General features: G+C 72.5%; 49 protein-coding genes and 1 pseudogene (2 of these 50 only partly in view). 16 read left to right on the forward strand and 34 right to left on the reverse strand.

The annotated features are described in order from the left end of the window. Positions 1–2,389: the 5' portion of a DNA polymerase III subunit alpha gene (locus tag AB0412_RS27580; RefSeq protein WP_366405280.1), read on the reverse strand. The gene continues 1,163 nt to the left of window position 1, outside the view; 2,389 of the gene's 3,552 nt are visible here — the first part of the coding sequence; its start codon is at positions 2,387–2,389; its stop codon lies off the left edge, out of view. 176 nt (positions 2,390–2,565) lie between these two features. Here AB0412_RS27580 and AB0412_RS27585 point away from each other — a divergent pair, with 176 nt between their 5' ends. Next, complete coding sequence (locus tag AB0412_RS27585) at positions 2,566–3,612, forward strand: DUF3533 domain-containing protein (RefSeq protein WP_366405281.1); 1,047 nt, start codon at positions 2,566–2,568, stop codon at positions 3,610–3,612. Positions 3,613–3,703: 91 nt separating this feature from the next. Here the strand turns inward: AB0412_RS27585 and AB0412_RS27590 are convergent, their stop codons facing one another. From AB0412_RS27590 to AB0412_RS27605, 4 genes are all read right to left on the reverse strand, one after another. Beyond that, positions 3,704–4,750, reverse strand: a complete 1,047-nt coding sequence (locus AB0412_RS27590; protein WP_366405331.1) for a S1 family peptidase — start codon at positions 4,748–4,750, stop codon at positions 3,704–3,706. A gap of 306 nt (positions 4,751–5,056) precedes the next feature. Continuing rightward, the gene (locus AB0412_RS27595; RefSeq protein ID WP_366405332.1) at positions 5,057–5,923 is read right to left on the reverse strand and encodes a slipin family protein; all 867 of its coding nucleotides are present in this window, start codon (positions 5,921–5,923) and stop codon (positions 5,057–5,059) included. 206 nt (positions 5,924–6,129) lie between these two features. After that, on the reverse strand, positions 6,130–7,038 hold the full coding sequence (locus tag AB0412_RS27600; protein ID WP_366405282.1) for a S1 family peptidase: 909 nt from the start codon (positions 7,036–7,038) through the stop codon (positions 6,130–6,132). Between the two features lie 308 nt (positions 7,039–7,346). After that, on the reverse strand, positions 7,347–8,576 hold the full coding sequence (locus AB0412_RS27605; protein ID WP_366405333.1) for a DUF5685 family protein: 1,230 nt from the start codon (positions 8,574–8,576) through the stop codon (positions 7,347–7,349). A gap of 290 nt (positions 8,577–8,866) precedes the next feature. On the opposite strand from AB0412_RS27605, the gene AB0412_RS27610 reads away from it, so the two are divergent. Continuing rightward, positions 8,867–9,304, forward strand: a complete 438-nt coding sequence (locus AB0412_RS27610) for a cell division protein SepF (protein ID WP_366405283.1) — start codon at positions 8,867–8,869, stop codon at positions 9,302–9,304. Positions 9,305–9,352: 48 nt separating this feature from the next. Here the strand turns inward: AB0412_RS27610 and AB0412_RS27615 are convergent, their stop codons facing one another. Then, the gene (locus tag AB0412_RS27615; RefSeq protein WP_366405284.1) at positions 9,353–10,552 is read right to left on the reverse strand and encodes an acyl-CoA dehydrogenase family protein; all 1,200 of its coding nucleotides are present in this window, start codon (positions 10,550–10,552) and stop codon (positions 9,353–9,355) included. A 104-nt stretch (positions 10,553–10,656) separates the two neighbouring features. Then, positions 10,657–12,270, reverse strand: coding sequence for an MFS transporter (locus tag AB0412_RS27620; protein WP_366405285.1), 1,614 nt, complete (start codon positions 12,268–12,270; stop codon positions 10,657–10,659). Between the two features lie 262 nt (positions 12,271–12,532). Between AB0412_RS27620 and AB0412_RS27625 the strand changes: the two genes are divergently transcribed. Both AB0412_RS27625 and AB0412_RS27630 read left to right on the forward strand, forming a co-directional pair. Next, complete coding sequence (locus AB0412_RS27625) at positions 12,533–13,900, forward strand: glycosyltransferase family 39 protein (RefSeq protein WP_366405286.1); 1,368 nt, start codon at positions 12,533–12,535, stop codon at positions 13,898–13,900. A gap of 237 nt (positions 13,901–14,137) precedes the next feature. Beyond that, complete coding sequence (locus AB0412_RS27630; protein WP_366405287.1) at positions 14,138–15,142, forward strand: phosphatase PAP2 family protein; 1,005 nt, start codon at positions 14,138–14,140, stop codon at positions 15,140–15,142. Between the two features lie 69 nt (positions 15,143–15,211). On the opposite strand, the gene AB0412_RS27635 is transcribed toward AB0412_RS27630, so the two are convergent. Beyond that, complete coding sequence (locus tag AB0412_RS27635) at positions 15,212–15,427, reverse strand: I78 family peptidase inhibitor (RefSeq protein WP_366405288.1); 216 nt, start codon at positions 15,425–15,427, stop codon at positions 15,212–15,214. A gap of 11 nt (positions 15,428–15,438) precedes the next feature. Here AB0412_RS27635 and ctaD point away from each other — a divergent pair. Next, a pseudogene (gene ctaD / locus AB0412_RS27640) lies at positions 15,439–17,382 on the forward strand (cytochrome c oxidase subunit I); the annotation flags it as partial. Positions 17,383–17,425: 43 nt separating this feature from the next. Here ctaD and AB0412_RS27645 read toward each other — a convergent pair. The 3 genes from AB0412_RS27645 to AB0412_RS27655 all read right to left on the reverse strand — a co-directional run bounded on the left by AB0412_RS27645 (position 17,426) and on the right by AB0412_RS27655 (position 20,409). Beyond that, the gene (locus AB0412_RS27645) at positions 17,426–18,466 is read right to left on the reverse strand and encodes a YafY family protein (protein WP_366405289.1); all 1,041 of its coding nucleotides are present in this window, start codon (positions 18,464–18,466) and stop codon (positions 17,426–17,428) included. A 70-nt stretch (positions 18,467–18,536) separates the two neighbouring features. Next, entirely contained in the window at positions 18,537–19,853 is a 1,317-nt protein-coding gene (locus AB0412_RS27650) for an ABC transporter substrate-binding protein (protein WP_366405290.1), read from the reverse strand. Beyond that, the gene (locus tag AB0412_RS27655; RefSeq protein ID WP_366405291.1) at positions 19,822–20,409 is read right to left on the reverse strand and encodes a hypothetical protein; all 588 of its coding nucleotides are present in this window, start codon (positions 20,407–20,409) and stop codon (positions 19,822–19,824) included. Before AB0412_RS27655 ends, AB0412_RS27650 begins: the two co-directional genes overlap by 32 nt. Before the next feature lie 147 nt (positions 20,410–20,556). Between AB0412_RS27655 and AB0412_RS27660 the strand changes: the two genes are divergently transcribed. The 3 genes from AB0412_RS27660 to AB0412_RS27670 are packed head-to-tail and all read left to right on the forward strand — an operon-like array spanning position 20,557 to position 24,561. Beyond that, positions 20,557–21,033 carry a hypothetical protein gene (locus tag AB0412_RS27660; protein ID WP_366405292.1) on the forward strand — a complete coding sequence of 159 codons (477 nt, stop codon included), beginning with the start codon at positions 20,557–20,559 and terminating at the stop codon, positions 21,031–21,033. A gap of 13 nt (positions 21,034–21,046) precedes the next feature. Further along, positions 21,047–23,911 (forward strand): ATP-binding cassette domain-containing protein, encoded by a 2,865-nt coding sequence (locus AB0412_RS27665; protein WP_366405293.1) that lies wholly within the window; start codon positions 21,047–21,049, stop codon positions 23,909–23,911. Beyond that, on the forward strand, positions 23,908–24,561 hold the full coding sequence (locus tag AB0412_RS27670) for an ATP-binding cassette domain-containing protein (RefSeq protein ID WP_366405294.1): 654 nt from the start codon (positions 23,908–23,910) through the stop codon (positions 24,559–24,561). The genes AB0412_RS27665 and AB0412_RS27670 overlap by 4 nt, the downstream gene beginning before the upstream one ends. A 12-nt stretch (positions 24,562–24,573) precedes the next feature. On the opposite strand, the gene AB0412_RS27675 is transcribed toward AB0412_RS27670, so the two are convergent. Next, positions 24,574–25,245, reverse strand: a complete 672-nt coding sequence (locus tag AB0412_RS27675; protein ID WP_366405295.1) for a transglycosylase family protein — start codon at positions 25,243–25,245, stop codon at positions 24,574–24,576. Positions 25,246–25,808: 563 nt separating this feature from the next. Here AB0412_RS27675 and AB0412_RS27680 point away from each other — a divergent pair. After that, positions 25,809–26,600 (forward strand): hypothetical protein, encoded by a 792-nt coding sequence (locus AB0412_RS27680; RefSeq protein ID WP_366405296.1) that lies wholly within the window; start codon positions 25,809–25,811, stop codon positions 26,598–26,600. Positions 26,601–26,679: 79 nt separating this feature from the next. Next, positions 26,680–27,063 (forward strand): hypothetical protein, encoded by a 384-nt coding sequence (locus AB0412_RS27685; protein ID WP_366405297.1) that lies wholly within the window; start codon positions 26,680–26,682, stop codon positions 27,061–27,063. Positions 27,064–27,134: 71 nt separating this feature from the next. On the opposite strand, the gene der is transcribed toward AB0412_RS27685, so the two are convergent. From der to aroH, 5 genes are all read right to left on the reverse strand, one after another. Further along, on the reverse strand, positions 27,135–28,613 hold the full coding sequence (gene der, locus AB0412_RS27690) for a ribosome biogenesis GTPase Der (RefSeq protein ID WP_366405298.1): 1,479 nt from the start codon (positions 28,611–28,613) through the stop codon (positions 27,135–27,137). A gap of 83 nt (positions 28,614–28,696) precedes the next feature. Next, positions 28,697–29,344, reverse strand: a complete 648-nt coding sequence (locus AB0412_RS27695; protein ID WP_366405299.1) for a lysophospholipid acyltransferase family protein — start codon at positions 29,342–29,344, stop codon at positions 28,697–28,699. Next, the gene (gene cmk, locus AB0412_RS27700) at positions 29,341–30,021 is read right to left on the reverse strand and encodes a (d)CMP kinase (RefSeq protein ID WP_366405300.1); all 681 of its coding nucleotides are present in this window, start codon (positions 30,019–30,021) and stop codon (positions 29,341–29,343) included. The genes AB0412_RS27695 and cmk overlap by 4 nt, the downstream gene beginning before the upstream one ends. Before the next feature lie 142 nt (positions 30,022–30,163). After that, entirely contained in the window at positions 30,164–31,249 is a 1,086-nt protein-coding gene (locus AB0412_RS27705; RefSeq protein WP_366405301.1) for a prephenate dehydrogenase, read from the reverse strand. Continuing rightward, positions 31,246–31,608 (reverse strand): chorismate mutase, encoded by a 363-nt coding sequence (gene aroH / locus AB0412_RS27710; protein ID WP_366405302.1) that lies wholly within the window; start codon positions 31,606–31,608, stop codon positions 31,246–31,248. The genes AB0412_RS27705 and aroH overlap by 4 nt, the downstream gene beginning before the upstream one ends. 193 nt (positions 31,609–31,801) lie before the next feature. Here aroH and AB0412_RS27715 point away from each other — a divergent pair, with 193 nt between their 5' ends. Then, positions 31,802–32,248 (forward strand): Rieske (2Fe-2S) protein, encoded by a 447-nt coding sequence (locus AB0412_RS27715; protein WP_366405303.1) that lies wholly within the window; start codon positions 31,802–31,804, stop codon positions 32,246–32,248. Positions 32,249–32,270: 22 nt separating this feature from the next. Then, positions 32,271–32,996, forward strand: coding sequence for a nucleotidyltransferase domain-containing protein (locus tag AB0412_RS27720; RefSeq protein ID WP_366405304.1), 726 nt, complete (start codon positions 32,271–32,273; stop codon positions 32,994–32,996). On the opposite strand, the gene AB0412_RS27725 is transcribed toward AB0412_RS27720, so the two are convergent. The 11 genes from AB0412_RS27725 to AB0412_RS27775 all read right to left on the reverse strand — a co-directional run bounded on the left by AB0412_RS27725 (position 32,993) and on the right by AB0412_RS27775 (position 45,999). Then, positions 32,993–34,027: an ADP-ribosylglycohydrolase family protein gene (locus AB0412_RS27725; protein ID WP_366405305.1), complete on the reverse strand. Its 1,035-nt coding sequence runs from the start codon at positions 34,025–34,027 to the stop codon at positions 32,993–32,995. The genes AB0412_RS27720 and AB0412_RS27725 overlap by 4 nt on opposite strands. Then, entirely contained in the window at positions 34,024–34,743 is a 720-nt protein-coding gene (locus tag AB0412_RS27730) for an NUDIX domain-containing protein (protein WP_366405306.1), read from the reverse strand. The genes AB0412_RS27725 and AB0412_RS27730 overlap by 4 nt, the downstream gene beginning before the upstream one ends. 86 nt (positions 34,744–34,829) lie before the next feature. After that, positions 34,830–35,873: a pseudouridine synthase gene (locus tag AB0412_RS27735; RefSeq protein ID WP_366405307.1), complete on the reverse strand. Its 1,044-nt coding sequence runs from the start codon at positions 35,871–35,873 to the stop codon at positions 34,830–34,832. Then, positions 35,873–36,547: an SMC-Scp complex subunit ScpB gene (scpB, locus tag AB0412_RS27740; RefSeq protein WP_366405308.1), complete on the reverse strand. Its 675-nt coding sequence runs from the start codon at positions 36,545–36,547 to the stop codon at positions 35,873–35,875. The genes AB0412_RS27735 and scpB overlap by 1 nt, the downstream gene beginning before the upstream one ends. Next, entirely contained in the window at positions 36,544–37,467 is a 924-nt protein-coding gene (locus AB0412_RS27745; protein WP_366405309.1) for a segregation/condensation protein A, read from the reverse strand. The genes scpB and AB0412_RS27745 overlap by 4 nt, the downstream gene beginning before the upstream one ends. Before the next feature lie 582 nt (positions 37,468–38,049). After that, positions 38,050–38,607 (reverse strand): hypothetical protein, encoded by a 558-nt coding sequence (locus tag AB0412_RS27750; protein WP_366405310.1) that lies wholly within the window; start codon positions 38,605–38,607, stop codon positions 38,050–38,052. Further along, a complete protein-coding gene (locus AB0412_RS27755; protein ID WP_366405311.1) occupies positions 38,592–39,728 on the reverse strand; it encodes a ParA family protein in 1,137 nt (378 codons plus the stop codon). Before AB0412_RS27755 ends, AB0412_RS27750 begins: the two co-directional genes overlap by 16 nt. A 423-nt stretch (positions 39,729–40,151) precedes the next feature. Further along, on the reverse strand, positions 40,152–41,276 hold the full coding sequence (ald, locus tag AB0412_RS27760) for an alanine dehydrogenase (RefSeq protein WP_366405312.1): 1,125 nt from the start codon (positions 41,274–41,276) through the stop codon (positions 40,152–40,154). A 137-nt stretch (positions 41,277–41,413) separates the two neighbouring features. Then, complete coding sequence (locus AB0412_RS27765; RefSeq protein ID WP_366405313.1) at positions 41,414–43,456, reverse strand: tetratricopeptide repeat protein; 2,043 nt, start codon at positions 43,454–43,456, stop codon at positions 41,414–41,416. Between the two features lie 156 nt (positions 43,457–43,612). Continuing rightward, a complete protein-coding gene (locus tag AB0412_RS27770; protein WP_366405314.1) occupies positions 43,613–44,239 on the reverse strand; it encodes an NUDIX hydrolase in 627 nt (208 codons plus the stop codon). Positions 44,240–44,349: 110 nt separating this feature from the next. Then, a complete protein-coding gene (locus tag AB0412_RS27775; protein ID WP_366405315.1) occupies positions 44,350–45,999 on the reverse strand; it encodes a CTP synthase in 1,650 nt (549 codons plus the stop codon). Between the two features lie 462 nt (positions 46,000–46,461). On the opposite strand from AB0412_RS27775, the gene AB0412_RS27780 reads away from it, so the two are divergent. The 3 genes from AB0412_RS27780 (at position 46,462) to AB0412_RS27790 (ending at position 51,428) form a co-directional block, all read left to right on the forward strand. Next, positions 46,462–48,264 (forward strand): glycoside hydrolase family 15 protein, encoded by a 1,803-nt coding sequence (locus AB0412_RS27780; RefSeq protein WP_366405334.1) that lies wholly within the window; start codon positions 46,462–46,464, stop codon positions 48,262–48,264. A 77-nt stretch (positions 48,265–48,341) separates the two neighbouring features. Next, a complete protein-coding gene (locus AB0412_RS27785) occupies positions 48,342–49,724 on the forward strand; it encodes an FAD-binding oxidoreductase (protein WP_366405316.1) in 1,383 nt (460 codons plus the stop codon). Between the two features lie 63 nt (positions 49,725–49,787). Then, complete coding sequence (locus AB0412_RS27790; RefSeq protein WP_366405317.1) at positions 49,788–51,428, forward strand: PucR family transcriptional regulator; 1,641 nt, start codon at positions 49,788–49,790, stop codon at positions 51,426–51,428. Between the two features lie 12 nt (positions 51,429–51,440). On the opposite strand, the gene AB0412_RS27795 is transcribed toward AB0412_RS27790, so the two are convergent. From AB0412_RS27795 to AB0412_RS27815, 5 genes are all read right to left on the reverse strand, one after another. Then, a complete protein-coding gene (locus tag AB0412_RS27795; protein ID WP_366405318.1) occupies positions 51,441–52,577 on the reverse strand; it encodes a glycosyltransferase family 4 protein in 1,137 nt (378 codons plus the stop codon). 402 nt (positions 52,578–52,979) lie between these two features. Then, positions 52,980–54,698: a DNA repair protein RecN gene (gene recN / locus AB0412_RS27800; protein ID WP_366405335.1), complete on the reverse strand. Its 1,719-nt coding sequence runs from the start codon at positions 54,696–54,698 to the stop codon at positions 52,980–52,982. Between the two features lie 166 nt (positions 54,699–54,864). Further along, the gene (locus AB0412_RS27805; RefSeq protein ID WP_366405319.1) at positions 54,865–55,770 is read right to left on the reverse strand and encodes an NAD kinase; all 906 of its coding nucleotides are present in this window, start codon (positions 55,768–55,770) and stop codon (positions 54,865–54,867) included. Continuing rightward, a complete protein-coding gene (locus AB0412_RS27810; RefSeq protein ID WP_366405320.1) occupies positions 55,767–56,582 on the reverse strand; it encodes a TlyA family RNA methyltransferase in 816 nt (271 codons plus the stop codon). Before AB0412_RS27810 ends, AB0412_RS27805 begins: the two co-directional genes overlap by 4 nt. Positions 56,583–56,589: 7 nt before the next feature. Next, positions 56,590–56,886 (reverse strand): hypothetical protein, encoded by a 297-nt coding sequence (locus AB0412_RS27815; RefSeq protein WP_366405321.1) that lies wholly within the window; start codon positions 56,884–56,886, stop codon positions 56,590–56,592. 42 nt (positions 56,887–56,928) lie between these two features. Between AB0412_RS27815 and AB0412_RS27820 the strand changes: the two genes are divergently transcribed. Next, complete coding sequence (locus AB0412_RS27820; RefSeq protein ID WP_366405322.1) at positions 56,929–57,276, forward strand: sterol-binding protein; 348 nt, start codon at positions 56,929–56,931, stop codon at positions 57,274–57,276. A gap of 16 nt (positions 57,277–57,292) precedes the next feature. On the opposite strand, the gene AB0412_RS27825 is transcribed toward AB0412_RS27820, so the two are convergent. Next, positions 57,293–57,671: the 3' portion of an ABC transporter ATP-binding protein gene (locus AB0412_RS27825; RefSeq protein ID WP_366405323.1), read on the reverse strand. 494 nt of this gene lie beyond the right edge of the window; 379 of the gene's 873 nt are visible here — the last part of the coding sequence; the start codon falls outside the window, past its right edge — the gene reads right to left on this strand; the stop codon is at positions 57,293–57,295.

Genomic DNA, 57,671 nt, shown 5'->3' on the forward strand with positions numbered 1-57,671 from the left:
CGTAGAAGGCGGCCGGGTGATGCGCCTTCAGCCACGCCGACTGGTAGGTCGGCACGGCGAAGGCGACGGCGTGCGCCTTGCAGAAGCCGTAGGACCCGAAGGCCTCGACGATCTCCCAGGTCCGCTGAATCGTTTCTGCGTCATAGCCCCGGGCCGCCGCGTGCTGGGCGAACCACACCTTGATCCGCCCCTGCGACTCCGGGTCGGACAGCCCGCGCCGCACCCGGTCCGCCTCGCCGCGTCCGCAGCCGGTCATGATCGAGACGATGTCGATGACCTGCTCGTGGAAGACGACGACGCCGTACGTCCCCTTCAGTGGTTCCTCCAGGTCGGGGTGCGGATAGCGCACCGGGGCCCGCCCGTGCCGGGCCTCGATGAACGGCCGCACCATGTCGGCGGCGACCGGACCGGGCCGGAACAGGGAGATGTCGACGACGAGATCGTGGAAGGTGGCGGGCTGGAGCCGCCCCACCAGGTCCCGCTGGCCCGGGGACTCGATCTGGAAGCAGCCGAGCGTCTCGGTGGACCGGATGAGCGAGTACGTCGCCGGGTCGCCCTCCGGCACCGCGTCCAGGTCGATCCGCTCCCCCGTCGCCCGCTCCACCTCGGCGACCGCGTGCGCCATCGCCGACTGCATCCGCACGCCCAGCACATCGAGCTTGAGCAGCCCGAGGTCCTCCACGTCGTCCTTGTCGAACTGCGCCATGGGGAAGCCCTCACCGCTGGTCGGCATGACCGGCGTACGGGTGAGCAGGGAGGCGTCGGACAGCAGCACTCCACAGGGGTGCATGGCGATCCCGCGCGGGAGCGCGTCGAGGGCCTCGACCAGCTCCCACAGCCGCCCGTACCTCTCCTGCTCCCCCGCCAGCTGCCGCAGTTCGGGCAGCTCCTGGAGCGCCGCGCGGGCGTCGCGGGCGCGGATGTGCGGGAAGGACTTGGCGACGCGGTCGATCTCGGCCGGGTCCATGGACAGCGCGGCGCCCACATCGCGGATGGCGTGGCGTACGCGGTACGTCTCCGGCATGGCGACCGTGGCGACCCGCTCTGTGCCGAACCGGTCGATGATCGCGCGGTAGACCTCCAGCCGGCGCGCGGACTCCACGTCGATGTCGATGTCGGGCAGCACGACCCGCTCCTTGGACAGGAAGCGCTCCATCAGCAGCCCGTGCTCGATCGGATCGGCGTGCGCGATGCCGAGGAGGTGGTTGACGAGGGAGCCCGCGCCGGAGCCCCGCGCGGCCACCCGGATGCCCATGTCCCGGACGTCGTCGACGACCTGGGCGACCGTCAGGAAGTACGAGGCGAAGCCGTGGTGGGCGATGATGTCCAGCTCGTGGTGCATCCGCTCCCAGTACGCGCGGCGCCCGGCGTAGCCGCGCAGCACCATGCCCGCCGTCGCCCGGGAGGCCAGCGCCCGCTGGGCGGTGCGCCGGCCGGCGCCGACGAGGTGCGGCTCGGGGAAGTGGACGCTGCCCATGCCGAGGTCGTCCTCGGGGTCGACCAGGCACTCGGCGGCCGTGGCCTGCGTCTGTTCGAGAAGTCTGTGGGCCGCCTCGCGCCGGAAGCCCGCGGCCTCCACGATCCGCTCGGCCACCTCGGCCATGGTGCCCGCGTCCTTGAGCCAGGCCTCACCCGAGTCGAGCCCTTTGGCCGGGTCGACGGGGACCAGCCGGCGTGCGGCGTCCAGGACGTCGGCGACCGGGCCGAGGCCGGGGTCGGCGTAGCGGACGGCGTTGCTGAGCACGGGGCGGACGCGCTGTTCGGCGGCGAAGCCGAGGGTGCGGGCGGCCAGGCGCAGGGAGCCGGGGCCGGTGCCCTTGCGTCCGTGCCAGACGGTCTCCAGGCGCAGGGCGTCGCCGTAGACCTCCCGCCAGGGGACGAGCAGCCGGGCGGCGCGGTCGGGACGGCCGGCGGCCAGGGCGCGGCCGACGTCGGAGTCGGGGCCGAGCAGCACGGTCAGGCCGTCGGCGTGGTTGTCCTCCCAGGACAGCAGCGGGAGCCCCTCGCTGGTGTGGGCGGCGGAGACCAGACGGCACAGGTCGGCCCAGCCACGGGCGCCGGCCCGGGCGAGGAAGGTGACGCGGGGGGCCGATTCGTCGATGAAGGCACCGCCGCGCACCGGGGTACGGCGCCTCTCCCGCCGTACGGACTCGTCTCCCCCCGAGGTGGCGGGGGCCGACACCGCGAGCTCCGCTCCGAACAGCGGGCGGACGCCCGCCTTGGCGCAGGCCTTGGCGAAGCGGACGGTTCCGGCGAGGGTGTCGCGGTCGGTGAGGGCGAGGGCGTCCATGCCCTGGTCGGAGGCGCGCTCGGCCAGCCGTTCCGGGTGGGAGGCGCCGTAGCGCAGGGAGAACCCGGAGACGGTGTGCAGATGCGTGAAACCCGGCACACGCACCTCCCGCACTCGTGAGCCCCGGTCGAGTCACGATCGACCCGGAACCGACTCTCGAACAACTGTTCCCAGCTACCTCACCCCCACCATAGACCAATTTTCGAATGCGTGTGCGACATCCGTTCGGCCCCGTCCCACCTGCGCAAACACCCGGCCCCTCGCACCGTGGGGGCATGACGCAGAGCACCGGCGCCGACATCCCGCAGAGCTCGTTCCTCGGCGAGGTGAAGGACGCCGTCACCCCGCGCGCCACGCTGCTCGTGGTCGGGGTGATCGTGCTCCAGCTGCTGTTCATCGCCTCCTACGTCGGAGCCCTGCACGACCCGAAGCTGCGGGACGCCTCCTTCGGTGTCGTCGCACCCCCGGCCGCGGCCCAGCAGGCGGTGACCCGGCTGGAGCGGCTGCCCGGCTCGCCCCTGGACCCGCGCACGGTGCCCGACGCGTCGGCGGCCCGGCAGCAGATCCTGGACCGGGACCTCGACGGCGCGCTGATCCTCGATCCCGCGGGCACCACCGACACCCTGCTGGTCGCCACCGGCGGCGGCACCGTCCTCGCCACCTCCCTGGAGCGGCTGGTCACCACCCTGGAGAAGTCCGAGCGGCGCTCGCTGCGGGTCGTCGACGTCGCCCCGGCCGCCGGCCGGGACGCCAGCGGGCTGTCGTCCTTCTACCTGGTGGTGGGCTGGTGCGTGGGCGGCTATCTGTGCGCGTCGATCCTGGCCATCAGCGCCGGCGCCCGTGCGGCCACGCCCCGCCGCGCGGTGATCCGGCTGGGCACCATGGCCGTGGTCGCGATCGTGGGCGGGCTCGGCGGTGCCGTGATCGTCGGGCCGATTCTGGGTGCCCTGCCGGGGAGCGTCGCGGCCCTGTGGGGGCTGGGCGCGCTGATCACCTTCGCGGTCGGCGCGGCCACCCTCGCCCTGCAGGGCGTCTTCGGGATCGTCGGCATCGGCGTCGCCATCCTGCTGGTGGTGATCCTGGGCAACCCGAGCGCCGGCGGCGCGCTGCCGCCCGCGCTGCTCCCGCCGTTCTGGGCGGCGATCGGCCCGGCCCTGCCGCCGGGCGCGGGCACCTGGGCGGCCCGCTCGATCGCGTACTTCAAGGGCAACGACGTGACCGTCGCGCTGCTGGTGCTGTCGGCGTGGGCGCTGGCGGGCATCGCGGTGACGCTGCTGATGGCGGCGCTGCGGACGAGGGAACAGCGGCCGCAGGCCGCCTGACCGGCGCCGACCGGGCGGACGACGGCCCTGCCGCGCACACGAGAAGTCCCGCCCCTCACGCGCGGGGCGGGACTTCACGAGAAGTGGGTGCTCAGCCGATCTGCGTGCCGGTCGCCGACAGGGCCTCCGTCACCGGCTGGAAGAAGGTCTCGCCGCCCGAGGAGCAGTCGCCGCTGCCGCCGGAGGTCAGGCCGACCGCCTTGTCGCCCGAGAACAGCGAGCCGCCACTGTCGCCGGGCTCGGCGCAGACGTCGGTCTGGATCAGGCCGTTGACGATGTCGCCGTTGCCGTAGTTCACGGTGGCGTCCAGGCCGGTGACCGTGCCGGAGTGCACCTGGGTGGTGGATCCGCTGCGGGTGACCTGCATGCCGACGGTGGCCTCGGCGGCGCCGGAGATGGCCTGCGTGGAGCCGTCGTAGAGGTTCACCTCGCTCGGGTGGGCCACGTCGGCGGTGTACTTGACCAGGCCGTAGTCGTCGCCCGGGAAGCTGGAGGCGGCGTTCTCACCGATCACGTTGCCCGACGAGTCCGACCATGTGGAGATGCCCTCGGTGCAGTGCCCGGCGGTGAGGAAGTGCGGCTCCCCGCCCTTGGTCACGTTGAAGCCGAGCGAGCAGCGCCCGCCGCCTCCGGTGATGGCGTCGCCGCCCGCGATGAAGGGCTTGTACTCGCCCTGGGTGCGCTTGAGTTCGGCCTTGGCGCCGAGTCCCTCGACGACCTCGGTGAGCTTGGCCCACTCGGCCTTCGAGACCGTGCGGTCCGCGGTGACGACGACCTTGTTGGTGGTCGGGTCGGTCACCCAGGAGGTGCCGGGGATGGTGGCGTCCTGCTTGAGGGTGGTGCGCGCGCTCTTCAGCTCGGCGAGGGAGTTCGCCACGACTCTCGCCTTGGCTCCGGCCGATTCGACGGTCTCGGCGGCGGCCTCGTCGAGCACGTTCACCACGAGGCTCTTGCTCTTCGCGTCGTAGTACGTGCCCGCCGCGTCGGCGCCGAGGTCCTCGGCGAGGGTCGAGGCGAGCTTTCCGGCCGCCGTGACCGAGAGGGTCCGGGGCGCGGAGTCGGCCGGGGTCTCGCTGGCGTTCGCAGTCTGGAAGGTGACGCCGGCTGCGACGAGGGCGACAACGCCCGCTCCGGCCATCGCGGCACGCCGCTTGGGTATGCGTCGGTGCTTCAACTCACGTCCTCCTGTGGGGGGACGGCCCGGGAGGTTGTGGGGACCTCACGAACCGGAAGGCGTACGGCCACGGGGGCGGCGCGCAAGAAAAAAGCCGCGCCCGTGCCGGTTGAACGGCGCCTACTCTTCCGAACCCCACAGGGCGCACACAAGGTCGACTTCAGGACGCGCGTACGGCAACGGACGTACGCCCCCTATGTCCTGACACGTCGTGGCCCCACCGGCCGGTTCAGTCTGCAAACACTACGAGCGAGTAACCGGTGGCGTGTTTCATGAGGTCTGCGGGTGGCTGGAAATCGACGCCGCGGGGTCCGAATCCGAACGGTGCGGAACAGGGGGCGGTTGCTCCGGGGACGGGGGCACGGCCGGCGGTGCCGGCTGGGCGGCGCGTTCCAGGAAGCGCAGCAGCTCGACCGGGAAGGGCAGCACCAGCGTGGAGTTCTTCTCCGCGGCGACCGCCACCACCGTCTGCAGCAGCCGCAGTTGGAGCGCGGAGGGGGTGTCCGCCATCTGCTGGGCCGCCTCGGCGAGCTTCTTCGACGCCTGGAGCTCGGCGTCGGCGTTGATGACCCGCGCCCGGCGCTCCCGGTCCGCCTCCGCCTGCCGCGCCATCGACCGCTTCATGGTCTCCGGCAGGGAGACGTCCTTGATCTCCACGCGGTCGATCTGCACGCCCCAGCCGATCGCCGGGCTGTCGATCATCAGCTCCAGACCCTGGTTGAGCTTCTCCCGGTTCGACAGCAGATCGTCCAGATCGCTCTTGCCGATGATCGACCGCAGCGAGGTCTGCGCCATCTGCGAGACGGCGAACTTGTAGTCCTCCACCCGCACCACGGCGTCGGCCGCGTCCACGACCTTGAAGTAGACGACCGCGTCGACCCGCACCGTCACGTTGTCCCGCGTGATGCCCTCCTGGGCCGGCACGGGCATCGTGACGATCTGCAGATTGACCTTCCGCATCCGGTCCACGAACGGCACGATCATGGTGAACCCGGGCCCGCGCACCTGGGGGCGGAGCCGGCCGAGCCGGAAGACCACCCCGCGCTCGTACTGCTTGACGACCCGCGCCGCCGCCGTCACATAGACCGCTCCGGCGGAGGCCAGCGCCACTCCCGCCGTCACCAGTTCCTCGACCATCACGGCCCCCAGGGTCCGAAGTGGCGCATCAGGTGATCCCACGCGGCCGGTGCCGCCCGGCGCGTCCCGGTGTGTGCTTCGACGGTAACTCCGTGGCCGCTACAAGGGCGAGCCCCCGCACCCGGGTTGGGTGCGGGGGCTCGCCGTGCTGCCGGCTGCGGTGAAACAGGTGGGACCGGTGGGGCGGTCCCGTGGGGGGAGAGACCTCAGTAGACGCTGACGCCGTAGGCGCTCAGGGCCTCCGTCACCGGCTGGAAGAAGGTCGTGCCGCCGGAGGAGCAGTTGCCGCTGCCGCCGGAGGTCAGACCGTACGCGGTGCCGTTGCTGCCGTAGAGCGGCCCGCCGGAGTCGCCGGGCTCGGCGCAGACCGTGGTCTGGATGAGACCGGAGACGACGTCGCCGCCGCCGTAGTTCACGGTCGCGTTCAGCGCGGTGACCCGGCCGCTGTGCGTACCCGTGGTGGAGCCGTCCCGGATGACGGTGGTGCCCACGCTCGGGGTGGCCGCACGGGTGATGTCCACGCCGTTGGCGGTGCCGGGCTTGCTGATGGACGTGTTCGTGTACCGGACGATGCCGTAGTCGTTGCCCGGGAAGCTGGAGCCCGCGGTGGAGCCGAGCACCGTGGTGCGGCCGGAGTTGGCGTACCAGGTGCCCGCGCCGTCGGTGCAGTGACCGGCGGTCAGGAAGTACTGGGTGCCGTTGCTGGCACGGACGTTGAAGCCGAGGGAGCAGCGCCAGCTGCTCGCGTAGATGGCGTCACCGCCCTGGATCAGCTTGGTGAACTTGCCCGGGGTGCGCTTGATCGTCAGCGCGTCGGCGTTGTCGCCGGCCTGCTGCTTGATCTTGGCGATCTCCGCCTGGGAGACCGTGCTGTCGACGGTGACGAGCACCCGGTTGGTCTTGCTGTCGACCGCCCAGGCGGTGCCCGGGACGTCGGCCTTCAGCACGGAGCCGCTGACGCTCTTGAGCTCGGCGGAGCTGAAGGTGCTGGGGGTGTCGGACGCGTTCGCGCTGGGGACCGCGATCGCGGCAGCGGCCACGAGGCCGGTGGAGACGGCGATCAGCCGGGTCCGTCTCGAAATGCCGCTGCGAGGGGTGGTGCGCTTGATCCTCACTTTTCGTTCCTCCACAAAGGAAGTCGGGGCCCTCGTGGGGTTGTGGGCCCGTGAGGCGCAGCCAGGGGGCCGGTTCGTCCGGATTCCGGACACGCCGTGCCCCTGACAAGCGCTGTCGGTGAGTATTCGGCCGACCGACCGGTCGGCGCAAGGGTGCCTTTCGGACGTCAACCTTTGAACCATCTGTGTGACTTGACCCGCGCCGTGAGCCAAGTCACCTGTGAACACGGCATGTCAGGGCATGGTGAGCCCGGGCACCCCGCCCCCGGAGATGTCCGGAAGTCATCGTTCCGGATGGTCCGCCGGTCCTAGCAGCCGTCGCAGGGGCAGCAGCAGTCGCACCCGTCGCAGTCGCGGCAGCAGCCCTCGCGCTTCTTGCGGGACCACGGTCCCTCGTACTCCTTGGCGCAGCACAGCTTGCAGGTGCAGCACAGCAGCCAGAACATCCCGCAGCCGGCCCAGAACCCACGCCGCTGCGGAGGCTGGGGGGCGGCCCCGCCACCGGGGCCGCCGAACCCACCACCGCCACCACCGGGCACTCCCCCGCCGCCGGCGTACGGATTCCCGCCCGCGTACGGGTTCCCTCCGCCGTACGGGCTTCCCCCGGCGTAGGGGTTCCCACCGGCGTAGGGATTCTGCGGAGGCTGACCGTGCGCTCCGGGCTGGTGGGACGCGCACACCGGCACCGTGCCGAACGCCCGGTCCACCGAGCGCCGTACCTCGTGCACGAGCAGCAGATGCGCGAGCCCGCGGTCCGCGAACTCGACCTCCCGCAGCGCCAGCCGGATGCCGTGCACGGCGTCGTCGGCGAGCCGGCGGGCCTCGCTGAGCGGGGTGCCGGTCGCGGTGAGCGGGTTCCAGGCACCCGACGCGGCGTCAGCCGCCCTGTCCTCCACGGCGTCCAGCAGGTGCGCGAGGCGTCCGAAGAGGCGCCCGGCCTCGGCGAGCGGCGCGGCGTTGTGCGGGCGCCCGGCGAGCACCGCGGTGTGCGCGAAGGCCGCGGCGGTGGCGGTCTCGGTGGGTTCGGTGACCGTGAGGATCGGGGTGCCGGGTCCGGCGAGGGTCTCCAGACCGGTCTGCCGGTCCACGGCGTCGAGGAGGACCGCCGTGTCGAACCCGATGTCCGAACCGGTGCGGGCTCCGGCCCGGTCCCAGTTCGCGGCGACCCGGCGGGCGGCGAGCGCCACCGGCCGGCGGGCCAGCAGCCCGTCGCCGTCGGCGACATGGTCGCGCACCTTGGCCGAGGCGAGCACCAGAGAGACGGCCGCCGCGAGCCGCGCGCCCTCACCGTGCGCGACGGACGCGGTCCGCATCCCGCGGAGCGGGCACGGTCCCGCCGTTCGCCGTCCCGCTTCCGCCGAACCCGCCTGAGCCTCCGTCAGAACCGAGATGAGAAGCCCGTCGTAGTTGGTGACGATGCGGGCGAGCTGCCCGTGGTCCCCGCGCAGGGCGAGGCACAGCCCGCACAGATGCGCCATCCACTGGGCCGTGAGCTTCTCACCGAGCCGATGCCGACAGGGCCTGACCATTCCGAACACGATGTCCCCCGTGAAGTAGTACAAGCTGAGCGGCGGGCATCGTATCGGCCCACGCATTCACCCGTACGCACCGCTCATCACCCGTACGCCGCGAAGAGTCATATTTCACTCACAGTCAGCAGCCGTTTACATCAAGACCCTTGGGAAACACGGACTCTCGACGGATCGGTCGTGCACCAGTACCGTCACAAACCCCCCGTGCGGCGTCTATCCACTTGGCGCTCCATCCGCATCATGGACGACCATAGGGGTGCGGAAAGCAAGCAAGACCGCTGTGAGAGGAGGCGTCCATGGGATCGGTACGCAAGGCAAGTGCCTGGCTGGGCCTCGTCGACGACAACGAAGACGAGCGTTACTACGACGACGACTACTCCGACGGGGCCGAGTCCGGGGACGCCTGGGTCACCGATCCGCGGGTCAAGGTGGCCGCGGACGTCGCCGAGGAGAAGGGCCGCCGCATCGGCACGATCACCCCGGACAGCTTCCGGGACGCCCGCGCGATCGGCGAGCTGTTCCGGGAGGGGGTTCCCGTCATCATGAACCTCACCGCCATGGAGGCCGCGGACGCCAAGCGCGTGGTCGACTTCGCCGCCGGGCTGATCTTCGGTCTGCGCGGCTCCATCGAGCGGGTGTCCAACCGTGTGTTCCTGCTGAGCCCGGCCGACACCGAGGTGGTCAGCGGGGAGCCGGCCGCGCACCGGTCGGACGGCTTCTTCAACCAGAGCTGAGGCAGGGCCGCTCACCGGCCCTGCCTCCTCCCCTGGTTACGGCCGGATCTACCGGAACGCGTCGATTCCGGTGAGCGCCTTGCCCAGCACGAGCTGGTGCATCTCGACGGTGCCCTCGTAGGTGAGCACCGACTCGAGGTTCGTCGCGTGCCGCATCACGGGATATTCGAGCGAGATCCCGTTGGCACCGAGAATCGTGCGGGCCGTACGGCAGATGTCGATGGCCTCGCGGACGTTGTTGAGCTTGCCGAAGCTGACCTGCTCCGGACGCAGGCGGCCGGCGTCCATGCGCCGCCCCAGATGATGGGCGAGCAGAATCCCCTTGTGCAGTTCGACCGCCATGTCGGCGAGTTTGGCCTGCGTCAGCTGGAATCCCCCGATGGGCCGCCCGAACTGCTCCCGTGACCTCGCGTAGTCGACCGCGGCATCGAAGCAGCTGCGCGCCGCGCCCATGGCACCCCAGACGATCCCGTACCGGGCGTGCGACAGACAGCTCAGCGGGCCGCGCAGCCCGGTGACCTCGGGCAGCACGGCATCGGCGGGCAGCCGTACGTCGTCGAGGACCAGCTCGCTGGTGACGGAGGCGCGCAGCGACCACTTGTGCTTGATCTCGGGGGCGGAGAAACCGGGGACGTCGGTCGGCACGGCGAAGCCCCGGATCCCGTCGTCGGTCTGCGCCCACACCACGGCGACCCCGGCCACGGAGCCGTTGGTGATCCACATCTTCCGGCCGTTGAGCACCCAGTCGGAGCCGTCCCGCTTGGCGTAGGTGCGCATCGAGGCCGGGTCGGAGCCGTGGTCGGGTTCGGTGAGCCCGAAGCAGCCGATGACCTCGCCGGCGGCCATCCGCGGCAGCCACTGCTGCTTCTGCTCCTCGCTGCCGAAGCGGTGGATGGCGTACATCGCGAGGGAGCCCTGCACGGACACCAGTGAGCGGATCCCGGAGTCGGCCGCCTCCAGCTCCAGGCAGGCGAGGCCGTACTGCACGGCGCTCGCGCCCGCGCACCCGTAGCCGTCGAGGGACATGCCGAGCGCGCCGATCCCGCCGAGCTCCCGGGCCAGCTCACGGATGCCCGGCAGTTCGCCCTTCTCGTACCAGTCCGCGACGTACGGCAGCACCCGGTCCGCCGCCCATCCCCGCACGGTGTCCCGGATCGCCAGGTCCTCCGGCTCCAGCAGATCGTCGATGCCGAGCGGATCGGCGGGATCGAAGGGGGGCAGCTTCGAGGACTTCGGCGACGGGGACATGGGGCACCCTCCGGAAGAATTTAACTAGCAGTGCTAGTCGTGGCTCGCCGGCCGACACTACGACGCAGTGTGCCCCACGTCCACCCCGGCCCGGAGGGCACGCCTCACACCTTGAGCTCGGAGACGCGGGGCTCGCCGGCCTCCCGGGGTGCGGGCAGGTCCACGGCGGTGGCCGGCTCGCACTGCATCACGCGGGGCAGCCTGAGCGCCATCGCCGCGCCGAGCAGCAGCAGGCCGGCGCTGACCAGCAGGGTCACGTGCAGGCCGTGCACGAAGGAGTGGCGGGCGGCGTGCCGCAGGGCGGCTCCGGCGGGGCCGCCGAGCTGTGCCGCGACCTCGTAGGCCTCGCCCAGCGAGTGCGAGGCCGACGCCGACGCCCGCGCGGGCACCCCGGGCACACCGCTGAGACCGGGCGCGTAGGCCGCGTTCATGACGCTGCCGAGGAGCGCGATGCCGATGCCGGCGCCGAGCTGGTACGAGGTCTCCCCTATCGCCGCCGCTCCGCCCGCCTGCTCCGGGGGCGCCTCGCTCAGCATCGACTCGTACGCCCCGAACAGGGTGGTCTCCAGGCCGAAGCCGAGCAGGACGAAGCCGGTCAGCAGCAGGGCGCAGTTGTCCTCGTCGCCCATCGCCGTGAGGGCCACCACGGCGGCGGCGGTCAGACAGAAGCCGGCGCAGACCATCCGGCGCGGCCCGAACCGGCGCAGCATCCTGGCCCCCGCGAGGCCCGCCGCCATCGCGGCGAAGGTCAGCGGCAGCAGCCGCAGGCCGGTCTGAAGCGGGGACAGCCCGAGGACCAGCTGGAGGTACTGCGCCGCGATCAGCTCCAGGCCCACCAGCGCGAGCATGGCCAGCACGATGCAGCCCACCGAGGTGCTGAACGCGGGCCGGGCGAACAACTTGAGATCGATCAGGGGGTGCGCCCGGCGCCGCTGCCGGCGGACGAAGGCGGCGAGCAGGGCGGCACCGGCGATCAGCGGCAGCACCGTCCCGGCCCCGGCGACGTCCTCGCCGCTGCCGAGGCGCTTCACGCCGAACACGACCGCGAACAGTCCGGCCGCCGCCATCAGCGCGCCGACCACGTCCCACGGGCCCCGGCCGTCGCCCTTCGACTCCGGCAGCAGGATCCGGCCGACCGGGAGGCTGACCAGCATCAGCGGGATGTTGACGAGAAAGACCGAGCCCCACCAGAAGTGCTCCAGCAGGAAGCCGCCGAGCAGCGGCCCGACGGCCGCGCCCACCGCGGCGACCGCGCTCCAGACGCCGATCGCGAGCGCGCGCTCGCGCCGGTCGGGGAAGACCTGGCGGAGGATCGACAGCGTCGCCGGCATGATCATCGCGCCGCCGACGCCGAGCAGCGCCCGCGCCACGATCAGCACCTGGGCGTTGTCCGCCAGGGCCGCCATGCCGGAGGCGACGCCGAACAGGGCGTAGCCGAGCAGCAGGACGCGTCTGCGGCCGACCCGGTCGCCCAGCGTGCCGAAGAGGATCAGCAGCGAGGCGCACACCAGCGGGTAGACGTCGACGATCCAGAGCAGCTCCATCGCGCCGGGCCTGAGGTCCTCGGTGACGGCGGGGACCGCCACGTGCAGCACGGTGGCGTCGACGGCGACCAGCAGCAGGCTGACGCAGAGGACGACGAGCACCACCCAGCGGTTGGCACCGGCCCCGGCCGCCCGACGGCGCAGCGCGGCGGCGGCCGTGGTCGTCCCGGACATGTACGTACCTCCCAGATGTTCCCTCGCGTTCGGCGGGCTCGCGGGGTTGGGGATTCCCCGCGACTCGGCCGGAGAGGAGCGGTGGTCTCCGGCCCGCGCAACGACATGGCGAGTGACACGTCAGCGTACGCGAGTGAGCGCCGGGGTCGAGTGGCGGGCCTCTCACACATCCATGGGATCGGTGTGGCGTACACCACTCCCGGACGGGCCGGGCGCGCCCCGCCGGACGGACCGGTCCGTGGCCCGGTCGATAATCGGGCACGTGACCGATCTTGTACCGCGTGCGGCGGCCCGCCCCTCGCCGCTCCTGCGCCGGGCCGCCCCCGCGCTCCTCGGGTACGCCGCCGTGCGGGCCCTGGGCCTGGCCGTCCTTGCCCTGTGGAGCGAGGCGCGCGGCAAGAACGCGTACACGTTGCTGACCGCCCGCTGGGACGCGCTCTGGTACACCCGCGTCGCCGAGCTGGGCTACGGCTACGAGGTGCGCCTGCCCAACGGGGACGTGCACTCGAACCTGGCCTTCTTCCCGCTGCTGCCCTGGCTGGAGCGGCTGGTGGCGGCGGTGTCGCCGCTGTCGTACGCGGACGGCGGCTTCGTCGTCAGCCTGCTCGCCTCGCTCGCCGCGGCCTGGGGGATCTTCGCGGTCGCGGACCATGTGTACGGGCGCCGGGCGGGCGTGTGCGCGGTGCTGCTGTGGGCGGTGCTGCCGGTCGGCGTCGTGCAGTCGATGGCGTACAGCGAGTCCCTGTTCACCGCGCTGGCGGCCTGGTCGCTGTACGCGGTGCTGACGGGCCGCTGGGTGACGGCGGGCGTCCTGGCGGCGCTGGCCGGCCTGACCCGCCCGGTCGGCATGGCGGTGGTCGCCGCGGTGTGGACGGCGGCGGTGGTCTCGTTCGTGCGCCATCGGGGCGCGACCCGAACCCCCGGCGCGCGGAGCGACCCGCGCGCCGCGTCCCGCATGCGCGCTCCGGCGGACACGCATGCCCTCCACGCCCCCTCGCCCCCAGACGCTCCCCGCACCGCACCGCCGAGCGACGCCCTCGATGACACCGGCCCCTCCCCCTTGGCACCGGCCGCCCCCGACCGCCCGCGCCTCCCCGCACCCGGCACCGGCTCCCTCGCCGCACCCGGCGCCCGTCTGCGCCTGGCCCTCGGCATGGCCCTGGCCCCCCTCGGCGTCGCCGGTTACGTGCTGTGGGTCGGCCGGCGGACCGGGGACGGGGTGTTCGGGTATCTGGAGGTGCAGGCCGGGTGGCAGAACGGGTTCGACGGCGGGTACGCCTTCGCGCGGTTCGTCGCCGAGAAGTTCACCTCGTTCCCCTCGGCCCTCGCCGGGCTCGGTCTGGTCGCCGGGGTCGCGCTGCTGGTGTGGCTGTACGTGATCTGCGTACGGCAGCGCCAGCCGCTCCCGCTCCTGGTGTACGCCGGCGTCGTCACCGCGCTCGCCCTGTGCGCGTCGAGCTACTTCGGCTCGAAGCCGCGCCTGCTGCTGCCGGCCTTCCCGCTGCTGCTGCCCCCTGCCATGGCCCTGGCCCGGCTGGGTAGACGCACGACCGTGCTGGTCGTCGGGTCGGTCGCGGTGGCCTCCGCGGTGTACGGCGCCTTCTGGCTGAACGGCTCGGGTCCCCCGTGAGCCGCCCGGACGGCCGATGAGCTCCGGGAAAATTTCCGGCCAGGCCCGGGTGAACGAATTGAGAAGCGCCTTGAAATCGCCATCCGGAATGATCAAAAGAATTGAAGGCCGCAGCCGCCGGTGATTACGGAATCGCCGGAATTAAAGGCTCTCCTGAGAGGAATGCCACATCACATCGTCATCACAAAGCCACTGATTCGACGGGGTTCCGCGCTCACTCGCTGTAACGTCGATTGGGTGCGTACCGAACGGAAGCCCACCCGTCTGGACCGGGTGTTCGCGAGGCTGGATCGTGAGCCGGAACGGCCGGCTCACATCGATGTGCCGCGGATGAGCCGGCACCGGGTCGTGCTCTTCGGCGCCACCCTGGCGTTCTACCTGGCGATCGTGTGGGCCGTGGTGATCACCTCCTGGCTGGTCCGGCTGGACTGGCGGGTGATGTTCTTCCGCCCCTATGAGCAGTGGTCCGAGCTGCACGCCTTCGTCGACTACTACGTGGTCCTCGGCCAGCGCGGCCCGACCGCCGTGATGGTCGCCGCCTGGCTCGGCTGGCGCTCGTGGCGGCAGCACACGCTGCGCCCGATGCTCGCGCTCGGGGTCTCCCTGTTGTTGCTCAACGTCACCGTCGGCGCCGCGAAGTACGGCATGGGGCGCCTCGGACCGCATTACGCGACCGAAATCGGCTCGAACGAGATGTGGCTCGGCGGGGATATATTTCCCAGCGGGCACACCGCGAACGCCGTGGTGACCTGGGGAATCCTGGCCTATCTGGCCTCCACTCCGAGAGCGCGGCGCTGGCTGTCCGCCGTGTCCGCGGTGACCTCGCTCGGCGTCGGGCTGGCCACCGTCTACCTCGGTACGCACTGGCTGAGCGATGTCCTGCTCGGCTGGGCGGCGGGTCTGCTGATCCTGCTGGCGCTGCCCTGGTTCGAGCCGCTGATCGCCCGCGCCGAGGACCGGATCTTCGCTCTGCGTGACCGCTGGCGCGCACGTCAGGGCCGTAAGACGGCGACGGCCCGACCCGTCGGCACGCCGGTGGTGCTGGGGCCGCTCGGCGACCACGACAGCACCCCGGGGCCCGAGCCGGTCGGCGCGGGCCGCTCGGGCGGCAGACCGCCCGCCTATCTGGCGCCCGGACCGCACACCACCCGCGCGGAGCGCACACCGGTCACCCCGGCCGGGAGCCGCCGCCCGCATCCGGAGCGTCACCCGCGCGGGAGCACCCCCGCGGGCCGCCCCTGACGGACGGCACCGCCCCGTACGGACGCCTCGGCCCCGGTTCCCTGAGCGGAACCGGGGCGTCGCCGTGTCTCAGCCCTTCCAGGCCCGCGCCACCCTGCCGTCCTTCACCTCGAAGTTCAGCCGGCCCACGCGGTACTCCATGGTGATGATCGCCCCTGGTGGCAGCGCCCTGACCGTCGACCAGCCGCGCTCGCGTGCGAGGTGCTCGGCCCGGTCGGCGGCGAGGCCGACGTAGGCGTCCGGGCTGTCCTGGGGTTCCGCGGAGGGTGTCGGAATCGGTGCCATGCGGCCACGCTATGCCCTGCCCGGTGAGCGCGGAAGGCCGCCCTCGGAAACCGGCCCGGCATCCCCCGGCGGTCACACTTCTGTCACAGGATCACGACAGCCGCCCATACGGTCGGCCGTCACCCGGACGAGCGGTTCCTTACGCCTTCCGCAGGCATTCGAACGAAATTCCCGCGTGTCACACCAGGGCCCCGAACAGGCCCGGCAAGAGTTCCGGAAGAAATGGCACCCCGGGCCGCCTTCCATTTCGCCGCCGCGCACGATCCGACGGATACCGGGGCCGTACGGAGAACACCCGGTTTCCGTCACCCGACCGCCACGCCCTCTGTCGCAGCGCACGCCGGGGCGAGCATCATGGCGTGGGCTCGCGGGTACGTGTGGCGCGGGCTTCGACGGGCCCGGAGCGCGACGAGGCGAAGGGGCGAGCGACGGTGACGCAGACCGTAGGAGCGGCGGCGCGACCCGCGCGCGGGCGGCGGCGCGGGCGGGTGGTGATCGACTGGCTGACCACCACGGACCACAAGAAGATCGGCCACCTCTACCTGATCACGTCGTTCGGGTTCTTCCTGATCGCCGGTGCGATGGCGCTGGTGATGCGGGCCGAGCTGGGCCGGCCCGGACTGCAGATCGTCACCAACGAGCAGTTCAACCAGCTGTTCACCATGCACGGCACGATCATGCTGCTGCTGTTCGCGACGCCCACCTTCGCGGGGTTCGCCAACGAGCTGATGCCGCTGCAGATCGGCGCGCCCGACGTGGCCTTCCCGCGGCTCAACATGTTCTCGTACTGGCTGTTCCTCTTCGGCGGGCTGATCGTGCTCGGTTCGCTGCTGGTGACCGGCGGGCCGGCCGCCTTCGGCTGGTTCGCCTACGCGCCGCTCAACAGCCTGGAGTACTCGCCGGGCATCGGCGCCGACCTGTGGATCATGGGCCTGGCGCTGTCCGGTTTCGGCACGATCCTCGGCGCGGTCAACTTCGTCACCACCATCATCGGGATGCGCGCCCCCGGGATGACCATGTTCCGGATGCCGCTGTTCACCTGGAACACGCTGTTCACGTCGATCCTGATCCTGATGGCGTTCCCGGTGCTGGCGGCGGCGCTGCTGGTGCTGGAGTCGGACCGCCGGTTCGGCTCGCACGTGTTCGACGCGACCAACGGCGGCGCGATCCTGTGGCAGCACCTGTTCTGGTTCTTCGGCCATCCCGAGGTCTACATCATCGCGCTGCCGTTCTTCGGCATCATCACGGAGATCATCCCGGTGTTCGCCCGCAAGCCGCTGTTCGGCTATCTCACCCTGGTCGGCGCCACCATGGCCATCACGGGCCTGTCGGTCGTGGTGTGGGCGCACCACATGTTCGCCACCGGTGCGGTGCTGCTGCCGTTCTTCTCCTTCATGAGCTTCCTGATCGCGGTGCCGACGGGGGTGAAGTTCTTCAACTGGAGCGGCACCATGATCAAGGGCTCGCTGTCCTTCGAGACGCCGATGCTGTGGGCCACCGGCTTCCTGGTGACGTTCCTGTTCGGCGGTCTGACCGGGGTGATCCTGGCGTCGCCGCCGCTGGACTTCCATGTGACGGACTCGTACTTCGTCGTCGCGCACTTCCACTACGTCGTCTTCGGCACCGTCGTCTTCGCGATCTTCGCCGGCTTCTACTTCTGGTGGCCGAAGTTCACCGGGAAGATGCTCGACGAACGGCTCGGCAAGATCCAGTTCTGGACGCTGTTCATCGGCTTCCACACCACGTTCCTGGTGCAGCACTGGCTGGGCGCCGAGGGCATGCCGCGCCGCTACTCGGACTACCTCGCGGCGGACGGCTTCACCGCGCTCAACACCGTCTCGACGATCGGCGCGTTCCTGCTGGGCCTCTCGACGCTGCCGTTCCTCTACAACGTCTGGCGGACCGCCCGGTACGGCGAGAAGGTCGAGGTGGACGACCCCTGGGGCTTCGGCCGCTCCCTGGAGTGGGCGACGTCGTGCCCGCCGCCGCGGCACAACTTCACGACGCTGCCCCGGATCCGTTCGGAGTCGCCGGCGTTCGATCTGCATCACCCGGAGTACGCGGCCGTGACCGCTCAGCCCGAGCCGAAGAGCGAGCAAGCCGGTCGCGAGCCGACCTGATCGCGTCGATCAGCTCGGCGGGCTGAAGGACCTCGAACTCGAAGCCGAGCATCATCACGTGCACGACCAGCGCGTCCAGGCTCGCGGCGCCGGTGCGCAGGACGCAGGCGTCCGGGCCGTCCGCCTCCAGCGTCCCGTCGGTCGGCGAGATGCGTTCGGCGGCCCGCTCCAGCGGCACCAGGAGCCGGATCACCGCGTGCGAGGCGTACACGCGCGTGGAAACGCCCTGGGAGACGTAGGCGGCCAGGTCCGCGGCCGGGGGCTCGCGCGGGACGAAGCGGGGGCCGTGCGGCGGCCTCGGGCTGAGGCGGTCCACGCGGAAGGTGCGCCAGTCCGCGCGGTCGAGATCCCAGGCGACCAGGTACCAGCGGCGCTCGGAGCACACCAGGCGGTGCGGCTCGACGGTGCGGCGGGACGACGTGCCGTCGTGGCCCCGGTAGGTGAAGCGCAGGCGTTCGGCGTCCCGGCAGAGGTGGGCGAGCTCGGTCAGCACAGCCGGGTCGACGGCGTCGGCGCGCGGGCCGCGCAGCATCGGCACGGTGAAGGCGTTCAGGGCGCTCACGCGGCGGCGCAGCCGGTTCGGCAGCACCTGCTCCAGCTTGGCCAGGGCCCGCACGGAGGTCTCGCCGATGCCCTCGATGCCCTGCCCGGCGGCGGTGCGCAGGCCGACCGCGACGGCCACCGCCTCGTCGTCGTCGAGCAGCAGCGGCGGCAGCTGGGCGCCGGCGCCGAGCTGGTAGCCGCCGCCGGTGCCGGGGCTGGCGTTGACGGGGTAGCCGAGTTCGCGCAGCCGGTCCACGTCGCGGCGCAGGGTGCGGGCACTGACGCCGAGGCGGTCGGCGAGGTCGGCGCCGGACCACTCACGGTGGGCCTGGAGCAGGGACAGCAGACGCAGCAGGCGTGCCGAGGTCTCCAACATGGGGCGAGTCTGCCAGCCCTTGCGGACAGCTTCTGTCCTGAACCGTTCCTCGGTGCCCTCCGGACCGGCCTCAGGGCTCGTACGCCAGTTGGGGCACGGTGAAGCAGGTGCGGTTCATGTCCCCCTGGCTCACCCAGCCCTCGCCGTCCTGCCAGCGGGCCACCGACAGGCACGTCCTGCCGGTCCTCGGCGGCTCCGGCGACGGCTCGAAGTCGACGGGGAGCAGCAGCCCGCCCGCGGTGTAGCCGTCGCTGCGGTCGACGTAGTCGTCGACGCACTCGCGCGTGATGCCGTCCTGCGCGCAGGACTTCGCCGCGTCGGTGAACCAGCGGGCCGCCGCCCAGCCCTCCAGCTGCCACTGGGAGTGCGTCTTCAGGTCCTTGGTGCCCTCCGTGAACTCGCGCACGGCCGGGTGGCCTTTGTCCTCGAAGTTGCGGCTGGAGCCGGTCGCCCACAGGGCGTTGCGGCAGCGCGGGGCGTCCCGGTAGTTCTCGGCGACGGTCGACGTCCAGTTCTGCACGTTGGTGACCTTGGCGGTGACGTCGGCGCCGACCTCGTCCATCGCCTGGCACAGGCGGGCGTTGCCGTGGCCGTCGATGGCGTCGAAGACCAGGTCGGCGCCCTGCTGCTTGAGGTCGGCGGCCACCGCGCGGAAGTTGGGCAGCGCGAAGTCGACCTGCTCGGTGACCACCTCGTAACCCTCGGCCCTCAGGCCGCGCTCGACGAGCCGGGCGTAGGCGGCGGAGGCGGACTGGTTGTAGGAGACCACCGCGGCGGTGCGGGCGCCGTGCTCGCGTCTGAAGTAGCGGTAGACCTCGGTGCCGCCGTACAGCTTGCCGTCCCAGCCGGGTGTGCCGTCCCTCGGTGCCGAGCTGCCGTAGATGCTGTACAGGTGCGGGTAGGTGTCGTAGGCGGCGCCGATGGGCTGGCCGCCGATGTCCGGCACGCCCGCGCCGGAGACGCGGGAGGCGCCCGCGTAGTCCAGGGCGGTGGTGGCCACCAGGGCGACCACGTTCTGCTCGTCGACCAGTTTGTGCACGCACTCGTTGTTGCCGACGCCGCTGCCGCCGTCGTCGCACAGGTGCACCTCGACGCGCCGGCCGTCGATGCCGCCGCGGGCGTTGAGCCGGTCGAAGTACGCCTTGGCACCGTCGCGCGGCCCGGTGAAGGCGCTGCCGCCGACCGGGCTGGTGGCGCTGGTGATGATGCCGACGTGCAGCGGCTCGCCCGTGGCCCGGGTGGGTGCGGGCGAGCGGTCGTCGGTCTCGAAGTCGCTCTCGGGCAGCCGGCTGCCGCACGCCGCGGTCAGGGCGAGCAGGGCGGCGACGGCGAGGACCTCGGCGGCCCGGAGAACCTCAGCAGCCCGGTACGGCCGTGGCCGTGCCATTGCCGCTCATCTGCACCAGCGCGCACAGGGTCTTCGCGGACACCTTCCAGGTGCCGTCCTGCTCGACGGCCGTGCCGGACGCGTCGGGCAGGGCGGTGGCGCCCTTGAGGGTGAGGGTGTAGGTGACGTCCGCCTCGGTGGGCGAGGTGAAGGCGACCTTCGTGACCTTCGCCTGCACCTGGCCGCCGCGCTGGTCGCCGCTGAACGCCTGGAGCACCGGGGCTATCCGATCGCCGTTCTCCAGGACGGTCGCCTTGTCCTCCAGGGAGGTCTCCGGATCGAAGAACTTCTCCCAGTTCTGCCGGATCTCCTGCTCGGCCGCCGCGCGGTCCGCGGGCGCGCTGGCCGGAGCGCTCGTCGTCCGGTCGGGGGTCGGCGTGGGGGGCGGGCTCTCGGCGCCGCCTGAGTCGTCGTCATCACCGCATGCGGCGAGGCCGGGGCCGAGGACCAGGATCAGGGCGGCCGCGAGGGCCGTGCCGCGCCCCGCCGCCCGTGGGCCGCGTCCCCTCCCCCGTGTCCCCCGTTTCCCCCGCCTGAGGTCGCTGCCGAGAACCATCTGGCTCACCACCGGGTGTCGGTCCGGGCCATGCGTGCCCGGTTCTTTCAGGGTCAGCTTCCACAAGGCATAGTGCAAGCCAACGCCCGACTTGGACAGGGGCGGGCCGGCACATGCGCGGAACACCCGAGCGATGTGGGAGCCAGGATGCGGACAGCCCGACTGCGGACCGTGCACCCCGCCCTGTGGGCCGGCTGGGCCGCGCTCGCCGCCGGTGCGGTGCTGTGCGTCATCGGCTGGTACGGCGTCTCGGGCGAGCGCTACGCCGAACGGCAGCTGCCCTATCTGGCCTCCTGCACCATCCCGGGAGCGGCGCTGATCATCGGGGGCGCGGTGCTGCTGGCCCACGGGCGGGGCTCGCTCGCCGCCACGCGCGTGGAGGAGCTGTACGGCCTGCTGGTGGACGCGGAGCCGGCCGACGCCGACGTGTCCGGGCAGGCGGCCGGCGCCCCGGTCGCGGTCAGCGGGGAGCTGCGCATGGTGCCGGGCGGCACGCTGTGGCACCGGGCGGACTGTCCGCTGGTGGCGGGGAAGGCGGAGGCGGTTCCGGTGGACGCCGGGCTGGTGGCGAGCGGCGAGCTGGGGCCGTGCCCGATCTGTGAGCCCGCCGGGGACAGCGACTGAGGCCCCGCTGCCGATGTCCTCCCTGACGTACGACCTGACGCTGGCCGGGCTGTCGGTGGGCGCCGCCGCGGCGCTCACCGGGATCGGCCTGATCGTGACGTACCGGGCGACCGGGGTGCTGAACTTCGCGCACGGGGCGATCGCGATGGTGTGCGCCTACGTGCTGCGCCAGTGCGTGGTGGAGTGGGGCTGGCCGCTGTGGTGGGCGACCCTGCTGACGCTGGTCGTGGTGGCGCCGGGGCTGGGGGTGGTGCTGGAGCGGTTCGTGTTCCGGCCGCTGTCGGTGCTGGGGAGCGATCCGGCGCAGACGCTGGTGGCGTCCCTCGGGGTGTTCGTGCTGCTCGTGGGCGGGGCGGCGCTGCTGTGGGGGCAGGGGGCGCGGGACGACACGCCGGTGCTGGTGTCGGCGGAGCCGTGGGGGCAGCTGGCGGTGGTGGCGGTCCTGGCCGCGGGTGTCGGGGCGGTGGTGCGGTTCTCCCGGTTCGGGCGGGAGCTGCGGGCGGTGGTGGACGACCGGCAGCTGGCGGTGCTCGGCGGTGTCGACGCGGACCGGGTGGCGGCGGTGGGCTGGGCGTTCGGCTCGTTCACGGCGGGGCTCACGGGTGTGCTGCTGGCGCCGTATGTGCGGCTCGATCCGTACGGGCTGCCGCTGCTGGTGATGGAGGTGCTGGCGGTGGCGGTCGCCGCGCGGATGCGCAGTCTGCCGGTGGCGGTGGTCGTGGCGCTCGGCATCGGGGTGGCGCAGAGCCAGCTGACCCGGCTGCATCCGTCGGGCTGGAGCCAGCCGCTGGTCCAGGCGCTCGGCGCCAATCTCTTCGTGGTCGCCCTGCTGATCGCCGCCCTGGTGCTGCCCGGGGTGGGCACGCGCGACGCGCTGCCGCGCACGGCGACCGCGCGGGTGCCGACGCCTCCGGGCGCGTGGATCGTCGCGGGGGTGCTGTTCCTGTTGCCGCTGGGCTTCGCCGGGCGCGATCTGCACACGGCCGTGCAGGTGCCGGCGCTCGCGGTGGTGCTGCTGTCCCTGGTGGTGGTCACCGGCCGGGGCGGGCAGATCTCGCTGGGGCAGGCGGCGTACGCGGGCCTGGGCGCCCTGTTCACGGCCCTCCTCGCCGCCGGGCGCTTCCCGGGCCTGCCCCGGCTGCCGGAGCTGGCCGCGCTCGCGGTGGCGGTCGTCCTGGTCGCTCCCCTGGGCGTGCTCACGGGCTGGCCCGCGATCGGCCGCCGGGGCCTGGCGCTGGCGCTGGCCACCTTCGCGGTCGGCGTCGGCGTGAGCCGCTTCGTCTTCGCCCAGCCGTACGCCACGGCGGGCCTCGCCCTGGGCCGCCCGGCGGGCTTCGACAGCGACCGCGCGTACTACGTCCTGGAACTCGCCCTCCTGGTGTGCGCGCTGCTCGCGACGGGAGCGCTGCGCCGGGGCCGTGTCGGCCGTGCGCTCGCCGCGATGCGGGACCACGAGTCCGGTGCCCGCGCGGCGGGCGTGCGCGTGCCGTCGCTGAAGCTCCTCGCCTTCGTCTGCGGCGCCGCGCTGGCCGCGCTGGGCGGCGGTCTGCTGGGCATGGGGCTGCGCGCCTTCGACCCCGCCGCGTACGACCCCGTACGGGGCCTGCTGTGGTTCGCCGCGGTGGTCGTCCTGGGCGCCGACAGCACCCTGGGCGCCCTGCTCGCCGCGGCCCTGCTGGTCGGCCTGGACGCGGGCACCCGCGGTGGGGTGGCGGCGGCCGTGATCGGCGTCCTGGCCATCCTGGTGGGCCGCTTCCCGGGCGGCCCGTACGAGGCGGTCCGCGCCACCGCACAACGCCTGCGAGGCACCCCGGCCCTGACGGCCCTGGGCACCCGCGTGCGCCGCCGCCTGCACGGCCCGCCCCCGGAGCCACCGCCCCTGCCGGTGCCGTCGGGAGCCACGGCAGCGGGTGCGGGGACACACGGGGGCCCGATGGGGACAGCGAGCGGTGCACGCACCAGCGGCGTGTCCCCGCAGCCGGCCGCACCGCACGGCAGCGCGGCACGGACGGAGCACCGCGGCCCCCGGAGCACCGGGGCGACTGCGGACACCGAAGCGCTCCGCCCCCGGCGGGGCCTCCTCGGCGCGGTGCGGCGGCGCCGGGCCCGCCTCTCCGGGCCGCCCCCTCCTGGCGGGCCCTTCACCGGCCCCCGGACTCCGGCGCCGTACGGTCCGGGCGCCCTCGCCGTCCTCGAAGCGCGTGCCCTGCGCGTCCGGTTCGGGGGGTTCACCGCGCTCGACGGGGTCGATCTGCGGGTCCCCGCCGGGCGGGTGACCGCGGTCGTGGGGCCCAACGGGGCAGGGAAGAGCACCTTGTTCCACTGTCTGGCGGGGACGCTGCGGCCCGAGCGGGGCGTCGTGCGGTTCGGGGGGCGGGACATCACCCGGCTCCCCGCGCACGCGCGTACCCGGCTGGGCATCGCGCGGACGTTCCAGCAGCTGGCGGTGTTCCCGACGCTGACCGTCGCGGAGAACGTGCGCGTCGGCGCCGAGCAGGGCCGGGTGAGCGATCCCGGTGCCGTGGAGCGGACGCTGCGGCTGCTGGGGCTCGACGGGCCGGTGCGGGCGCTGCCCGCCGCGGGCCTGCCGACCGGGACGCTGCGCCGCGTGGAGCTCGCCCGCGCCCTGGCAGGCGCCCCGCGCGTGCTGCTGCTCGACGAACCCGCCGCGGGACTCGACACCGCCGAAGTGGCCGCGCTGACCCGGATCCTGAAGGCGCTGGCCGCCGACGGCATGGCGCTTCTCGTGGTCGAGCACGACCTGGATCTGGTCGCCGACCTCGCCGATGTGGTGCACGTGATGACGGCGGGCCGGATCGTCGCCTCGGGACCGCCCGGTCACGTCCTGGACACCCTCGGGGAGGCGACCGGCCGGTGACCGCTCTCGCGCTTCGTCACGCCCGCGTGCGCTACGGCCCTCTGGAGGCCCTGCACGGGGTCACCCTCGTCGCCCCCGGCCCGGGCCTCACCGTCCTGCTGGGGCGCAACGGCTCCGGGCGTACGACCGTCCTGCGCGCGCTCGCCGGCACCGTGCCGCTGTCCGGCGGTTCGGTGGTCTGGGACGGCGCCGACGTGACCGGCGTACCGGCCTACGAACGGGCCCGGCGCGGGATGTGTCTGGTGCCGGAGCGGCAGGCGGTGTTCGGTTCGCTCACCGTGCGCGAGCACCTCGCCCTCGCCGCGCCCGATCCCGCCCCGGCCCTCGACGCCTACCCGGCCCTGCGGCCGCTGCTGGACCGCCGGGCCGGCACGCTCTCCGGCGGCGAGCAGCGCATGCTGGCCCTGTCCCGCGCGCTGCTGGCACGCGCGCGCGTGGTGCTGGTCGACGAGCCCGCGCAGGGCATGTCACCGGCGGTCGCGGCCCGCACGTACGAGCTGCTGGCGTCTCTCGACGCGTGCGTGGTGCTGGCCGAGCAGCGGCTGCCGCCCGCCCTGCACGGCCGCCCCGCCTTCGTCTACGAACTGCATCGCGGCGCGGTCGCGTTCGCCGGGGAGGCGGGGGAACTCGCCCGCCGCCCCGGCGCCTGAACCCGATCGGGTTCAGAGTTCGAGGCGCTGCCCGGGGACGATCACATCCGGATCCCCGCCGATGACGGCCTCGTTGGCGGCGTACAGCCGCTGCCAGGTGGTCCCGTGCCGCTCCGCGATGCCGCTGAGCGTGTCTCCCGCGCGCACGGTGTAGTCACCGCGCGAAGCGCTCCGGTCCGCGTGTCCGGCCGTACGCGTGGGCGCCTCGGCCGGCTGCGACGACTTCGCGGGCTTCTTCGCGGGCTTCGCGGCCTTCGGCGGTGCCTGGTTCCCGCTCACCGAACCGACCGCCGGTGCGCTGCCGGACGCCCCCGCGCGGGCCGAGCAGGTCGGCCAGGCCCCCCAGCCCTGGGCGCGCTGGACCTTCGTCGCGACGGCGATCTGCTGGGACTTGGTGGCCCGGTCAGCGGTCGGCGCGTACGCCGTGCCGCCGTACGCGCGCCAGGTGGCGCCGGAGAACTGGAGCCCGCCGTAGTAGCCGTTGCCGGTGTTGATGTGCCAGTTGCCGCCGCTCTCGCACTGGGCGATGCGGTCCCACACTCCGCCGTCCGCCGCCGCGGCGGTGCCACCGGTGGCCAGCAGCCCCAGGGGCGCGAGCAGTGCCGCGCCGGCCAGGACGGCCGTCGTACGGGTCTTCCGTGCGCTGTCACGGGTGTCGCGGGTGTCATCGGCACATTCGGACATGTAGTTCCCTCTCGAACAACCCGGGGTCCCCGTGGCGATGCGCCGCCCGCCGCGCCGTGGGACGCGTGGGCCGCGCTCGCCCCGTCCGCCTGCGGGGTGGTGCGATGCACCGTTGAACGGTGGATCGTGGATGCTGCATGGTGCGGTCGGCGGACGTACCCGAGCGGTGCTCGTTGCACACGGCGGAGGAATGTAGGGAGCTGCCGGGCCCGGGATCAACCAACGGCCCGTCCTGGCAGGCCAGTTCGGCATTACCCGGGGTATCGGCGATTTTCGGTCACCCACTTCATGGGCCGATTTCCTGATTTGTCGACCTGCCCGCCGGTCCGCCTGTGGCCCACTTCACGCCCCCAACCGCTTTACGTCCGCGGGCAGTTGACGGTGAGTGCCCGATTCCGCGCGGGAGGTCACGGTGTGCGTCGGTCGGTTCGATTCCGTTCGTCCGGGGGCGTGACTCCCGCCACAGATCGTCCGTTGTCTTCTTCATGAGCCGGGGACCCACCCGGACCACGGGCCGGGAGCCACCCGGTCCCGCCACGCACCGCATCCCGAGGGAGCCACCCGTGCCGCGCATGCTCGACGTCAGCGACGAGGTACGCGCCGAGATCGGCGACGAAGAAGCCGACCGCCTGCTCGCCGGAGAGTCCGCCCCGGGCGGTTACGACTGCACCTCCTGCCGCACCCCGGGCGACCCGGAGCAGGAGCGCACCAGCACCGTCCTGTTCATCGGGGAGGAGACCGCCGTCCTCGCCTTCGCCCACGCCACCTGTCTGCCCTCGCAGGTCGTCCAGGTCACCGAGGAGCAGCTGAGGGGTGCCGTCCGGTCCATCAGCGGCGACGGAGCGGCTCCGGAACCGGAGCCGGAGCAGGGGGCCGCGCCCGAGCAGGCCGTGCTCGGCGTGACCAGCGGACTGGTCCTGATCGCCGGGGAGTTGCACCCGGCCCTGGTCGTCGAGCCGACCGCCCCGGTCGCCCGGCCCGGTTCGCTCGGCTCCGGTGACGACTTCCTTCCGCTGCTGATCGAGCAGGGCTTCATGCCGCTGAGCGAGCTGTCGGCCGTGCCGCCCGTGCTGCACGGCTGGTCGGTGCTGCTCGCCGTGGGACAGCTGCACGCGGTGCTCCAGCCGGGCCCCGACGGCGGCCGGCCGGTGGCCTGGTGGCAGGCGCACCAGCCGCTTCAGGTGACCGACGGCTGGCGCGCGGCCGCCAACAAGCACCAGCAGGTGCTGATGTTCGCGGCCCCCGTCGGCTCCATCGGCCGGCAGCCGCGCGAGGACCTGCTGCGCGAGGCACTGGACAAGGCGGCGGCCGGCGGCCAGCTGGTGGGCGCGGCACTGCCGCTCGCCGGTACCTGAGCGGCGGTCGACCGGCGGGCGTCCGGCGAAAGCCGCACGGGGGCCGCATCCCTTGCCGTGCGGGGTCGTTTGGACATACGTGCACGCATACGACGTTCCCCGCCGCCCGCCGCTCCCCTCGGTCCCCGCCCCCGTACGACCGGCCCGGGACGTGCGGAGCTGCCCCTCGGCCACGCCGATCTACGACGCGCTCTACGCGGAGTACGTCGAGTCCTTCCGCTCGCTGCCGGGTGACCGCAGCGGCGAGGAGCGGCTGGGCTTCACCGCCTTCGGGAGCATCCCGCACCGCACCGGCTCGCACGGCGGCCACGGCTCGGAGCCGGTCGGCGGCTCCCTCGGTGGTGGCGCGTACAGCGCCTACAGCGCGGGCGCGACCAGCGCCCGGCAGGGTGGTGCCGGTCCCCAGCCGCAGTGGCAGCGGGTGCCGGCGGGCCTGCCGCCGATGCCCCGCAGGGGCTCCTGACGACGGCGCACGACGGGCGTACGACGACGGGGCGGTCCCGATCAGGGACCGCCCCGTCTCCGTGTCCGCCGCTACTTCTTCTTGCCGCGCTTCTCGCGCACCCGCACCGAGATGTGGATCGGGGTGCCCTCGAAGCCGAACTCCTCGCGCAGCCGGCGCTCGATGAAGCGCCGGTAGCCGGCCTCGATGAAGCCGGAGGCGAACAGCACGAACCGGGGCGGCCTGGTGCCCGCCTGGGTGCCGAACAGGATGCGCGGCTGCTTGCCGCCCCGCACCGGGTGCGGGTGGGCCGCGACCAGCTCGCCGAGGAAGGCGTTCAGCCGGCCCGTCGGAACCCGCGTCTCCCAGCCCTCCAGGGCCGTCTCGATCGCCGGGACCAGCTTCTCCATGTGCCGTCCGGTGCGCGCCGAGACGTTCACCCGGGGAGCCCAGGCGACCTGGCCGAGCTCGGTCTCGATCTCCCGCTCCAGGTAGTAACGGCGCTCCTCGTCGAGGGTGTCCCACTTGTTGAAGGCGAGCACGAGCGCGCGGCCCGCCTCGACCGCCATGGTGACGATGCGCTGGTCCTGCACGGAGATGGACTCGGCGGCGTCGATCAGGACGACCGCCACCTCGGCCTTCTCCACCGCCGCTGCGGTGCGCAGCGAGGCGTAGTAGTCGGCGCCCTGCTGGAGGTGGACCCGCTTGCGGATGCCGGCCGTGTCGACGAACTTCCAGGTCTTGCCGCCCAGTTCGATCATCTCGTCGACCGGGTCGCGGGTGGTGCCGGCGAGTTCGTTGACGACGACGCGCTCCTCGCCCGCGACCTTGTTCAGCAGGGAGGACTTGCCGACGTTCGGACGGCCGATCAGCGCGACGCGGCGCGGGCCGCCGACGGCGGTGCCGAAGGTCTGCGCGGGGGCCTCGGGCAGCACCTCGAGCACCTGGTCCAGCATGTCGCCGGTGCCGCGGCCGTGCAGCGCGGAGACCGGGTACGGCTCGCCCAGGCCCAGGGACCACAGGTAGGCGGCGTCGGCCTCGCCACTCGGTCCGTCGACCTTGTTGGCGCACAGCACGACCGGCTTGCCGGCCTTGCGCAGCAGCCGGACGACCGCCTCGTCGGTGTCGGTGGCGCCGACCTTGGCGTCGACGACGAAGACGACCGCGTCGGCCGCCTCGATGGCGTACTCGGCCTGGGCGGCGACGGAGGCGTCGATGCCGAGGACGTCCTGCTCCCAGCCGCCGGTGTCGACGACCTTGAAGCGGCGGCCCGCCCACTCGGCCTCGTAGGTGACGCGGTCGCGGGTGACGCCGGGCTTGTCCTCGACGACGGCCTCGCGGCGGCCGATGATGCGGTTCACCAGGGTCGACTTGCCGACATTGGGGCGGCCGACGACGGCGAGCACGGGCAGCGGCCCGTGACCGGCCGCCTCGATCGCGCCCTCGACGTCCTCGAGGTCGAAGCCCTCCTCCGCGGCGAGCTCCATGAACTCCGCGAACTCGGCATCGCCGAGCGCCCCGTGATCGTGCTCGTGCGCGGCCGAGCCGTCGGGCTGGCTGTGGTCGTTCATGAAGTCCGTACCTCGTCGTTCATTCGTGGTGATCGGTGGACCCGCCCTGTCGTGTGCGGGGCTGATCCACTACTCAGTGTCGCCTAGCGCCCGGTGAGGCGCCTGGCGTTTTCCAGGTGGGCGGTGAGCTGCTTCTGGATGCGCTCGGTGGCCTCGTCCAGCGCCTTGCGGGTACGCCGCCCGCTGCCGTCGCCGGCGTCGAACGGGTCGCCGAAGACGACGTCGACGCGCGAGCGCAGCGGGGGCAGCGCCTTTATCAACCGTCCGGGCCGGTCGGAACTTCCCAGGACGGCGACCGGCACGATCGGCGCCCCGCTGCGCACGGCGAAGTACGCGAGGCCCGCCCGGATCGCGGCGAAGTCGCCCTCGCCCCGGGTGCCCTCGGGGAAGATGCCCAGCACCCCGCCCTGCTCCAGCACGCCGAGCGCCCGGGAGATCGCCGTGCGGTCGGTGCTGCCGCGGTCGACCTTCACCTGGCCGATGCCGGTCAGGAACGGGTCGAGCGGGCCGACGAACGCCTCCTTCTTGATCAGGAAGTGCGTCGGGCGCGGCGCGACCCCCATGACCATGGGGCCGTCGATGTTGTGCGAGTGGTTCACGGCGAAGATCACCGGACCGCTCGCGGGAACCCGCCAGGCGCCCAGCACCCGCGGCTTCCACAGCCCGTACATCAGGCCGACGCCGATGCGCCGCCCGACCTCGGCGCCCCGCTCGGATGGGACCTGGGTCACTTCCCGGCTCGCTTCTCCTCGACGAGCGTGACGACGCACTCGATGACCTGCTGGAGGGTCAGCTCGGTGGTGTCCACCTCGATCGCGTCGTCCGCCTTGGCCAGCGGGGCCACCTTGCGGCTGGAGTCGGCCGCGTCCCGCTTGACCAGGGCCTCGCGGGTGGCGTGCAGGTCGGCGCCCTTGAGCTCACCGCTGCGCCGGGCGGCCCGCGCCTCCGGGGAGGCGGTGAGGAAGATCTTCAGGTCGGCGTCGGGCAGCACGGTCGTCCCGATGTCGCGGCCCTCGACGACGATGCCGGTGACGGCGGAGGAGGCGATGGTGCGCTGCAGCTCGGTGATCCGGGCGCGCACCTCGGGCACCGCGCTGACCGCGCTCACCTTGGAGGTGACGTCCTGCTCGCGGATCGGCCCGGCCACGTCGATGCCGTCGACCATGATGGTCGGCGCCTTCGGGTCGGTGCCGGAGAGGATCTCCGGCTTCCCGGCGACGGCCGCGATCGCGGAGGGGTCCTCGATGTCGATCCCGTTGTTCACCATCCACCAGGTGATCGCCCGGTACTGGGCGCCGGTGTCCAGGTAGCTCAGACCGAGCTGGGCCGCCACGGCCTTCGACGTGCTCGACTTGCCCGTACCGGAGGGGCCGTCGATGGCGACAATCACGGGCGTGGCGCTTTCCACAGTGGGATACCTTCCTGGACCTGACGGGCGGGGACGGGCGCAGCGGCCCACGACAAGGTTACTGGGTACGCGTCCCCCGAATGGCCGCGCCCGAGGCGAGCCCGTCGGCACCGGTCAGTGCCCAGCGACACCGGCCGCCCCCTCACTGCCGGATCGCCCACCCCCGCTCCCGCAGCGCAGCCACCAGCACAGGCACCGCCTTCGGCTCGACCATCAACTGCACGAGACCGGCCTGCTGCCCCGTCGCATGCTCGATCCGCACGTCCTCGATGTTGACGCCCGCGCGCCCGGCGTCCGCGAAGATCCGGGCCAGCTGTCCCGGCTGGTCGTCGATGAGCACGGCCACCGTCTCGTAGACCCGCGGCGCGGACCCGTGTTTGCCGGGGACCCGGACCTGCCCGGCATTGCCCCGGCGCAGCACGTCCTGGATGCCGGTGGTGCCCTCGCGGCGCTTGTCCTCGTCGGAGGACTGCAGTGCGCGCAGGGCCCGCACGGTCTCCTCCAGGTCGGCGGCGACGTCGGTGAGCAGGTCGGCGACCGGCCCGGGGTTCGCGGAGAGGATGTCGATCCACATCGCCGGGTCGGAGGCGGCGATCCGGGTGACGTCCCGGATGCCCTGCCCGCACAGCCGTACGGCGGCCTCCTCGGCGTTCTCCAGGCGCGCGGCGACCAGGCTCGACACCAGGTGGGGCATGTGGGAGACGAGGGCCACGGCGCGGTCGTGGGCGTCGGCGTCCATGACGACCGGCACGGCACGGCAGTGCGAGACCAGCTCCAGGGCGAGGTTCAGCACCTCCGTGTCGGTGTCCCGGGTCGGGGTGAGCACCCACGGGCGGCCCTCGAAGAGGTCCGCGCTGGCGGCCAGCGGACCGGACTTCTCGCGTCCGGACATGGGATGGGTGCCGATGTACGCCGCCAGATCCAGCCCGCGGGCCAGCAGTTCCCGCCGGGGCCCGCCCTTGACGCTGGCGACGTCGACATAGCCACGGGCCAGGCCGCGTCCCATCGCGTCGGCGAGCACGTCGGCGACATGGGCGGGCGGAGCGGCGACGATCGCCAGGTCCACGGGCCCCTCGGGCACCTCGTCGGTACCGGCGCCCAGCGCGGCGGCCGTCCGGGCCTGCTCCGGGTCGTGGTCGGCGAGGTGGACGGTGACGCCCCGCTGGGACAGGGCCAGGGCGGCGGACGTGCCGATGAGCCCGGTGCCGATGACGAGTGCGGTTCTCACTGGGCGATGTCCTTGCGCAGGGCCGCGGCGGCACCGAGGTAGACGTGGGCGATGTCGGCGCGGGGCTTGTCGGACTCGATGTGCGCGAGGATGCGCACCACGCGGGGCATCGCGCCCTGGATGTCCAGTTCCTGGGCGCAGATCAGGGGCACGTCGACGATGCCGAGCTTGCGGGCCGCGGCGGCCGGGAAGTCGCTGTGCAGGTCCGGCGTGGCGGTGAACCAGATGCTGATCAGGTCGTCGGCGGTCAGGCCGTTCCGCTCCAGGACGGCGGTGAGCAGCGCTGAGACCTGCTCCTCCATGTGGTCGGCCTCGTCCCGCTCCAGCTGGACGGCCCCCCGGACCGCTCGTACCGCCACGGCGCTGCTCCTTGCTGACGTACGTCATCGGCTGCTTGGTCGTCCAGCCTAGTCAGCCCGGGCATGAGGGGCGTCCGGCGCCCGTCCACCGAGACGGGCGAGATGGGCGTTTTCCTGGCACTTCGGTGCTTTCGATGTCAAGATGCAGGAGCTGTCAGGTCCGCCACCGCTGTCTCCCCCTCGGAGTGACGACATGACCCACGGCGCAACGCGACGCACGGTCCTCATCGCGGCAGGAGCGACGGGCGCGGCTGCCCTGACCGCCGGCTGCGGCGGGGACGGCGGCGACGAGAGCCCCCCGGCCGAGACCGCCACCGGCGAGAACAACACCACCGCACCGGACGCCCCGGCAGGGCAGCAGCTGGCCTCGACCGGCGACATCCCGGTGGGCGGGGGCACGATCTTCAAGGACGAGAAGGTCGTGGTGACGCAGCCCGAGGAGGGCGACTTCAAGGCCTTCTCGGCGATCTGCACGCACCAGAACTGTGTCGTGGCCACCGTCTCGGACGGCACGATCAACTGCACCTGCCACGGCAGCAGGTTCGCCATCGCCGACGGTGCGGTGGAGCGCGGCCCGGCGACGCGTCCGCTGCCCGAGGAGCAGATCACGGTGGAGGGAAATTCGATCCGCCTGGCGTGATCTTCCCCGTACGCTCCGGGGCATGCGCCCCGAGACACCCGCGACACCCGAGATGTCCACGACAGCCGAGGCCTTGGTCCGCGACCACACGGTCTACGCCTGCGTCATGGGCTCGCGCGCTTTCGGTCTGGCGACGCAGGGCAGCGACACCGACCGCCGCGGCGTCTTCCTCGCCCCCACCCCGCTGTTCTGGCGCTTCGACAAGCCGCCGACGCACGTCGAGGGCCCGGGTGAGGAGCAGTTCAGCTGGGAGCTGGAGCGCTTCTGCGAACTGGCCCTGCGCGCCAACCCCAACATCCTGGAGTGCCTGCACTCCCCGCTCGTGGAGTACGCCGACGACACCGGCCGCGAACTGCTGTCCCTGCGCGGGGCGTTCCTCTCCCGCCGAGTCCACGAGACATTCACACGCTATGCCCGCAGCCAGCGCCGCAAGCTGGAAGCCGACGTCCGCGTGCACGGCGCCCCGCGCTGGAAGCACGCCATGCATCTGGTCCGCCTCCTGACCAGCGCCCGCGACCTGCTGCGCACGGGCCGGCTCACGATCGACGTGGGCGAGCACCGCGAACCGCTCCTCGCGATCAAGCGCGGCGAGGTGCCCTGGTCCGAGGTGGAGGCCCGGATGATCCGCCTGGAAGCGGAGGCCGAGGAGGCGGCCCACGCCGGCCCCCTCCCGGCAGAACCGGACCGCCGGCGCGTCGAGGACTTCCTGATCCACGTCCGCAGGACCTCCGCCCTGCGCGCGCCTTAGGCGGTGTCCCCCGACGTGTCCCAGAGCTGCCCGAGGGTCGTCAGTTCGTCCCGGTACTCGATCCGCTCCGCCCACTGTGCGGGCCAGGCGTCCGCACCCAGGTGGGCCCCGGCGAAGGCGCCCGTCAGGCAGGCGATGGAGTCGGAGTCGCCGGAGGTGCAGGCGGCGCGGCGCAGGGCGGTGAGCGGTTCGTCGACGAAGAGCAGGAAGCACAGCAGCCCCGTGGCCAGGGCCTCCTCGGCGACCCACCCCTCCCCCGTGGCCAGGCACGGGTCCGTCTCCGGGGAGACGGTGCGCACGGCGTCCTGGAGGCGAGCCAGGATCTCCAGGCACTCGTCCCAGCCGCGGGCGATGAATGCCTCGGGGCTGGGGTCCTGGGCGCGGGTCCACAGGTCGCCGAGCCAGAACTCGTGGTAGCGGGTGCGGTTGTCGTAGGCGTAGGAGCGCAGCCGGCCGATCAGTCCGGTCGGCTCTGCGCCCTCGGCGAGCAGGCGTACGGCGTGCGCGGTGAGGTCGGAGGCGGCCAGCGCGGTGGGGTGGCCGTGGGTGAGCGCGGACTGCAACTGGGCGGCGCCCGCACGCTGTTCGTCGCTGAGGCCGGGGGCCAGCCCGATCGGCGCGACCCGCATGTTGGCGCCGCAGCCCTTGGAGCCCACCTGGCCGGCGTCCTGCCAGGGCCGGTTCTCGTCGGCCAGCAGGTGGCAGGCCCTCAGACAGGTGTTGCCGGGGGCGCGGTTGTTCTCGGGCGAGCGGTACCACCCCACGAACTCCTCGCGCACCGGCCGCTCCAGCCGCTTCGGGGTGAGCAGTCCCCGGTCCATGGCCGTGCGCAGTCCCCGGCCGAGGGCCAGGGTCATCTGGGTGTCGTCGGTGACGATCGCGGGCCGGGGCAGGTCCATGCCGCGCCAGGGCCCGAACTTGGCGAGGATCGACGGGACGTCGTCGAACTCGGTCGGGAAGCCGAGCGCGTCCCCCAGGGCGAGTCCGGTGAGCGCCCCTGTGGCGGCGCGCTTGGTGGCGGTGGTGGTCATGCGGGGCGTCCTTCCGAGGTCGGCCGGAGCAGTGGCGGGTGCAGGGTGGTGGCGGTGCCGGCGCGGTAGAGCGCGGCCGGTTTGCCCCGGCCGCCGGTGAGCCGGGCGCCCCCGGGGACCGTTTCGACGAACCCCGGGGTGGCGAGCACCTTTCGCCGGAAGTTGGGGCGGTCCAGGGCGGTGCCCCACACCGTCTCGTAGACCTGCTGCAGCTCGCCGAGGGTGAACTCGGGCGGGCAGAAGGCGGTGGCGAGGCAGGTGTACTCGAGCTTGGCGCCGATGCGGTCGTGGGCGTCGGCCAGGATCCGGTCGTGGTCGAAGGCGAGCTCCCGCACGGCGTCGTACGGCATCCAGCGGGCCTCGGCCGCGTCGCTGCCGCCGTGCGCCTCCGGCGCGTCGGGGAGCAGCGCGGCGAACGCCACCGACACCACCCGCATCCGGGGATCGCGGTCCGGTTCGCTGTAGGTGCGAAGCTGCTCCAGGTGCAGGCCGGAGACGTCGGTCAGCCCGGTCTCCTCGGCGAGTTCACGCCGGGCGGCCGTCTCGGCGGACTCGTCCGGCTGCACGAAGCCGCCCGGCAACGCCCACCGCCCGGCGTACGGCTCCTGGCCGCGCTCGACGAGCAGGACGTGCAGCGTGCCGTCGCGGATCGTGAAGACGGCGAGGTCCACGGTGACGGCGAAGGGTTCGTAGGCGTGCTTGTCGTAGCCGTGCATGGGAAAGACCTCCACCCCCTTTTATGGTCAGGACGACTATAAAGGGGGGTGGAGGTCACTCACAAGGCCCTGGAGGCCGGCGGGCTCTAGAGGTCGACTTCCTTCATCAGCATCCCGACCTCGGTGTTGGACAGCCGCCGCAGCCAGCCCGACTTCTGGTCGCCCAGCGTGATCGGCCCGAAGGCGGTGCGCACCAGCTTGTCGACGGGGAACCCGGCCTCCGCGAGCATGCGGCGCACGATGTGCTTGCGGCCCTCGTGCAGGGTCACCTCGACGAGGTAGTTCTTGCCGGTCTGCTCGACCACCCGGAAGTGGTCGGCGCGGGCGTAGCCGTCCTCCAGCTGGATGCCGTCCTTCAGCCGCTTGCCCAGGTCACGCGGGATGGGCCCGACGATGTGCGCGAGGTAGGTCTTCTTCACGCCGTACTTGGGGTGGGTCAGCCGGTGCGCCAGCTCGCCGTGGTTGGTGAGCAGGATGACACCCTCGGTCTCGGTGTCGAGCCGGCCGACGTGGAACAGCCGCGTCTCCCGGTTGGTGACGTAGTCGCCGAGGCACTGCCGGCCCTCGGGGTCCTCCATCGTGGAGACGACCCCGGCGGGCTTGTTCAGCGCGAAGAACTGGTACGACTGGGTCGCGACGGTCAGTCCGTCGACCTTGACCTCGTCCTTCTCCGGGTCGACCCGGCGGCCCTGCTCCAGCACGATCTCGCCGTTGACCTCGACCCGCGCCTGCTCGATCAGCTCCTCGCAGGCGCGCCGGGAGCCGTAGCCCGCGCGGGCGAGCACCTTCTGCAGCCGCTCGCCCTCCTGCTCGGCACCGGGGAAGGTCTTCGGGAGCCTGACCTCCTTCTTGCCGGCGTACCGCTCGCGGTTGCGCTCCTCGATCCGCGTCTCGTACTCGCGCGAACGCGCCGGAGCGCTGCGCCCCCGGCCGCCCTTCTGCGGCGACGCCTTGGCTCCGCCGCGCCCGGACTTCGGGCCGTCCTTGGTGGCTCCGGGACCGACGTCGTAGCGGCGCTCCTCGGGGCGGGGCTTGCGGGGGCGGCCCTGCCCCTGCTTCTGGTCCCTGTTGTTACCGGCACCACGGTGGTTACCGCGTCCGCCGCTCTTTCCGCTGCCGCTGCTTCGCATCAATATTCCGTCGTCGTCGTGTCAGGCATGTTCGTCGCGGGACCGTCGTCCGCGTCCGGGGCGTCCGGATCGAACGACGGCACGCCTTCCTGGGTCTCGGCCTCGATCGCCTCCGCCTCCGGGAGGAAGGGCGCGAGCTCCGGGAGCTCGTCCAGACCGCGCAGGCCCATCCGCTCCAGGAAGTAGTTCGTCGTCGTGTACAGGATCGCACCTGTTTCGGGTTCCGTGCCCGTCTCCTGGATGAGACCCCGCTGCAGGAGGGTGCGCATCACGCCGTCGCAGTTCACTCCGCGCACCGCGGAGACGCGGCTGCGGCTGACCGGCTGGCGGTAGGCGACCACGGCGAGGGTCTCCAGGGCGGCCTGGGTGAGCCTGGCCTGCTGGCCGTCCAGGACGAAGCCCTCCACGGCCGCGGCGTACTCGGGCCGGGTGTAGAACCGCCAGCCGCCCGCGACGAGCCGCAGCTCGAAGCCGCGCCCCTGGACGGTGTACTCGTCGGCCAGCTCCCGCAGGGCGTCGCCGACCTGCCTCTTCGGCCGCTGAAGTATCTTCGCCAGGTGCTCCTCGGTCGCGGGCTCGTCCACGACCATGAGGACGGCCTCGAGGGCGGGCTTGAGGTCGAGGTCGGCGACGGTCCGCAGCCCTGCGGGCGCCTCGGTGGTGTCCTCGCTCACGTCTTCTTCTCCTCCTCGGGCTGCTCGGGCGGCCGGTCGAACTCGTCGGTGACCATCGGCGTCTCGTCCCCGTCCCCGCCGGTCCAGCGCACGAGGAGGTCCCCGAGCGCGGTCTCCTGCTCCAGCGCGACGGCCTTCTCGCGGTACAGCTCCAGCAGCGCGAGGAAGCGGGCGACGACGGTGAGGGTGTCGTCCGTGTCCTCGACGAGGGCCCGGAAGGAGGCCTCCCCGAGCTCCTTCAGCCGCGCGACGACGATCCCGGCCTGCTCCTGCACACTCACCAGCGGCGCGTGGATGTGATCGACGTACACCTGCGGCTTGGGCTTGGGCTGCATCGCCTTCACGGCGAGCCTGGCGAAGCCCTCGGGCCCGATGCTGATGACCACCTCGGGCAGCAGCTCGGCGTGGTGCGGTTCGAGGCCCACGGTACGGGGACAGCGCCGTGCCTCGTCGTCCAGCCGCCGGTTGAAGATCTCCGCGATCTGCTTGTACGCCCGGTACTGCAACAGCCGGGCGAACAGCAGGTCACGCGCCTCCAGCAACGCGAGATCGGCCTCGTCCTCCACCTCGGCGGCGGGCAGCAGCCGCGCCGCCTTGAGGTCGAGCAGCGTGGCGGCGACCACCAGGAACTCGGTCGTCTCGTCCAGATCCCAGTCCGGCCCCATGGCCCGGATGTACGCCATGAACTCGTCGGTGACCTTCGACAACGCCACCTCGGTGACATCCAGCTTGTGCTTGGAGATCAACTGAAGCAGCAGATCGAAGGGCCCCTCGAAGTTCGCCAGCCGCACCTTGAAGACCCCGGCACCGTCCTCCGGACCGCCATCAGGTGTCCGGGAACCCTCCGCCGGCGCTTCGGAAGGCCGAGGCCCGCCTTCCGGCGGCTGTGGAGCGCCGTCCGCAGGCCGAACGCCGTGCACCGAGGACCGAGTCCTGCCCGCAGCAGGCCGGGGCTCGCCGTCCCGGCGCCCGGGGGTGTCGCCCCCGGACCGAAGGCCGTTCCCCGTGGACGGGAGCGCACCCTCCGAGGGCTGAGCTTCGCCCTCCGAAGGCTGAGCACCACGGTCCGGAGACTGGGCGTCACCCGGAGGCGGGGCGTCGCCCTCCGGAACCTGAGCGTCCCCCTCCGGAGGCTGGACGTCACCCACCGAAGGCGGAGCGTCTCCCTCCCGGGGCGGAGCACCGCCCTCAGAGGGCCGGGCGTCCCCCTCCGGCTTCCGAAGCCGGACCTCACCCTCCGGTGACTGCGGGGCGACCGGTGTGGGCCGGGCCTCCCTCTCCGGGTGGGCAGCCGACGGATCCCCGTCGTCGCCGCGGGCCTCGTGGGCAGGGACCTCGTGGGGCGGGACCGGTGGGTGCGGTGCCAGAACCGGCGGCACCCGGGGCTCGGTCTCAGCGACGGGATCTGCCCCCGGCCCCCGCCCCAGCGCACGCCGACGATTCGCGCGGCCGGAGCCGGAGGCGGAGGCGTCGTTCGAGGTCATGGCCCCCGCAGGCTACCGCTACCGGCCCCGCAGCCGGCGCACGAGGATGCTCGCATCCCCCCGGGTCTCCAGATCCGCCAGGACCACGGCGACCGCCTCGCGGACGATCCGCCCCCGGTCGACGGCCAGCCCGTGCTCGCCGCGCAGCACCAGCCGCGCGTGCTCCAGGTCCATCAGCTCCTCGGCGGACACGTACACGGTGATCTTCTCGTCGTGCCGCTCACGCCCGCTCGGCCGCCGTGCCGCCGCTCTCCCCCGCTTGCGCGGGGCCGCCTGCCCCTCCTGCGCCGCCTGGCGCCGCGCGGAGCGCTCCGCACCGCCCCGGCTGCGGGACTCGGCCCCCTCGCCCTGCTCGGCGTCCGCCGCGACATGCTCCGCGCCCTCGCCGTCGCCGCCCTGCGCGGGCACCGACTGCGGCGCGTCCTCGAGCGCCGCCGCCGCGTCGCCCTCCCCCGCCGGCGCGGGGACCCGGGCGTCGCCGTTGGCCTGGCGTCTGGGCGTGGACGCCTGGAGCGCCATTCCCCCTGTCGTACGGAAGAGTTCGTCGGCCCCCGGCAGACTCACTCGGCGTGACACCGGGCGAGCACCTCCCTGGCGAGCTGACGATAGGCGGCGGCACCGACGGAGTTGGACGCGTACGTGGTGATCGGCTCACCGGCGACCGTGGTCTCCGGGAAGCGGACCGTGCGGCCGATGACCGTGTGGTAGACGTGATCGTCGAACGCCTCGACGACCCGCGCGAGCACCTCACGGCTGTGCACCGTGCGCGAGTCGTACATCGTGGCGAGGATCCCGTCGAGCTCCAGGTCGGGGTTGAGGCGCTCCTGGACCTTCTCGATGGTCTCGGTCAGCAGCGCGACACCGCGCAGCGCGAAGAACTCGCACTCCAGCGGCACGATCACCTTGTGCGCGGCGGTCAGCGCGTTGACCGTGAGCAGGCCGAGCGAGGGCTGGCAGTCGATCACGATGTAGTCGTAGTCGTCCATCAGCGGCTTCAGCGCGCGCTGGAGCGTCGACTCGCGGGCCACCTCGGAGACCAGCTGCACCTCGGCCGCCGACAGGTCGATGTTGCTGGGCAGCAGGTCCATGTTGGGGACCGCGGTCTTCAGCAGCACCTCGTCGGCCGCCATCCCCCGCTCCATGAGCAGGTTGTAGACGGTGAGGTCGAGCTCCATGGGGTTGACGCCGAGTCCGACCGACAGCGCGCCCTGCGGGTCGAAGTCCACGAGCAGCACCCGGCGTCCGTACTCCGCGAGCGCGGCACCCAGGTTGATGGTCGACGTGGTCTTGCCGACGCCGCCCTTCTGGTTGCACATCGCGATGATCTTCGCGGGTCCGTGGTCGGTCAGCGGGCCCGGGATCGGGAAGTACGGCAGCGGGCGCCCCGTCGGGCCGATGCGCTCACGGCGCTGACGCGCGGCGTCGGGCGCGAGCGTGGCCGCGTACTCGGGGTCGGGCTCGTACTCGGCGTCGGGGTCGTAGAAGTGCCCCTCGGGCAGTTCGTCGTAGTCGGCGAAATGGTTGTGGGGCGCGCCACTTCCGTCGCCGGCCATGGCGTTCACGTGATGGCCATCCATGCTCTGGTGTGCTGGGTGAGTCACCCCTGAACTCCGGTGACTCTGGTGGGCTGCGAAGGTGCGCACAGCGACGGAGCCGACAGCAGCGAACCCCGCGGGACCCTGGCCCCGTGCCGGCATTCCTGGTTGACCACCCCCGGGAGTAAATGTCGACTCATTCACAAGTCGTCTTACCTCCTTGGTGACCAGGAAACTTCTAGACAGGTCAGCGTGGCACCATGCCGACGGTTGGCGACTCTATGGCGTGTCGAGGGTCCGCAGCAACACAATCCGCCGGACCCGGCCCGATGTGTCGGCAATGAAACATCCCTCTGTCAAGGGCGTACGGCCGTCGCACGGCAGGTTTCACCGGTGTGCGAATCGGCAGAAGGGTTACGTTCGAGGCGAGTTGTCCCGGAATCGCGAAGTGACCATACACACATCCGGCCGGACCTTGTCGGGCAAGGTCCGGCCGGATGCGCGGCGTTGACGACCGGTGTTGACGTATCGCCTTTGCCTGATGATGACTTGGTCGACTTAACGTCCGGTCGGCCCCGGGACGCCTCAGCCGAGCAGCGAGGCCAGCTCCACGTGCTCCAGACCGTGCGCCTCGGCGACCTCCTTGTAAACGACCTTGCCGTCATGGGTGTTGAGACCCTTGGCGAGCGCGGGGTCGCGACGCAGCGCCTCGACCCAGCCGCGGTTGGCCAGTTCGACGATGTACGGCAGCGTGGCGTTGGTGAGCGCGTAGGTGGAGGTGTTGGGCACCGCGCCCGGCATGTTGGCCACGCAGTAGAAGACCGACTCGTGGACCTTGAAGGTCGGCTCGGCGTGCGTGGTCGGGTGCGAGTCCTCGAAGCAGCCGCCCTGGTCGATCGCGATGTCGACAAGGACACTTCCCGGCTTCATCCGGGACACCAGCTCGTTGCTGACCAGCTTCGGGGCCTTGGCGCCGGGGATGAGCACCGCGCCGATCACCAGGTCGGCCTCCAGGCAGGCCTTCTCCAGCTCGAAGGCGTTGGAGACCACGGTCTGGATCTTCGTGCCGAAGATCTTGTCCGCCTCGCGCAGCTTGTTGATGTCCTTGTCGAGCAGCGTCACGTGGAAGCCCATGCCGATGGCGATCTGCGCGGCGTTCCAGCCGGAGACGCCACCGCCGATGACGACGGCCTTGCCGGCCAGCACACCGGGAACACCGCCGGGCAGCACACCGCGGCCGCCGTTGGCGCGCATCAGGTGGTAGGCACCGACCTGCGGGGCCAGCCGGCCCGCGACCTCGGACATCGGGGCGAGCAGCGGCAGGGCGCGGTTGGGCAGCTCGACCGTCTCGTAGGCGATGGCGGTGGTGCCGGACTCCAGCAGGGCGTCCGTGCACTCCTTGGACGCGGCCAGGTGCAGGTAGGTGAAGAGGGTCTGGTCCTTGCGCAGGCGGTGGTACTCCTCCGCGATGGGCTCCTTGACCTTCAGCAGCAGGTCGGCGGCGGCCCACACCTCGTCGGCGGTGTCCAGGATCTGCCCGCCCGCGGCGATGTACTCGGCGTCCGGGATGGAGGAGCCGACGCCGGCGCCGCGCTCGATGACGACCTGGTGGCCGTTGCGCACCAGCTCGTGCACACCGGCGGGGGTGATGGCCACCCGGAACTCGTTGTTCTTGACCTCGCGGGGGATGCCGACCTTCACGTCGATCACGGTCCTTGGCTCAGAGGGTATGGGGGGTATTACTACACATACCCGGGCACACACGGGCACACCGGGAGAGACCGCAGGAGAAAGTGCGGCAGAGCCAGTCTAATGAAGGCGTTCCCGCTGTCTAGCCTTTCATTGCATCAATCTTCAGCGGATGCGCTGCGGATTTCGCAGGCGTTAGCTCCCTGTTCCAGCTCGGAGTCACCTGGTGAAGCCTCCAATGCCTCCTCTTCCAGCATCCGCTCGGCCGTGCCGCGGTGCAGCGCGGCGGAGGCGGGATCGCCGAGGTGCTCGTAGGTGTCCGCGATCCTGAGGTGCAGCGCGGCCTGCAGCCGGACGTCCTCCGCCCGGCGCGCCCACTCCGCCGCCTCCCGGCAGGTGCGCAGCGACTCCTCGGGCCGGCCCGCGTACTCCTGCACCCGGGCCAGTTCGCTCAACGCCCGCGCCTGGGCGGCGACATCACCGCTCTTGCGGTACCCGGCGACCGCGGCGCGCCAGTTGCGCAGCGCCTCGCCGTACCGGCCCGCATAGGTGTGCGCGGCGGCGATACGGCCGTACAGCCGGGCGGCGTCCGCGCGCTCGTCCCGGGCGAGCCGCTCGGCCAGGGCCCGGCCGAACCAGTCGGTGGCGCGGTCGTAGTCACCGAGCTCGAGGTGGGCGCCGCCTACGGATTCCATCGCGCGGCCGGTCGCGTACGGGTCGTTCGCCCGGCGTCCGGCGTCCAGGGCGGCCCGGTAGCGCACCAGCGCGTCGGCGGTGCGGCCGGTGCGGGCGTCGAGGTCGCCCAGGTTCAGCAGCGCCGCCGCACGCTCGCGGGGCAGCCTCCGGCGGTCCGCGACATCCAGCACCAGGGAGTGCAGTCCGTACAGGTCGCTCGCGGCGGCCTGGGTGCCGAGGTGCGCCACCATCGCCCGCACCAGCTGGGCCATCAGGCGCCGGGCCAGCGTGTCCAGCTCCCCGTCGGCCACCGCGAGCCGGGCGGAGGCCAGCAGGGCGGGCCGGCGCGCCCGCAGCCAGTCGGCGGCGGCCCTGGGGTGGGGAAAGCGCAGGGAGCGCGGCATGCCGACGAGCTTCTCGCGCGCCTGGGGACTGTCGGTCTCGGTGATCGCCCTGCACGACTGGAGCAGCCGCACGGTCCGCTCCAGCATGCGGGCGCGGGCCAGCTGGAGCTCGCCGGGCCGCTCGTGGGTCTCGGCGAGGGCGTGCAGCAGGGGGTGCAGACAGCCCGGCACCTCGTACTGCTCGTACTGCGGCAGCTCGGACGGCACCGGACGCAGCAGGCCGACGGCGGCGAAGTCGTCCAGCGTGCTCCGGGCGTCGCTCACCGAGCATCCGGCGAGCGCGGAGGCGGTGTGCGGGTCGACCAGGCCGGCCGGGGCGAGGCTGAGCAGGCGCAGGGTCCGCGCGGCGGGCGCCGGCAGCGAGGCGTGCACCAGCTGGAGGACACGGGCGACCGGGGTGCCGTCGTCGGTCTCGGCGTGCAGCTGCTTGGCGAGGTCGGCGACGGCGGCCTTGGGCCGGGCGGCGAGCCAGCCACCGGCCAGCACCAGCGCGGCCGGCTGTCCCTGGCACTGTTCGGCCAGGGCCTCGGCGGCCCGGGGGTCCACGGTGATCCGCACCGAGCCGGTGGCGCGGGACAGCAGCTCGACGGCGGACTTGGAGTCGAGCCCGCCCAGGGTGCAGGGCCGGACGTCGGAGATCCCGGTCAGCGGGCCTTCGGACACGGCGACGGCGAGACAGTCCGGGCTGTCCGGCAGCAGCGCGTCGACCTGCTCCGCATCGGCCGCGTCGTCCAGCAGCAGCACGGCCCGGCGACCGCCCAGCGCGGCACGCAGCGCCTCGACGAGTTCGTCCTCGGCGGCACCCGCCGGTGCGGACACCTCCAGGGCGTCCAGCAACTCCCGCGCGGCACGCTCGACGGGCACACGCGTGCCGTCCGGTTCCCTCAGCCGGACGCGAACGACTCCATCGGGATAACCCCCGGCGACCTGGCGGACGAGTTCCTCGGCGAGAGTGGTCCGGCCCGACCCGGGGCGCCCGGCGATGAGCAGCACACGAGCGCGTGGCGCCTTCCGCCCCGACAGCGTGTCCAGCCCCGCGCGCTCGATATCGGCGCGCAGCTCCTTCAACTCCCTTGTACGGCCCAGGAACCGGGCGTCCGTGTCCACCACCTGATCCGTCACGGGCCACACTCCCGTCGCACCGCATGCCGTCACCGAGAGCGTAGTTCACCTCACACAACGCCCTGACGGGACCACGACGACAGGGTCCCTCGATCGGATCAGCGGATGGTCACACGAGCTGCCGGACGCCGCCGACGGCCCACGGCACCCGCGGTGCTACGCCTCGAACGGCCGCGCGGGCCACGGCGCCAGCGCCTGACGCAGCGCGTCCAGGCCATCACCCGCACGCGCCGCGACCAGCGACAGCACCCCCACCACCAGGCAGTTGTTGTGCAGCTCCCCCGCCAGCACCCCCCTCACCAGCTCATCCACCGGCACCCGCGCCAGCTCCATGTCCGCCTCTTCGTCCTCGACCTCGAACCGCTCCCCCTCGGCCTCGGACAACCCCCGCGCGAGAAAGATCCGTACCGCCTCGTCACACCCGCCCGGCGTCGTGTACACGTCCGTCAGCACACGCCAGTCCTCCGCCTTGACGTGCGCCTCCTCGTACAGCTCGCGCTGCGCGGCGTGCAGCGGGTTCTCCCCGGGCACGTCCAGCAGCCCCGCCGGGATCTCCCACAGCTTGTGCCGCACCGGGTGCCGGTACTGCCGCAGCACCAGCACACGGTCCGCGTCGTCGAGGGCGAGCACGGCCACCGACCCGGGGTGCACCTGGTAGTCACGGTGGACCACCGTCCCGTCGGGCATGACCACGTCGTCCGTGCGGACGGATGTCTTGTTGCCCACGAAGGGGGTCTCCGTGGCCCGGATCTCCCACTCCTCCGGGGTGTCCTTGATCGTCATTCCTGTCCTTCCAAGACGTACAGCGGTCGTGCGCGTGCCCTGAGTGAAAAAAGCGGCCGGGGTGCTCACCTTTTGAAGGTTCGCACCCCGGCCACCGTACAACTGGTGTGTTACTTCGAGATCTTCCGCTCGACCGCGGCCTTCACCAGGCCGGCGAACAGCGGGTGCGGACGCGTCGGACGCGAGCGCAGCTCCGGGTGCGCCTGGGTGGCGACCAGGTACGGGTGGACCTCGCGCGGGTACTCGACGTACTCGACGAGCTTGCCGTCCGGGGAGGTGCCGGAGAAGACGATGCCCGCCTTCTTCTCCAGCTCCGCGCGGTAGGCGTTGTTCACCTCGTAGCGGTGCCGGTGGCGCTCCTCGACGTACTCCTTGCCGTCGTAGACCTCGCGCACGATCGAGCCCTCGGCCAGCTTCGCCGGGTACATGCCGAGCCGCATGGTGCCGCCCATGTCGCCCTCACCGGCGACGATGTCGAGCTGCTCGGCCATGGTGGAGATGACCGGGTGGGAGGTGGCCGGGTCGAACTCGGTGGAGTTGGCGTCGGAGATGTCCGCCAGGTTCCGCGCGGCCTCGATCACGATGCACTGCAGGCCGAGGCACAGGCCGAGCAGCGGGATCTTGTTCTCCCGGGCGAAGCGGATCGCGCCGACCTTGCCGAGCACACCGCGGTCGCCGAAGCCGCCCGGGATGCAGATGCCGTCGACGTCGCCGAGCTGCGCCTGGGCACCGGCCGGGGTCTTGCAGTCGTCGGAGGTGACCCACTTGATCTTCACCCGTGCCTTGTTGGCGAAGCCGCCCGCGCGCAGCGCCTCGGTGACCGAGAGGTAGGCGTCGGGCAGGTCGATGTACTTGCCGACCAGGGCCAGGGTGATCTCGTGCTCGGGGTTGTGGACGCGGTCCAGCAGGTCGTCCCAGGTCGTCCAGTCGACGTCGCGGAACGGCAGGTCCAGCTTGCGCACCACGTAGGCGTCCAGGCCCTCGCCGTGCACGGTCTTGGGGATGTCGTAGATCGAGCGGGCGTCGGGGCAGGCGACCACGGCGGCCTCGTCGACGTCGCACATCAGCGAGATCTTCCGCTTGATCGCGGTGGGGACCTCGCGGTCGCAGCGCAGCACGATCGCGTCCGGCTGGATACCGATGTTGCGAAGTGCCGCAACCGAGTGCTGGGTCGGCTTCGTCTTCAGCTCTCCCGAGGGGCCGATGTACGGCAGGAGCGAGATATGGACGACGAAGACGTTGTCACGGCCGACCTCGTGCCGGACCTGGCGCACCGTCTCCAGGAACGGCAGCGACTCGATGTCGCCGACGGTGCCGCCGACCTCGGTGATCACGACGTCGACCTCGTCCGTCGCCATGCGGCGGATGCGGTGCTTGATCTCGTTGGTGATGTGCGGGATGACCTGCACGGTGTCGCCGAGGTACTCGCCGCGCCGCTCCTTGGCGATCACCGTGGAGTACACCTGGCCGGTGGTGACGTTGGCGGAGCCGTCCAGGTCGCGGTCGAGGAACCGCTCGTAGTGGCCGATGTCCAGGTCGGTCTCGGCGCCGTCGTTGGTGACGAACACCTCACCGTGCTGGAAGGGGTTCATCGTGCCCGGGTCGACATTGAGGTACGGGTCGAGCTTCTGCATCACGACGCGCAGACCCCGGGCCTTGAGCAGCATGCCGAGGCTGGAGGCGGTCAGCCCCTTGCCGAGCGAGGAGGCGACACCCCCGGTGACGAAGATGTGCTTGGTCGTCGAGGATTTGGGCGGCATGGCCAAGAGGGGGCTCCCGTGGTCGCGGTCTGTGGGTGCGGTTCCGGGGTCTTCTCGCCCACCGGTCCACGGGCTACCAGCGTATCAGCGCCTCGGGGCGATGGCTTCCGGCCACGCTCCGCGCACGGGCCGGTACGGGGGCGTGACCTCTTACGCTTCCCTCACCCCTTGCTCACTCGTTCGGCGGACTCGCGTTGTCCCGAGCGGCACACAGATCATCTACGTGCGTCGTATCCTGCTCGGACACTCGCTGCCGAGCCCGGCCGGCCAAACGGCACCACCCCCGCCCGTCGCACCGGAACAACGAGAGCTCGTCAGTTCGTTGAGCAACAATTGGTGCTTTGCCCCCGCGGCTGAGCGAATGCCGGCTTGATCGCTCGACGACGCATGAGAAGAAACCCCTTGACCGCACTAGCGACAGCCCCCTTGAGGGGTGACGTGGCCGTTCGACTGGAGTTGCACGTGGCCGGGCGCATCGAAGACTACGCACTCATCGGAGACATGCAGACCGCTGCCCTGGTCTGCCGGGACGGCACGGTGGACTGGCTGTGCCTGCCCCGCTTCGACTCGCACGCCATCTTCGCCGGCCTGCTGGGCACCGAGGAGCACGGCTTCTGGCGGCTCGGCCCCGCGCACGCCTCCGACCAGGAGCCGCCCACCGCGGCCCGGCGTAGCTACCGCGGAGACTCGCTGATCCTGGAATCGGAGTGGGACACGCCACGCGGCACGGTCCGGGTGACCGATTTCATGCCCCCGCGTGACGGCGCGCCGCAGCTGATCCGCATCGTGGAGGGCGTCTCCGGCCGGGTCCCGATGCGCTCGGCGCTCAGGATGCGGTTCTCCTACGGGCGGGTGGTGCCGTGGGTGCACAAGCACGAGGGGCGCACGGTGGCGGTGGCGGGCCCGGACTCGGTGTGGTTCGACACATCCACCGAGACCTACGGCAAGTCGCTGACCACGTATTCGGACTTCACGGTCGCTCCGGGTGACCGGATCGCGTTCACGATCTCGTGGCAGCCCTCGCACAAGGAGCCGCCGCCGCTGCCGGAGCCCGAGCAGTCGCTGGAGGCGACGGAGGACTTCTGGCGCGAGTGGGTGGAGCACTGTACGTACCACGGCCCCTACCGCGAGGCCGTCGTCCGCTCGCTGATCACGCTGAAGGCCCTGACGTACGCCCCGACCGGCGGCATCGTGGCCGCGCCGACCACCTCCCTGCCGGAGGACATCGGGGGCGTGCGCAACTGGGACTACCGCTACACCTGGCTGCGCGACGCGGCGATCACCCTGTCGTCGCTGCTGCGCACCGGCTACCGCGAGGAGGCCCGCGCCTGGCGCGAGTGGCTGCTCAGGGCGGTCGCCGGCGACCCGGAGAACCTGCAGATCATGTACGGCATCGCCGGCGAGCGCGAGCTCGGCGAGGCGGAGCTGGACTGGCTGCCGGGCTACGAGAACTCCGCCCCGGTCCGGGTCGGCAACGGCGCCGCGCACCAGCTCCAGCTGGACGTGTACGGCGAGGTCACCGAGGCCCTGCACCTGGCCCACATGACCGGCCTCGCGCGCAACGACTACGCCTCGCTGCTCCAGCTGAAGCTGATCCGCTACCTGGAGAAGCACTGGCAGGAGCCCGACGAGGGCATCTGGGAGGTGCGCGGCCCGCGCCGTCACTTCGTGCACTCCAAGGTGATGGCCTGGGTGGCGGTCGACCGCACCATCAAGCTCATCGAGTCCGGCGACGCGGACGGTCCGCTGGAGCACTGGAAGGAACTGCGCGACGACATCCACCGGGACGTCTGCGAGAAGGGCTACGACAAGGAGCGCAACACCTTCACCCAGTCCTACGGCTCGAAGGAGCTGGACGCCTCGCTGCTGCTGATCCCGCAGATGGGCTTCCTGCCGCCGGACGACAAGCGCGTGATCGGCACCATCGAGGCCATCCAGCGCGAGCTGTCCACGCCGGACGGCTTCATCCTGCGCTATCCGACCGAGGGCAAGGACGAGGGCGTCGACGGTCTGCCGGGCGACGAGGGCGCGTTCCTCGCCTGCTCGTTCTGGATGGCCGACGACCTGGCGATGATCGGCCGGGTGGACGAGGCCCGCAAGCTGTTCGAGAAGCTGCTGGCGCTGCGCAACGACCTCGGTCTGCTCGCGGAGGAGTGGGACCCGCGCCTGCAGCGCCAGGTGGGGAACTTCCCGCAGGCCTTCAGCCACGTGCCGCTCATCGACACGGCCCTGCGCCTGACGGCGTCGGGGGCGTACGGGGGCTGAGCGCCTGGCAGGAACTCGTGGCCGTACCCGCCTAGGCTGAGGGCAAGCAACGCTCCTCTCTCCGGAAGGGGGCGGCCATGGCCTCCCTCTCGAAGGCGGGTGCGGCTCTGGCCGCGCTGCGCGAGGAACTCACCGGTGAGGTCTTCGCTCCCGGTGACCCGGGCTACGACGAGGCCCGGACCGTCTTCAACGCGATGATCGACCGGCGGCCCGCCGTGATCGCCCGGTGCGCGCACGACGACGACGTGGTGCGGGCGGTCCGCTTCGCCAGGGAGCTGGACCTGCCCGTCGCGGTCCGCGGCGGGGGTCACAGCGTGGCGGGCCAGGCCCTGTGCGACGGCGGTCTGGTGGTCGACCTGCGCCGGATGCACGAGGTCACGGTCCATCCGGCGGCCGAGGCGGTACGGATCGGCGGCGGGGCCACGATGAGCCATCTGGACCGCGCCACCCAGCCGTTCAATCTCGCGACGACCGGCGGACGGGCCTCGACCACCGGCGTCGGCGGTTTCGTGCTGGGCGGTGGCACCGGCTGGCTGGACCGGTGCTTCGGGCTCGCCGTGGACAATCTGCTCGGTGTGGAACTGGTCACCGCCGACGGGCGCAGGATCCACGCGAACGCCGACGAGAACCCCGACCTGTTCTGGGCCCTGCACGGCGGCGGCGGCAACTTCGGCATCGCCACCGCGATCACTCTCGAACTGCACGAGCTGCCGGAGTTCTGCATCGCCCTGGTCCTGTATCAGCCGGAGTTCGGCCCGGAGGCCGTCCGCACCTTCCGCGATGTGATCGAGGCGGGCCCGGTGGAGGCGAGCGGCGCCGTCATCTACCTCACCGCCCCGCCCGAGGACTTCGTCCCGCCGCATCTGGTCGGCACCCTGATGTGCGGGGCGCTGCTGACGTACGCCGGCAGCGAGTCGGACATGCGCAAGATCGCCGAGCCGCTGCTGGCGCTGCCGCACGAGGCGGAGGTCGTCGGCGCGATGCCGTACGCGGACGTGCAGTGCATGATCGACGACCCGCCGGGGATGCGGAACTACTGGTCGGCGGAGTATCTGACCGGCCTGCCGAACGAGCTGGTGGAGGTGTTCTGCGCCCGCGCGGACTCGCTGCCCGTGGGCACCGGCACCCAGCACGCGGTGTTCCCGCAGGGCGGCGCGATCGCCGACGGCCCGGCCGAGTACCCGGTGCCCTACCGGGACGCGCCGTGGGGCGTGCACCCCTTCGGCATATGGGCGGATCCCGCCGACGACGAGCGGTGCATCGGCTGGGTGCGGGACGTCCGCACGGACGTGCAGCCGTGGAGCACGGGAGCGGTCTACCTCAACTTCATCGGTGACGAGGGCGCGGACCGGGTGGCGGCCGGACTGGGCCGGGAGAACACCCGGCGGCTCGCGGAACTGAAGCGCGCCTACGACCCGGACAACGTGTTCCGGTTCAACCACAACATCCCGCCCGCGTGAGGGACCGCCCGCGGGCGCCGTGCGAGGTGCCCGGCGGCCCCACGCGCGGGTAGCGTCCGGGGCATGGACAGCGGCAGGAACAGCGGATACGACACCCAGGGCGCCGGGATCACGGTGCAGCGGGCCCTGGAGCTGCCCGGGCTGCGCAGCGGGCTGCCGGAGGTCGTGGCAGGCGCCGACCGGCTGCAGCGCACGGTGCGCTGGGTGCACGCGGGCGAGGTGCCGAACATCGCCTCGCTGCTCAAGGGCGGCGAACTGCTGCTGACCACCGGGTACGGGATGGGCAACCGTCCGGCCGACCAGCGGGCGTTCGTGCGCACCCTGGCCGAGCGGGGCATCGCCGCCCTGGTGGTGGAGCTCGGCACGCGCTTCACCCGCCTGCCCGCCGCCCTGGTCGACACGGCCCGCCTGGCCGGGCTGCCGCTGGTGCAGTTGCACCGCGAGGTGCCGTTCGTGACGGTCACGGAGGAGATCCACACCGAGATCGTCAACGGGCACTACGCGTTGCTCCAGCGCGCCGAGGAGGTGCACCGTCGCTGCACCGAGGCGCTGCTCGGCGGAGGCGGGGTGCCGCAGGTGCTGGAGATCCTGGCCGGTTTCAGCGGCAACCCGGTGTTCCTGGAGACGACGGACGGGCAACTGCTGTACGCCGCCGGGGAGGGCCTCGAGGGCGCGGACCCGCTCCAGGTGTGGGAGGGGCTGCGCGACAGGCACCAGGACGATCCGCCGGCCGGTTCGGCGCTCGTCGACGTGCCCGGCGGAGGGCCGGGCAGCGGGGCGCGGGCGCGTCTGGTGCTGCTGCCGGTACGCGGTCCGCTGGTGCCGGTGCACCGGATGGCGGCCGAGCGGGCGGCGAGCATTCTCGCCGTGGTGCTGATGCAGGCCCGTCAGGAGGAGGAGCTGGCGGCGCGGGGCCGCGGCGACTTCCTCACCGACCTCGCCGAGGGGCGCATCACCGCGCAGGACGCGCCCGCGCAGGCGCGCGTGCTGGGTTTCAAGCCGGGTGGCAGCCCGCTGCTGCCGGTGGTGATGCGGCTCGGCGACGCCCTGGCCCCGCAGGGCGGCGGCTGGGCCGTGCTGGCCCGCGCGGTCGCCGAGGAACTGGCCTCGCTGGGTGTGCCGGTCCTGCTCGGTGTGCGGCCGGTGGAGGGCCGGGTGCCGCTGCTGCTCGGGCTGCGCGCGGAGGCGGACCGGCCGGCGATCGCGGACCGGGTGGCGGCGGCGCTGCGCGCCGGGGTGGAGCGGGCCGGGATGCTGCGGCCGGGAGCGCGGCCGCCGGTCGTCGTGGTGGCGATGGCCGGCGGCTGGGCGGCTGCGTCGGCGGGCCTGCGGCACGCGGCGGAGACGGCGACCGCGGCCCAGGGCCTGCCGGACCGCCCCTGGTACGACGCACGGCGCCTCGACATCGACCTGCTGCTGTGGCGGCTGCGCGACCACCCGGACCTGGCGGCGTTCGTGGAGCGGGCCCTCGGCCCGCTGCTGGAGCACGACCGCCGCTCCCGCCCGCCGCTGCTGCCGACACTGGAGACGTATCTGGCGCACGCGGGCCGCAAGGCGGAGACGGCCCGGGAGCTGCATCTGAACCGGCAGACCCTCTACAACCGTCTCGCCCGCATCGGCGAGTTGCTGGGCACCGACCTCGACGATCCGCAGACGGTCCTGGCGTTGAGCCTGGCGCTGCGCGCACGCAGGCATGTGACGTGACCCGGCGGGGTCTCAGGCGAGCGGGCGGTGCCGGGTCAACTCGTCGTACACGCTGAGCACTTGGGCGACCGTCTCGTCCTCGGTCGGCCAGGTGGCCGCCTGCCGGGCGCCCTTCGCCGCGAGCGCCGCCCGCCGGTCGGGGTCGTCCAGCAGCCGTACCACGGCGTCGGCGAGGGCGCGCGCATGGCCGTACGGGACGAGTTCGGCGGCGTCGCCGACGAGTTCGGGGATGCCGCCGACGCGGGTCGCGACGAGCGGTACGCGCGCGTGGAGGGCCTCCTGGGCGAGCACGGAGCGTGCCTCCCAGCGGCTGGTCAGCAGCGCCAGGTCGGCCGCCGCGAGCAGTTCGGTGATGTCGTCGCGCCGGCCGATGAGCCGGACCGGCAGCTCCTCGTCCTCGATCCGCCGCTGCAGGTCGGCCCGCAGCGGCCCCTCCCCCGCGATCACGACCAGCGGTACGGGGTCCAGGCGCCGCCAGGCGTGCGCGGCGTCGAGCAGCGTGCCGTAGCCGCGGTGGGGTTCGAGTGAGCCGACTGCGATGAGCAACGGGCGCTCGATCGCGCCGAGTTCGGCCCGCACCTTGGACCGCAGCCGGTCGGGGTCGTCCGCGTCCGGCGCGGTGCGCGGCCCGGGCAGGGCGACGGCGGCCAGGCGCGCGTCCCGGGCACCCGTGCGGCGGGCCCGGTCGACGAGGGCGGAGGTGGTGCCGAGCACCACGGTGGCCGCCTTGACGACCCGCCGCTCCAGCAGCCGCAGGAAGTGGGCACGCGCGCCTTCGGCGTGTGCCCGGTCGTGCCAGGTGACGATGAGCGGGGTGCGCCTGCCGCTGAGGGCGAGGACGGTACGGAAGGAGGCGTGCAGCCCGTGCGCGTGCACCAGGTCGGCGTCCGCGCAGGCCGCCCGCAGCGTGGCCACCGAGCCGGGATCGCTGCTGCGCGGCACGTGCACCAGGTCCGCGCCGACGTCCGTGAAGCCGTAGGTGTGGTCCGCCTCGGCGGGGGCGCACACCGTGACCCGCACGCCCCGTGCGACGAGCCCCGCGGCCAGCGACCGCACGTGCGCGCTGCTGGCGGCGTTGCCCCCGCCCAGCACCTGCACGGTGCGCAGCGGCGACTGGCCGTGCGGCGAGGGGCTGCTCACGGGCGTCACGTGGCCGGGCTCCTGGTTCGGGTCGGGCGGTCACGAAGAACGTACAGAAGGATCGTGCGGAGGGGGCGTACCGCGCGGTTTCCTACGCGTACGCCGTCAAGGATGCCAGCACGTACGGGTGTTCCGGGGACGACGCCGGTCCCGCGCACGGCGGACCGAACCTCCGCATCACCCACACGAGTGACGCAGGACCCGGCTCCGCACCAGCGCCCCGAGATGCGCCCGGAACTCACGCCGGGGATCCCCGGCTCCGGCGAGCCATGCGCGGCAGCGGTGAGCGTGACGCCTGAACGCCGCGTGCGTGAGGTTGTGGCGCGGCTGCCGGTTCGTCGTGGCTGGTCGCGCAGTTCCCCGCGCCCCTTTGGGGCGTTGTTCGCCCCGGTGTCTCAACACCGTCACCGCTCAGACGTCCGCCCGGGCCGTTGCCAGCAGTTCCTCCGCGTGTGCGCGGGCCGTCTCGGAGTCCTCCTGGCCGGCCAGCATCCGGGACAACTCCCGGATCCTGTCCTCCCCTTCGAGCACCTTCACCCCGGACCGGGTGACCGACCCGTCGTCGGTCTTCTCCACCAGCAGCTGCCGGTCGGCGAACGCGGCCACCTGCGGCAGGTGCGTGACGACCACGACCTGCGCGGTCTTCGCCAGCCGCGCGAGACGCCGCCCGATCTCCACCGCCGCCTTGCCGCCGACACCGGCGTCGACCTCGTCGAAGAGATAGGTCGGCACCGGGTCCACCCCCGCGAACACGACCTCCACGGCGAGCATCACGCGGGACAGCTCACCGCCGGACGCGCCCTTGGCGATCGGCCGGGGCGGCGCCCCCGGGTGCGGGGCGAGCAGCAGCTCGACCTCGTCCACGCCCGACGGTCCGTACGCCACCGTCCGCCCGCCGACCTCGACACCCTCCGGGTCCTCGGTCTGGCGGATGTCGAACGACACGCGTGCGTGCGGCATGGCGAGCGAGGCCAGCTCCGCGGTCACGGCCGCCGCGAACCGCTCCGCGGCCTCGGCCCGCGCCTGCGACAGCGCCTGCGCCAGCCCGCCCAGTTCGGCGCGCAGCGCGTCCCGCTCGGCCGTCAGCTCCTCGATCCGCTCGTCGTCGCCGTCCAGCTCGGTGAGCCGCGCGGCGCTCTGCTCGGCCCACGCCAGCACGGCGGCGACGTCCTCGCCGTACTTGCGGGTCAGCCCGGTGAGCGCGGCGCGCCGCTCCTCGACCGCCGCGAGCCGCAGCGGATCGGCGTCCAGGTCGTCGGCGTAGCCCGCGAGCTCCCCGGCGACGTCGCGCAGCAGGATGCCGATCTCACCGATCCGGTCGGTGAGCGCGGCCAGCGCCGGATCGTGCGCCCTCACGGCCTCCAGTGCCCGCTGAGCGCCCGCGACGAGCGTCCCGGCGTCCACGCCCTCGGGGTCCTCCGGGTTGCCCGCGAGAGCGGCGTGCGCGGCCGACGCGGCGGACGCCAGCGCCTCGGCGTGCCCCAGCCGCTCGGCCTCCTCCGCCAGCTCCACGTCCTCACCGGCGCGCGGCTCGACGGCGGCGATCTCCTCGAGCCCGAAGCGCAGCATGTCGGCCTCCTGGGCCCGCTCACGCGCGCGCGTGGTGATCTGCTCCAGCTCCGCGGAGACGGCCCTGAGCCGCTTGTACGCCTCGCTGTACTTGGCCAGCGGCACGGCCACGGCGTCACCGGCGTACCGGTCGAGCGCCTGCCGCTGCCGGGACAGCTTCAGCAGACCCTGCTGGTCGGTCTGCCCGTGCACGGCCACGAGATCGTCGGCGAGCTCGGCGAGCAGCCCCACGGGCACACTGCGCCCGCCCAGATGGGCCCGCGAGCGTCCCTCGGCGGAAACGGTACGGCTGATCAGCAGCGCTCCGTCGTCGAGCTCGGCCCCGGCCTCCTCCGCGCGTACGAGGGCCGCGGCCTCCTCGGGCACGACGATCCGCCCCTCGACGACCGCGTTCCGGGCCCCGATCCGCACCAGGGCGGCGTCCGCGCGTCCACCCAGCAGTAGCCCGAGGCTGGTGACCACCATGGTCTTGCCCGCACCCGTCTCACCGGTGACCGCGGTGAAGCCGGGCGACAGCTCGACAACGGCGTCGTCGATGACTCCGAGCGACCGTATCCGCATCTCCTCCAACACGGGAAAGACCTTACGAGGTCCAGCAGGAGAAGTGCGACCGCCCCACCCTTGTCACCCGGGCGAGTGGTCCAACCCGAAGGGGCGCGGGGAACCGCGCGGCCAGCCACGACGAACCCGCAGCCGCCCACGCTCCTCAGCCGGCCCCCGCAGTGGGCTAATGAGGCGCCCCCCGCCACCCGGAAACCGGCAACGCGAACTTCGCGACCAGCCGATCCGTGAACGAAGCGTGATGCAGCCGAGCCAGCCGCACCGGCACAGCCCCCCGCCGCACCTCCACCCGCGCCCCCGGCGGCAACTCCACCGTCCGCCGCCCGTCGCACCACAGCACCCCGGGCGGAACATGAGGCAGAACCTCCACGGCCAACACGGAATCCGGCGACGTCACCAACGGCTTCGCGAACAGCGCGTGCGCCGAGATCGGCACCATCAGCAGCGCCTCGACCTCCGGCCACACCACCGGCCCGCCCGCGGAGAACGCGTACGCGGTGGACCCCGTAGGCGTCGCGCACACGATCCCGTCGCACCCGAACCCCGTGACCGGCCGCCCGTCGATCTCCAGCACGACCTCGAGCATCCGCTCCGCGGACACCTTCTGCACCGCGGCCTCGTTCAGCGCCCAGTCCGTGTGCACGATGTCGCCGTTGCGGTGCACCACCACGTCGACGGTCATCCGCTCCTCGACCTCGTACGCCCGGCTCACCACCCGGTCCACGACCTTGTCGAGATCGTCCCGCTCGGCCTCCGCGAGGAAGCCCACCCGCCCGAGGTTGACCCCGAGCATCGGCACCCCGGAGGCCCGCGCGAACTCCGCACCGCGCAGCAGCGTGCCGTCACCGCCGAGGACGATCAGCAACTCGCAGTCGTCCAGACACTGCGGGGTCGCCTCCTTGACGGTCTCCACCTCGTCCGGCAGCGGCAGGTCCCGCGCCTCGGCCTCCAGCACCCGCACCCCGAGCCCGGAGCGCAGCAGCCCCTTGACCACGAGCTCGGCGCTGCGGATGGCCGCCGGCCGCCCGGTGTGGGCCAGCAGGAAAACAGTACGAGCTCGGTTCTGTGTCAACGCGGCCCCTCCGCCACAGCACGGTCAACATCGGCCGGGTCCAGTTCCGGAGCACCGGCCCGCAGCCACAGAAAGTATTCGACATTCCCGGAAGGACCGGGCAGCGGACTCGCGGTGACCCCGCGCACACCGAGCCCCAGCTCCCACGCCTTCGCGGCCACACCGCGCACGGCCTCGGCCCGCAGCTGCGGACTGCGGACGACTCCCCCGCTCCCCAGCCGCTCCTTGCCCACCTCGAACTGCGGCTTGACCATCATCACCAGGTCGGCGTCCGGATGCACGCACCGCTTCAGCGCGGGCAGCACCAGCCCGAGCGGGATGAAGGACAGATCCCCCACGACAAGATCCACAGGCTCCCCATCGATCGCATCGAGCGTCAACTCCCGTACGTTCGTACGGTCCTTGACGGTGACGCGTTCATCGCTCTGCAGAGACCACGCGAGTTGTCCGTATCCGACGTCCACGGCGACCACGTGTGCCGCCCCGGCCCGCAGCAGCACGTCGGTGAACCCACCGGTGGACGCACCGGCGTCCAGCGCCCGCCGCCCCTTGACGACCAGCCCCTGCGGCACGAAGACCTCGAGCGCGCCGGCGAGCTTGTGCCCGCCGCGCGAGACGTAGTCCGGGTCACCGGCGTCGGCGGCGACGACGATCGCGGCGGCCGTCTCGACCTGCGTGGCGGGTTTGGTCGCGACGGTCTTGCCGACGGTGACCCGCCCGGCGGCGATCAGCTGGCTGGCGTGCTCGCGCGAGCGCGCGAGCTTCCGGCGGACCAGCTCCGCGTCGAGACGGCGGCGTGCGACTCCTGCCACGTTCGGTTCAGCTCCCCTGTCGGTGGTACGGCGATGGGGGCCCCGGCGGTCCCGGGGGTCCCGGGCGGGCGTCGAGCGCGGTGAGCGCGTCGCGCAGCCCCCGGTGCACATCCTCGTACACCTCGAGGTGACCGTCCGTGGTGAGGTGGTCGGCGTCGGCCAGCCGCTGGAGGTGGGCGTCCACCTCGGCGTTGCCGGTGGGGGCGCGCGGCACGTCCAGGGGGGCGGGGCCGGCGGGGTCGTACCCGGGCTCCGCCGCGGGCTCCTCCGCCACCGCCGGGGTGTCGGGCACTGCGTCGTTCATGCCCCGACGCTACCCCGAACCGCTGGGGTACCGTCGTGCGCGATGGCCACGATCGAGGAGTGCCGTGCGGCGCTCGAAAAACTTTCGGACAGCATGCAGCGCGCCGAGGGTGACGTCCGCGCGGCCGCGGCGATGGACCGCTCGGTCAGCTGCCACATCACCGACCTGGACGTGACCTTCGCCGGCCGGCTCACCGGCGGGCGGATCGAGGTGCGCGAGACCCTGCCGGGCCCGCCCCGCGAGAAGGCGCAGATACGGCTCGCGATGACGGGCGACGACCTGGTGTCCCTGGTCGACGGCGAACTGCACTTCGCCAGGGCCTGGGGTTCGGGCCGGGTCCGTCTCGAGGCGGGCCTGCGGGACCTGCTGCGGCTCAGGAAGCTGCTGTAGCCGGCGCCCGCTTCCCTCAGGAGGCCGAAGCCGCGGCGGCGGACCGCGCCTTCCGGGCCGCCGGCACGATCAGCGGCGTGCCGGTCTCCGGGTCGTCGATGACCTGGCAGCGCAGCCCGAAGACCTCCTCCACGAGTGCGGCGTCGACGATGTCCTTCGGCGCGCCCTCGGCGATGACCTTCCCCTGACGCAGCGCGATGAGGTGGGTGGCGTACCGCGCGGCGTGGTTGAGGTCGTGCAGCACGGCGACGAGGGTGCGGCCCTGCTCCTCGTGGAGTTCAGCGCACAGGTCCAGCACGTCGATCTGGTGCTGGATGTCGAGGTAGGTGGTCGGCTCGTCGAGCAGCAGCAGCGGGGTCTGCTGGGCGAGCGCCATGGCGATCCACACGCGCTGG

The organism is Streptomyces sp. NPDC052012 (assembly GCF_040689265.1).
Classification (GTDB): domain Bacteria; phylum Actinomycetota; class Actinomycetes; order Streptomycetales; family Streptomycetaceae; genus Streptomyces.

Coding starts and splice junctions, on each gene's coding strand:
- AB0412_RS27820 (WP_366405322.1), top strand. CDS start 56,929: ATGGCCACGATCGAGGAGTGCCGTGCGGCGCTCGAAAAACTTTCGGAC.
- AB0412_RS27590 (WP_366405331.1), bottom strand. CDS start 4,750: ATGGCCGGAGCGGGCGTTGTCGCCCTCGTCGCAGCCGGCGTCACCTTC.
- AB0412_RS27610 (WP_366405283.1), top strand. CDS start 8,867: ATGGGATCGGTACGCAAGGCAAGTGCCTGGCTGGGCCTCGTCGACGAC.
- AB0412_RS27620 (WP_366405285.1), bottom strand. CDS start 12,270: ATGTCCGGGACGACCACGGCCGCCGCCGCGCTGCGCCGTCGGGCGGCC.
- AB0412_RS27775 (WP_366405315.1), bottom strand. CDS start 45,999: ATGCCGCCCAAATCCTCGACGACCAAGCACATCTTCGTCACCGGGGGT.
- AB0412_RS27755 (WP_366405311.1), bottom strand. CDS start 39,728: ATGCCGGCACGGGGCCAGGGTCCCGCGGGGTTCGCTGCTGTCGGCTCC.
- AB0412_RS27720 (WP_366405304.1), top strand. CDS start 32,271: ATGCGCCCCGAGACACCCGCGACACCCGAGATGTCCACGACAGCCGAG.
- AB0412_RS27665 (WP_366405293.1), top strand. CDS start 21,047: ATGTCCTCCCTGACGTACGACCTGACGCTGGCCGGGCTGTCGGTGGGC.
- AB0412_RS27785 (WP_366405316.1), top strand. CDS start 48,342: ATGGCCTCCCTCTCGAAGGCGGGTGCGGCTCTGGCCGCGCTGCGCGAG.
- der (WP_366405298.1), bottom strand. CDS start 28,613: ATGAACGACCACAGCCAGCCCGACGGCTCGGCCGCGCACGAGCACGAT.
- AB0412_RS27585 (WP_366405281.1), top strand. CDS start 2,566: ATGACGCAGAGCACCGGCGCCGACATCCCGCAGAGCTCGTTCCTCGGC.
- AB0412_RS27770 (WP_366405314.1), bottom strand. CDS start 44,239: ATGACGATCAAGGACACCCCGGAGGAGTGGGAGATCCGGGCCACGGAG.
- AB0412_RS27815 (WP_366405321.1), bottom strand. CDS start 56,886: ATGAACGACGCAGTGCCCGACACCCCGGCGGTGGCGGAGGAGCCCGCG.
- AB0412_RS27655 (WP_366405291.1), bottom strand. CDS start 20,409: ATGGTTCTCGGCAGCGACCTCAGGCGGGGGAAACGGGGGACACGGGGG.
- AB0412_RS27730 (WP_366405306.1), bottom strand. CDS start 34,743: ATGCACGGCTACGACAAGCACGCCTACGAACCCTTCGCCGTCACCGTG.
- AB0412_RS27735 (WP_366405307.1), bottom strand. CDS start 35,873: ATGCGAAGCAGCGGCAGCGGAAAGAGCGGCGGACGCGGTAACCACCGT.
- AB0412_RS27725 (WP_366405305.1), bottom strand. CDS start 34,027: ATGACCACCACCGCCACCAAGCGCGCCGCCACAGGGGCGCTCACCGGA.
- AB0412_RS27660 (WP_366405292.1), top strand. CDS start 20,557: ATGCGGACAGCCCGACTGCGGACCGTGCACCCCGCCCTGTGGGCCGGC.
- recN (WP_366405335.1), bottom strand. CDS start 54,698: ATGCGGATACGGTCGCTCGGAGTCATCGACGACGCCGTTGTCGAGCTG.
- AB0412_RS27635 (WP_366405288.1), bottom strand. CDS start 15,427: ATGGCACCGATTCCGACACCCTCCGCGGAACCCCAGGACAGCCCGGAC.
- AB0412_RS27645 (WP_366405289.1), bottom strand. CDS start 18,466: ATGTTGGAGACCTCGGCACGCCTGCTGCGTCTGCTGTCCCTGCTCCAG.
- AB0412_RS27790 (WP_366405317.1), top strand. CDS start 49,788: ATGGACAGCGGCAGGAACAGCGGATACGACACCCAGGGCGCCGGGATC.
- AB0412_RS27675 (WP_366405295.1), bottom strand. CDS start 25,245: ATGTCCGAATGTGCCGATGACACCCGCGACACCCGTGACAGCGCACGG.
- AB0412_RS27595 (WP_366405332.1), bottom strand. CDS start 5,923: ATGGTCGAGGAACTGGTGACGGCGGGAGTGGCGCTGGCCTCCGCCGGA.
- AB0412_RS27615 (WP_366405284.1), bottom strand. CDS start 10,552: ATGTCCCCGTCGCCGAAGTCCTCGAAGCTGCCCCCCTTCGATCCCGCC.
- AB0412_RS27715 (WP_366405303.1), top strand. CDS start 31,802: ATGACCCACGGCGCAACGCGACGCACGGTCCTCATCGCGGCAGGAGCG.
- AB0412_RS27650 (WP_366405290.1), bottom strand. CDS start 19,853: ATGGCACGGCCACGGCCGTACCGGGCTGCTGAGGTTCTCCGGGCCGCC.